The organism is Pseudomonas sp. SJZ103 (assembly GCF_007828335.1).
Taxonomy (GTDB): Bacteria; Pseudomonadota; Gammaproteobacteria; order Pseudomonadales; family Pseudomonadaceae; genus Aquipseudomonas.
In genome coordinates this window covers 1-57671 of the sequence record NZ_VIUN01000023.1, presented here as the reverse complement: position 1 = coordinate 57671, position 57671 = coordinate 1, and the positions used below count along the sequence as shown (strand labels likewise).

Genomic DNA, 57671 nt, shown 5'->3' with positions numbered 1-57671 from the left:
GCACCGGCAAGTGCACATCCGCCAGGGTGTGGCGGCCGAACATCAGGCTCAATGGCGCCATCAACATCAACGAATGAATGCGCGGGTCGGATTGTGGTTGGAGGTCGTCACGGTCCACCACCAGTTCACCTTTGGTGGTGCAGGCATCGCGATCTTCGGGGCGTTCCTGGCAATAGCGGCGCAGGCGATCGAAATCCGGCTTGGCCCCCGCCAGGATCAACGCGGTCTCGCCACCGGCCGAATAGCCGATAACGCCCACCTGATCGACGTTGACGAACGGCGACAGCATCGGGTCGGCCAAGGTCGCGGTGATCGCTTCGGAAATCTGGATCGGCCGGCCGTACAGGTTACTTACCGTGCCCAGGCGGCTGTGGTCCTTGTAGTTATCGCCGGGGTGCAATACCGCGACCACCACAAAGCCTTTACGCGCCAAGGAGGTGGCCAGGTCATGCAGAGCCAACGGCGTACCGGTGTTGCCATGGGACAGCATCAGCATCGGGAAGCGGCCAATGGCGATCTTGGAGTCTTCGGTAGCCGCGACGTGATAGGGACCCAGTTGGGTGCTGTGTTCATCGTCGGTGGACGGGTAGAACGCCACCGCTTTCATCGGTTGCAGATCCAGCGGGTCGAGAAAGGTCATGCGATGGAAGCCCACACTCCAATGGGGGTGCGGCGCAGGCGCGGCGTGCACTGAAATCAGGCCGCCGAGCAGGGAAAGAACCATAACGGCACAAAGACGCATCATGAGGATGTCCACCTTTGCTGCGTGACCACGTTCAACACCCGCGGCATGTCTATTTGAAAAGTCCATGGCTCAAGGTACTCACACTGGGTGATAAACCCATGAGTGCATAACCTGGGCCAAGGTAATGACAGCGGGTAAACGAAAAAACTCCGTACGCCAGTCGCTTCAAGACGACCAGAATACAGAGTTTAGGCGCCCGGCTTCAGATAGAAACCGAGCAGAGGCGAAATTTACACAAGCCTTACGCAGCGGCGAACAATTGTTCGTTGATCAGTACGTTCGCGTCGCTGATGGATTTGCTGCGTACTTCGTCACCATAAGCCAGGCCGTGGGCGCGTACGAATTCGATGTCGGTAATGCCGAGGAAGCCCAGCATCACTTTCAGGTATTCCTCGTGGGCAACACCGGTTGCCTGGCCAACATGCAGGCCGCCGGAGGTGGAAACAATGATGACTTTCTTGTTACCGCACAGGCCTTCAGGGCCGGCTTCGGTGTAACGGAAGGTCTGACCGGCGACGGCGATGCGGTCAATCCAGGCCTTCAATTGGGTTGGAATGGTGAAGTTGTACATCGGCGCAGCCAATACCACGGCATCGGCGGCGAGGAATTCAGCCAGGGTCTTGGCACTGAGGTCGGCCTCGTGCTGTTGTGCGGCGTCACGCAGTTCGGCGGCGGTGCCCAGGGCGTCCAGGGTCGCGCCGGAGAAGTGGTTGATGCCTTCACTGGCGAGGTCGCGGTAGGTCACTTCCACACCCGGCTCGGCCGCTTGCCAGGCCTTGACTACGCCAGCGCTGAGCTGACGGGAAGCCGAGTTGTCGCCGAGGATGCTGGAATCGATGTGCAACAGTTTCATGGTGGATCTCCGAGTGTGGGATCGACAGTGGCGATCAGATGGTGGTGATGCTACGCATGAAACCAATAGTCGATAAGTCGCCTGAATTGCGATAGTTTGTCCCACTGACAGGACAATAGGCTGACCATGCAAGACCTCAACGACCTCTACTATTTCGCCAAAGTCGTCGAAGCCGGCGGCTTCGCGGCGGCCGGGCGGCTTTTGGGCATTCCCAAGTCGCGGCTGTCGCGGCGCATTGCCGAACTGGAAGAGCGCCTCGGCGCGCGCCTGCTGCAACGCACCACGCGGCAACTGACCCTGACCGCCGTTGGCGAGCGCTACCTGCGCCACTGCCAGGCGATGCTGCTGGAGGCGGAAATGGCCGACGAGGCGGTGGCCAGCATGTCCAGCGAACCCCGCGGGCGGCTGCGGGTCACATGCCCGGTGGGGCTGGCGCAGCACTTCCTGCCGGAACTGGTCGCCGGATTTCTCGCCGCCAACCCCCAGGTACAGCTGGAGATGACCCTGGTCAACCGCCGCGTCGACCTGGTCGCCGAAGGCATCGATGTGGCACTGCGAGTGCGCGAGCTTGGTGACGAAGACCCGCTGCTGGTGACCAAGCGCCTGCGCCAGGCCCAGACCGTGCTGGTCGCCAGCCCCGCATTCATGCTCGGTCGCCAGGTAAGCACCCTCGACGATCTCAAGCAACTGCCGATACTCGGTGCGCTGGAGGCGGATCGCCTGGTGCATCAGCGCATCCTTGACCCCCAGGGCAACCCACACGATCTGGCGATGGAAGCCCGCCTGGGCATCGACGACTTCATCGTGCGCAAGGCCAGCGCCGTCATGGGTCTGGGCTTTACCGTGCTGCCGATGATGTACTGCGAAGAGGAACTGGCCAACGGTCGGTTGGTGCAACTGCTGCCGCAATGGTCGTTGCCGGGCGGCTGGCTCCAGGCCGTCTACCCGCATCGCCGTGGCGTGCTGCCGGCGATTCGGGCCTGGATCGATTACCTGGAAGAAGGCTTTAAGAGCTGCGGAGACCGCTTGCTATGAAGATGACCGAAGCACAAGTCGCGAGTTTCTGCCTGAGCCTGCCCGGCGCGCGGGAAGACTACAAATGGGGTGGCGTGCGGGTGTTCTCGATAGCGGGCAACAAGATGTTCGCCCTGCAAAACCTGCGCGGTGATTCGCTGGCGTTCAAGGTCGACAAGGAATTGTTCCTCGGCCATGTGGACCGCCCTGGCATCCACCCGGCGCCGTACCTGGCACGCGCGCAGTGGATCATCATGAACACGCCCTACCCGCTGGGCGCCGAGGAACTGCGCGGCTTGTTGCAGCGCTCCCACCAGTTGGTGGTGAGCAAACTGCCCAAGCGCACGCAGGTCGGCTTGCTGCTAGAGAACTGACAGTAGCGTGCCACCGAGGAACAACTGGTCCAGCCAGAACACCTGGTGCAACAGCACGATCACCCAGAACAGCACCTGGTAAGACACCTTGCGCGTCTTGTGCCGGAACACCTGCTGGGCAATCAATGCCCCCGGCCAACCGCCCGCCAGCTCCACGGCGTGGAGGATGTTCTCCGGGGTGCGCCAGCTGTCGGTGAGGGCCTTGCGCTTGTCGCTCCAATACAGGAAGAACGCCAGCACGCTGACCACGCCATAGGCCGCCAACGGAAGTACCGTTTCACCGCGCAGCCACACCAACACCGAACCCAGCAGCGGCGCCGTGCACAGCAGCACAAAAATCGCCGCTTTCAGGCGTGGGTGTTGAATCATCATGCCTTGGCCGCAGCCCAGTCGATCCAACCGAATTGCCAGGTCGCCAGGATCAGCAGGCCGAACGCAATACGGTACCAGGCAAATGCCGCGTAGCTATGGCTGGCAATGAACTTGAGCAGGCCCTTGACCGCGATCATCGCGAAGATGAACGAGGTGACGAAGCCAATGGCGAACACCGGCAGGTCCGCCGGCTGGAACAGGTCGCGGTATTTGTAGCCCGAGTACACCGCCGCACCGACCATGGTCGGCATGGCCAGGAAGAACGAAAACTCGGTGGCGGTCTTGCGCGACAGGCCGAACAGCAGGCCGCCGATGATGGTCGAGCCGGAGCGCGACGTACCCGGGATCATCGCCAGGCACTGGGCAAAACCGACCTTGAGCGCATCTTTCCAGGTGATGTCATCGACGCTTTCGGCGTGCACTTCATGCTCGCGGCGCTCGGCCCACAGCATGACGACGCCGCCGATCACCAACGCAGTGGCCACGGTGATCGGGTTGAACAGGTAATGGTGGATCAGGTCGGCAAAGATCACCCCCAGCACCACGGCCGGCAGGAACGCGATCAGCAGGTTGACCGTGAAGCGCTGAGCGTTGCGCTGGGTCGGCAAGCCGGTGACCACATCGAGGATCTTGCGCCGGAATTCCCAGACCACCGCGAGGATCGCACCCAGCTGGATGATGATATTGAACGCCATGGCACGTTCGCCGCCGAAGTCGAGCAAATCGGCGACGATAATCTGGTGTCCGGTGCTGGAGATCGGCAGGAACTCGGTAAGCCCCTCCACTACGCCAAGAATCAATGCCTGAATGGCTGTCCAAAAATCCATGCTTCCCCCAAAGGTCATGCCCTGTGGCATGCCTTATCAATCTTTTAATGGTTCACTGACGAGCGCACTGAAGGCCCGGTGTTGACCATGGGTCAATGCCGGTCTGCAAAAATTCTGTGAAAAATCAGGCAGTACTCAGGTTTTGCGATTTCAGGCCGAAAGCCTATCAGACAAGGCGTAAAAGTCGATGCGACGCCCACAATTATAAAAAGCCCGGAGTGACAGGACGATGAACAGTTTGCGTAATATGTCGATCAGCCGACGCCTCTGGTTGATCCTGATCGTCGCCGTGCTGATGCTGATGGCCCTGGGTTTGCTGATGCTCAAGCAGATCCACGACGACCTTTACCAGGCCAAGCGCCAGCAGACCCAGCACGTGGTCCAGACCGCCAGCGGGATCCTGACGTTTTATCACAGCCTCGAAACCACCGGGGTGATGACCCGCGAAGCCGCGCAAAAACAAGCCCTGAGCGCGGTGCGCGGCTTGCGCTATGACCACGACGACTATTTCTGGATCAACGACCTCACCCCCGTGATGATCATGCACCCGGCCAACCCGAAGCTGGACGGCCAGAACCTCTCGGCCATCCGCGATCCCGATGGGTTTGCCGTGTTCAACGAGTTCGTGATCCTCGCCAAGGCCAAGGGCGCCGGCATCATCAACTACCGCTGGCCGAAGCCGGGCGCCGATGCGCCGGTGGCGAAAACCTCGTATATCCAGTTGTTCGAGCCGTGGGGCTGGATCATCGGCTCCGGCGTGTACGTGGACGATGTGCAGGCCGAGTTCAACAGCCAGGTGTGGAAGGCCTCGTTTATCGGTCTGGGCATCGCCGTGGTAATGGCCCTGCTGGTATCGCTGATTGCCCGCAGCATCGTGCGCCCCTTGCAGGACGCAGTGAACGCCATGGGTAATATCGCCAGCGGCGAAAGCGACCTGACCCGCAGCCTCGACACCGACGGCCGCGACGAAGTCACCCAGCTGTCCCAACACTTCAACAGTTTCACTGCCAAGCTGCGCCAGGTCGTCAGCCAGTTGCAGGTGTGCGCCAACGCCCTGGGCCAGTCCTCCACGGAACTGGGCAACAACGCGACCCAGGCCCATGACCGCAGCCAGCAACAGTCCCAGCAGATGGAACTGGTGGCCACCGCCATCAATGAAGTCACCTACGGTGTGCAGGACGTGGCCAAGAACGCCGAACACGCCGCCAGCGAAATGCGCGATGCCCAGGCTCAGGCCCAGCAAGGCCAGGTCAATATCGACAGTAGCCTGCAGCAGATCGACCAGCTTTCCACCACCATCAGCGAGGCCGTGGAAGTGATCCGCACCTTGTCCAGCGAAAGCACGCAGATCGGTGGTGTGTTGGAAGTGATCCGCTCCATCGCTGACCAGACCAACCTGCTGGCGCTCAACGCCGCCATCGAAGCGGCACGCGCCGGGGAACAAGGCCGTGGTTTTGCCGTGGTGGCCGATGAAGTCCGCCTGCTGGCCCAGCGCACGCAAAAATCCACCGCCGAGATCCAGGCGATGATCGAGCGTCTGCAAGGTCACTCGGAAGCAGCGGTCAAGGTGATCAGCGACAGCCACAGCGCCTCGCAACTGACCATCGAACAAGCCGGCCAGGCCGGTGCCAGCCTCACCGCCATCGGCCAGGCCCTGCACAACCTCAACGGCTTGAATGCCTCGATTGCCAGCGCCACCCTGCAACAGGCCCATGTGGTGGAAGACATCAACCAAAACGTCACCCAGGCTGCGAGCTTGTCCCACAGCACCGCGCTGGCGGCGGAACAGTCTAACGTGGCCAGCGTGCACTTGCGCGGGCTGAGCGAGCAGCTCGACGGCCTCTTGCGCCAGTTCAAGGTCTAACACCGCTCCAAATGTGGGAGGGGCTTGCCCTCTCCCACATTTGCCCTACTGTGTTTTGAAGATTGCTGGCCTCTGGTTACAATCCCCGCCCTCTCCCACTCTCCCAAGGAACTGCCATGTCCGGGCTTGAACTGTTCGCCGCCGCCCTGGGGGTGATCGCTGTCTGGCTGACGGTCAAACAGAACCCCTGGTGCTGGCCCATCGGCTTGGTGATGGTGTTGCTGTACACCTGGGTGTTCTATGACGTGAAGCTCTATTCCGACATGCTGCTGCAGGTGGTCTACGCCGCCTTGCAAGTCTATGGCTGGTGGCAGTGGACCCGCGCCGGCGAGGTCAGGCAAGGGCGCCAGGTCACCCGCCTGGGTTGGCCCGCAATCATGACCAGCATGGCCATCGGCGCGGTCGGCAGCCTGCTGCTGGGCGCTGCGATGGCGCACTGGACCGATGCCGCCCAGCCCTGGCTCGACGCCGCCCTCACCGGATTCAGCCTGGTGGCGCAAATGTGGATGGCGCAGAAACGCGTGCAATGCTGGCCGCTGTGGATCGCGGTGGATGTGATTTTCGTCGGGCTGTTCCTCTACAAGGGCTTGTATCTCACCGCTGCGCTCTATGCCCTGTTCACCGTGATCGCCGTGCAAGGCTGGCGTGAATGGCGCGCCGACCCGGCGTTGCAACCATGAAGGTGGTCGTACTGGCCGGCCCCGAATCCAGCGGTAAAAGCTGGCTGGCCGCCGAGCTGCACGCGCATTTTGGCGGTTTGATGGTGCGTGAATACGTGCGCGATTTCATGGACCATCACCAGCGCGACACCACCCTGGCGGATATTCCAGCCATCGCCCACGGCCAACTGGCCTGGGAAGATGCCGCCCGCGCCCGGCAGCCGCACCTGCTGGTTCTCGATACGCACCTGCTGACCAATATACTGTGGAGCCAGACCCTGTTCGGCGACTACCCGGCACGGCTCGACGACGAACTGCTGGCCCGGCAGTACGACCTGCACCTGCTGTTATCGCCGGATGATGTGGAATGGACCGCCGACGGTCAACGCTGCCAACCGGAACTGGCCGACCGCCAGGCGTTTTTCCAGGACAGCATGGCGTGGATGCAGGCGCATCGACAGGCGGTGGTGGTCATCAGGGGGAGTTGGGAGGAGCGCCGCACCGCCGCGTTTGCTGCGGTAGAACAGCTGTTGTAGTGAGCGGGCTTGCCCCGCTCACTACAACACCGGGGCGGTTAGTAGCCCAACGACAGGCCGGTATTGCGACGCGGGTCATTCGCCCCATAGAAGCGGTTGTTACCTACCGGCTTACCCTCCAGGGACGGTGCCCCAACCAGGATCGCCGCCAAGTGGTTGGCATCCTGCGGCCCGGCAAACTTGTGGCCCCAGCTTTCCAGAATCTTCTGGGTGTCCGGGCTGACCGCGAAGGTCTCCAGGTTGGTGGTTTCCGGCATCCATTGCTGGTGGAAACGCGGCGCGTCCACGGCTTCCTGGATATTCATCTTATAGTCGATGACATTCAGGATGGTCAGCAAGGTCGCCGTAATGATGCGGCTGCCGCCCGGTGTACCCACCACCATCACGGCCTTGCCGTCCTTGGTCACGATGGTCGGGCTCATCGAGGAAAGCGGCGCCTTGCCCGGTGCGATGGCGTTGGCTTCCCCCTGGACCAGCCCGTACATGTTCGGCACGCCGACCTTGACGGTGAAGTCATCCATTTCATCGTTGAGGATCACCCCGGTCTTGCTCGCCATCACGCCCGCACCGAACCAGTCGTTGAGGGTGTAGGTCACCGAGACCGCGTTGCCCCACTTGTCGACGATGGAATAGTGGGTGGTGTTGTTGCCTTCATGGGGTGACACGCCCGGCTTGATCGCCTGGGAATCCCCGGCCTTGTGCGGATCGATGGCGTCACGCAGTTTGGCCGCGTAGTTCTTGTCCAGCAGATGCTCGATCGGGTTCTTCACGAAATCCGGATCGCCCAGGTAGCTGTTACGGTCCACATAGGCGTGGCGCATGGCTTCGATCTGGTAGTGCAGGCCCTGGGCCGAGTGATAGCCCAGGTCAGCCATCGGGTAGCCTTCGAGGATGTTCATGATCTGGCAGATCACCACCCCACCCGAGCTTGGCGGCGGTGCCGAGACCACGTGGTAGCCACGGTAGTCGCACTCGATGGGCGCCAGTTCGCGGGTTTTGTACCTGTCGAGGTCGGCCTGGGTGATGATGCCCTTGCCGGCCTGGCTGGAATCCACCAGGGCCTTGGCGACCCAACCCTTATAGAAACCGTCGCTGCCCTTGGCGGAGATTTCCTTGAGGGTCTTGGCCAGGTCTTTCTGCACCAGCTTCTGGCCGACCTGCAGCGGCTGGCCGTTGTGCAGGAAAATCCCGCGCATATCCTTGTCTTTTTCGAACTCGCCGGTGGCGGTGTGCAGCAGGTCGATATCGCCCTGCTCCAGGGCAAAGCCGTTTTCCGCCAGCTTGATCGCCGGGGCAATCACCTGGGCGCGCTTGAGGGTGCCGTACTTGCTCAGGGCCAGCTCCATGCCGGACACGGTGCCGGGCACGCCGACAGCCAGATGCCCCTTGGCACTCAAGCCTTCGACCACATTGCCGGCCTTGTCCAGGTACATATCAGCGGTGGCCGCCAACGGGGCTTTCTCGCGGAAGTCGAGGAAGGTCTTGCGCCCATCCGCCAGTTGCACGGTCATGAAGCCGCCGCCGCCCAGGTTACCCGCCGCCGGGTACACCACCGCCAGCGCGTAGCCGACCGCCACGGCGGCATCCACCGCGTTCCCGCCGGCCTTGAGTACATCCACGCCGACATGCGTGGCCAAATGCTGGGCGGTCACCACCATGCCATTTTCACCGGCCACCGGGGCCTGGGAAGCGGCTTGCACGCCGCTGACCGTCAACACCAAGGCGGTGGCAATTAATGCGCGGTTGAAGGGTTGGTATTTCATCCATGGCTACTCTAGTTATTGAGACGCACCAAAATAGCCCGCCCCGAATTTAATCCCCAGCGCAATGGCGTTTTTATTACAGAACCTGTCGGTCACAGAACGGAGCGGAAAAAGCCCATGCTATATTTCGCGCCCAAACTGTCCTGCAAGGCGCTTTGACATGGCGATCAAGAAGACCGGAATTCGTGCCCAACAGGCGGACCAGACGCGTTCACGCATTCTGCAGGCGGCGGTCAAGGTGTTCACCCGCGACGGCTATTCCGGTGGGCGCGTCGACACCATTTCCAAGGAAGCCGACTCCAACGACCGCATGCTCTATTACTATTTCGGCAGCAAGGAACACCTGTTCGTCTGCGTGCTGGAACACACCTACGAGCAGTTCAACCACGCCGAAAGCACACTCAAGCTGGACCTGGATGCGCCGGTGCAGGCCCTGCGCGAGCTGGTCGCGTTTATCTGGAACTACTACGTCAAGCACCCGGAGTTCGTGGCGATCCTGAGCATCGAGAACCTGCACCAGGGCAAGCACGCCAAGCAGTCCGGCGAATTGCGCAGGCTGTCGGGGGAAGCGGTCGGCGTATTGCGCCCGATCATCGAAGCCGGCCAGGCCCAAGGCGTGTTCCGCAAGGATGTCGACCTCAAGCACGTGTACTTGATGATCGCCTCGCTGTGCTACTTCTATAACTCCAACCGCCACACCCTCAGCTCATTCCTCGGCGAAGACTTGTCGAACAAGGGGCAGCAGCAGGATTGGCTGGGGTTTATCAGTGACCTGGTGGTGCGCGGCGTGACCCCCCTCCCTCCGCTTTAACCCTGTCGTGTCAGTGAGTACCAGGGTTGGCGCGCAGCTGCGCGACCTTCTGTTCCACCCCACTCCACACCGGCGCATTCGGCGCAAACCGCCCGCGCAGGTACGCCACCAGATCCGCCACCTGGCTGTTGGACAAACTGTCCTTGAAACCCGGCATGTAGCCCAGGTCCTTGGTCGCAGGTTTGCTGATGCCTAGCAGGATCACCTTGATCAGATTGTCCGGCTGGTCGCTGTACACATTGGTATTGGTTGCCAGCGACGGGCTCACCCCAAACAATTTCGGCCCCAGCCCGTCGGCGTGGCAGGCCTTGCACGCACCTTCGAACACGCGCCGGCCATTGGGATTTGGCACCGTGGCAGCCACCTGCACCTCAGCAACGGCCTCGCCCTTCAGCGACGCCAGGTACACCGCCATCGCACGGATATCTGCCTTGGGCAGTTTCGACAACTCGCTCACCACAGGCCCCATCGGGCCTGCCGCCACACCATGGGCATCGGAATAACCGGTGCTCAGATAGGTGAATAGCTGGTCCTCGGTCCATGGCGTCGGCGCCTTCGACAACCCGGTCAGTGCCGGCGCCTCCCAGCCATCGACCATGCCGCCCGCCAGGAAGGACTTACCGCCCTTCTCGGCCCCCATGAAATTGCGCGGCGAGTGGCACGCGGCGCAGTGGCCCAAGCCGTTCACCAGATAATTGCCGCGATTCCATTGCTCGCTGCGCTCAGGCTGCAGCGATATTTCACCGCGGCGCAGATTCAACGCATTCCACCCCGCCATCAGCGGCCGGATATTGAACGGAAAAACCATGGCATTCGGCGTCGGCGCCTGGCTGACCGGCGCCTGGGACATCAGGTAGGCGTACAGCGCCTGCATATCCGCATCGTTGATATTGCGAAACGCCGTATAGGGAAACGCCGGGTACAGGTTGCGCCCGTCGCGACCAATGCCATCGCGCATCGCCCGCTCGAACGCAGGATAAGACCAGGCGCCGATGCCGGTCTCTACATCCGGGGTGATATTGCTGCTGTACAGGGTACCGAAGGGGGTTTCCATGGCCAATCCACCGGCATTGACCGCGCCACCGGGCGCCGTATGGCACACCGCGCAATCGCCCACCGCCGCCAGCAAGCGTCCGCGCTCCAACGTGGCCTTTGACCAAGTGCCGGCACTCGGCGCAGCGATGGGTGCGATTTCATTGTGAAACGGCCAGGCCGTAGCCAGCAGCGCGCCTAACGTCGCGAACAGCGCACCAAACCACCACTTGCGGCGTTTTTCCGGCGACCTGGCCGGTTCACCCAACGTGCCGGCATTCAGCGCCGCCAGCACCCGCTCCGGGGTGATCGGCAATTCGCGAAAACGAATCCCGGTGGCGTCGTAGATCGCATTGGCAATCGCCGCCGCGCTGGGCACCGACGCCGATTCACCCGCGCCCATAGGCGGCTGGTCCTGACGCGGCATCATCAGCACGTCGATCTGCGGCACCTCCGGGAACGTCAGGATCGGGTAACCGCCCCACTCCTTGCTCGCCACCGTCGATTCTTCAAAGGTCACACGCTCCTTGAGCACGCGGCTGGTGGACTGGATCACATTGCCGTGGATCTGATGCTGCACGCCAGACGGGTTGATCATCATCCCCGCGTCATGCCCGATCACCACCCGCGTCACCGACACATCGCCGGTGTGCTTGTCGATGGCCACGTCCGCTACCCAGGCGGCCCACGCTGCGCCGAAGCCGGGGAACTTGCTGTGGATGTAGCGCGCGTAGGCAAAGCCGCGACCGCGCAGCAGGTGGTCTTCACTGGCGGTCTGCATCGGCGCGGTGCGCGGTGACCAGTTGGCGCGTTCGGCGGTGGATTTCACCAGGTCGATGGCGCGCTCGTCCTTCAGATAGCGCAGGCGGTATTCCACCGGGTCGACGCCGGCCGCGAAGGCCAGCTCATCGATATAGGACTCGTGGGCAAAGGTGTTGGGCAACGCCGACACGCCGCGCATCCACGACGCGCGCACGATGGGCGCCATGTCGTTGATGGTCACGCGCAGGTTGTCGATGTCGTAGGGCGGAATCGAGGTGCGGTCGCCCATCTCGAACATCGCCGCCAGCGGTTCGACGCGGCCGGTGAGCAAGAGTGCCAGGGTCGGTGCGCCGTTGGAGGGGTAGCTGGTGTCGAAGTCGTAGGCGGCGATGCTGCCATCGGCGTTGAGGCCGCCGTCCACCTCCATCAACTGCGCGGTGCCCTTGGGCTCCCACAGGTGCTCCTGTTCGCGGCTCAATTGCACGCGCACCGGCTTGCCCACCGCTCGGGACAACAGCAAGGCATCGGCGCACACATCGTCGGCACAATTGCGTCCGTAACAGCCGGAAGCTTCCATGCGGATGACCTCGATCAGCGCCTCATCGCATTCCAGCAACCACGCCAGGTCGGCGCGCAGCAGGTGCGGGTTCTGGCTGCCGGACCACACGCGGCTGCCGGCCGGCGAGTAATCGGCCAGCCCGCAGGAGGGACCGATGGAGCCATGCATCTGGTATGGCCACAGGTACGTACGCGGCATGCGTTGGCTGGCGTCGGCCAGGGCTGCGTCGACATTGCCCTGGTCAAGCACGGTGCGGCGCACCCGTGGGTTATCGCGGATGGCCTGTTCCACATCGCCCATGTCCGGCAGCGCGGTATTCCAGGGTTTCCAATGCACCTGCAACGCCTGGGCAGCCTTGATCGCCTGCTCTTCGCGCAGCGCCACTACGCCGACAAAGTCGCGGATCACCACCACCGCGACGATACCGGGGATATGGGCGATGGAGTCTTCATCCACGCGCAGCAGGCTGTTGCCGACAAAGTCACCGCAATCAAGCCCTGCATACGGCGGGCGGATCACCCGGCCGTGGAGCATGTCCGGCACACGCATATCGTGCACATAGGTCAGTTCACCGGTGGCCTTGCCTGGGATGTCTACCCGCGCAGCGCCCTTGCCCACCAGGCGATAGTCCTCGACGGCCTTGAGGGGCGCATCGCCGCTGATGCGCAACTGGTCGTGCTGGCCGCTGACCAGTTCCGCGTAGGTGCTGGTACGCCCGTCGACGCCGTGAATCATGCCGCCTTCCACCCTGAGGCTGGCCGTGCTTACGCCCCAGCGCCCCGCCGCCCGCGCCAGCAAGAAGCGCCGCGCCTCCGCCGCCGCATTACGCAGTGGGATCGCGGAAACCTGCAACGTCGCACTGGCAATGGTCGCGCCCTGGTTCGGCACGCGCTCGGTATCGCCGAGCACCATCTTCACCTGCTTCATGCTCAGGTCGAGTTCCTCGGCGACGATCTGCGCCAGCGCGGTACGTATGCCGGTGCCCAGGTCCACATGGCCGTTGAATGCGTACACCAGGCCGTCATCGTTGACGGCAATAAACAGCCCCAGCTCCTTGGGCTTCACGCTGGGCGTACCCCCCTTGGCCACCGGCCCCGAAGGCGGCAGCACGTCATCGACGATCAACAGAACGCCGGTCTTGGCCAGCCACTGGTCACGGGAAAGCGGGGTGTCGGTCATGGTGATCCATCCACGTTCATCAGGCGCGCGGCTCGCAGCACCGCGCGAAGGATTTCGATATGGGTGCCGCAGCGGCAGAGGTTGCCCGCCAGCTCAAGGCGCACCTGGGCTTCGCTGGGGCTGGGGTTACGGTCGAGCAAGGCCTTGGTGGCCATGATCATGCCGTTGAGGCAGTAGCCGCATTGCGCGGCCTGCTCATCGATAAAGGCCTGCTGCACCGGGTGCGGCGCCTCGCGGGTACCGAGGCCTTCGAGGGTGACGATCTTGCGCCCCACCGCGCCCGACAGCGGAAATACACACGACCGCGCAGCGACGCCATCGATGATCACGGTGCACGCACCGCACTCGCCCAGGCCGCAGCCGTACTTGGGGCCGTTGAGTTGCAGATCATTGCGCAGTACCAGCAACAGCGGTGTATCCGCCATGGCGCTGACTTCGCTGGTTTGCCCATTGACCTCAAGCGCTACCGTGATGTGCTGGCTGATCATTTGCTTCGCCCGAATCATTTGATGAAGTAGGCACTACATTAATAAGCCAAAAAAAAGCGTCGCGAACCTGGGGTCTCACGACACACTTGACTGATGAAGTGCCTGCTACATCAACACAGAGCAAAAACGATGCCAGCCGGCTTTATTCCTGGGGATCGTCGATCATCTTGCGCAACAGAAACAGCACCGCGATCCGTTCGGCAGGGTTGAGGTTGCTCATGGTCAATTCGCTGATCTGTGCGGCGCGGGGCGTGGTTTGCGCGACCAGCTCGGCGCCGGCGGCAGACAGATCGACCACCACCTTGCGCTTGTCCTGCGGGTCGGGCTCAAGGGTGATCAGTTCCTTGGCCTTGAGCCGCTCGACAATCCCGCGAATGGTCGCCTGGTCCACGGCCGTGGCCTTGACCAGTTCAGTGAGGGAACTTGCACCGTGATCGCGCAACGCACACAGGGTGACGAACTGCACGGCGGTAAGCTGGGAATCGCCGACATTCTGCTGAAAAATCGCCAGGTGGCGCTGGTAGGCCTTGCGCAGCAGGTGGCCAACTTGTTCAGAAAAAACGTAGGAATCAGGCACGGCGAGCTCGGTGGGTGGTTGGCGATGGGTGGGCATGATGGCCGCGTTATTGGATGTACTCAAGTTTCCCACTGAAGAAACTCGGTCAAACATGTGGGGGACTTGACCCCCACATTGGATTTTCAGCGTGCCAGGGAAGCTTTTGGGGCAACCACATCCCCGCCAATGACCACCGCCTCATCATCCAGATACACATCGCAGTTACGCAGCGGAATATCCATATGGCAGGGCGTCTTGCGTGTGCCACCCACTTCGGTATTCGGCCCGGTGGAAAACAGGAAATTGCCATAGAACGCCCGCGCATCCATGCACATGCCGTCATTCTTGTCGTGCAGCCCCATGGCCGTCCACTGCGCCCGTGGCTGCAGGCCCCAGCCGATATGGGAGATGCCGTACACCTCGGGATCATTGAAGTACTTCATGTAGTCACGCAGGTACTCGGCCTCGAAACCGCCGTGGATCCCGGTGATAAAGCCCTTCTCGATTTCCAGGGTGATCTGCTCGCGGGTATAGGTCTTGAACGGCAGCAGAATATCGCCGACATCCAGCACCAGCACGCCCTCGGCGGTTTCTTCATTGGGCCAGGAAAACAGGAAACCGCTCGGCCAATGGTCCCAGCGCCCCGGCTCATCGGCAAAACCGTACTCGGTCACCGACGGGTACTGCCCCAATGCGGCGCGGAAATCACTGCCGGCGCGGGACTTCACATGGATCGAACGCGCCTTTTTCAGTAACTGCTCGGCGGCCAGCACACGCACCTTGTCGGCCTCGGTGGGCAGCATGCGCGCCAGCACTTCCGGCGGTTCCACCGCCAACAGGATGCGCGTGCCGGTCTTGAGGATCTGCTCCTGCTCCGGCGAATGCAGCAGCATCATGGTGTCGACGATCAGGTCGGCCGCCTCCAGGGCGCGCTGGGCGGCGAGATTGCCGGTGAGCGCGGTGTCGCCGCAGTAGGCGGTCATGTCATTGCCCATCGCCCGTGGATGGTTGAACGATGGCAGCTCCACCGCATACACCTTGGCCCCCAGGCGCTGCGCCGCATCCATCGCGGCGCGCACGGTGCGCGGATCGGAGTAATGGCTCTTGAGCACGGCAACGCTCTGAGTCGGATCGACCTTCGACAGCTTCAGCACGTGTTCAAACATCTGGGTCAGTTCGCAATCGCTTACCGGCATTTTCCTGTCTCCTGTGGGGCTGCACCACGTTCAGGCATCGCGCTTCACACTGGTGCATTTATATAGCGTACACGCCAATTAATATTGATAAGACCTGAATTGAAGGCGGACTGCAAGCACCGCACAAAAACGTTACTTTTTCACACATACCCAACAGATACAGGGATAAATACAGTACAGATGACGAATACAGCCAAAAAACAATTTCATTAACTTGGGCTTTCAATTTTAAAAAAGTAGCGTATACACTAAAAAACTCGCGGACAGATGCCGCCGACAATCAAAGAGACAGAGGATCACGCCCCATGGGAAGCACACAAAAAATCGCTATCGTCGGTGCCGGCCTGGGCGGTGCAGCTGCAGCCACCCTGTTGCAGCAAGCCGGCTTCGACGTCGACATCTACGAGCAGGCACCCGAGTTCTCCCGGCTGGGCGCGGGGATCCACATGGGCCCCAACATCATGAAAATCTTCCGCCGCATGGGCATCGAAAAGCAGCTGGACCTGATGGGCTCGCACCCCGAGTACTGGTTCAGTCGTTGCGGCGAAAGCGGTGAATACCTCTCGCGTATCCCGCTCACCGGCTATGGCGCGTCCTACATCACCGTGCACCGCGGCGACCTGCACGCCCTGCAGATGTCCACCCTCAAGCCTGGCACCCTGCACTTCAACAAGCGCCTGGAAACCCTCGAAGAAACCGACACCCAGGTGCGCCTGACCTTCGCTGACGGCGAAGTGACCTATGCCGACATCGTGATCGGCGCCGACGGCATCAATTCAAAGATCCGCGAGGAGCTGCTCGGCGCGGAAAAGCCGTTGTACAGCGGCTGGGTCGCGCACCGCGCGCTGATCCGTGGCGACCAATTGGCCAAGTACGACTTGAAGTTCGAGGACTGCATCAAATGGTGGACCGAGGACCGCCACATGATGGTCTACTACACCACCGGTAAGCGCGACGAGTACTACTACGTGACCGGCGTGCCCCATGCCGAATGGGACTTCCAGGGCGCGTTCGTCGACAGCAGCCGCGAAGAGATGTTCGACGCCTTCAAGGGCTACCATCCCACCGTGCAGGCGTTGATCGAGAGCACCGAAAGCGTGACCAAGTGGCCGTTGCGCAACCGCAACCCGTTGCCGCTGTGGAGCCGCGGCCGCCTGGTGCTGCTGGGCGATGCCTGCCACCCGATGAAGCCACACATGGCCCAAGGCGCCGGCATGGCCATCGAAGACGCCGCGATGCTCACCCGCTGCCTGCAGGAAACCGGCATCAGCGACTACCGCACGGCCTTTGGACTCTACGAAGCCAACCGCAAGGAGCGCGCATCCCGCGTGCAGGCCGTATCGAACGCCAACACCTGGTTGCGCACCCAGGAAGACCCGGCCTGGGTCTATGGCTATGACCTCTACGCCCAGCCGCTCAAATCGGGGGTGGCCGCGTGAGTACCTTCCTTTACGGCGGCAACGTCCAGGCCAATGGCATTCGCCAGCATTACCTGCGCTATGGCGGCAAAGGCCCGACTCTGATTCTGATCCCGGGCATCACCAGCCCGGCGATCACCTGGGGCTTCGTGGCCGAGCGCCTGGGCGCGCAGTTCGACACCTACGTGCTGGATGTACGCGGGCGCGGGCTGTCCTCGACGGGTCCGGAGCTGGATTACAGCGCGGATACCTGCGCCGAGGACGTCGGTGCCTTTGCCGATGCGCTGAACCTGGACAGCTACCACCTGATGGGCCACTCCATGGGCGCGCGCTTTGCCGTGCGCAGCGCCGTGCTGCATCCCCAGGGCGTCAACCGCATGGTGTTGATTGACCCACCGGTATCCGGCCCGGGCCGACGCGAGTATCCGAGCAAATTGCCGTGGTACGTCGACTCGATCCGTCAATCCCTGGTCGGCATGGATGCACAGGCGATGCGCGCCTTCTGCGCCACCTGGACCGACGAGCAACTGCACCTGCGCGCCGAATGGCTGCACACCTGCTTTGAGCCCGCCATCGTGCGCGCCTTCAATGACTTCCACACGGTGGACTTCCACCAGGACCTGCCCCACCTCATGGCCCCAGCCCTATTGATGGTGGCCGGACGCGGCGGCGTGATCCTCGACGAGGACATCGCCGAGATCCAGGACCTGCAAGCGCGCATCCAGGTGGTCCGCGTGCCGAATGCCGGACACATGATTCCGTGGGATGACCTTGAAGGTTTCTTCGATGCCCTCGGCGACTTCCTCACACAACAATAAGGACACTTCCATGCAGAAGCCCTACCGCATCGGCCAGATAGTGCCAAGCTCCAACACCACCATGGAGACCGAGATCCCCGCCATGCTCACCGCACGCCAGGCGATCCGCCCCGAGCGCTTTACCTTCCACTCCAGCCGCATGCGCATGAAGCAAGTGCGCAAGGAAGAACTGGCGGCCATGGACGGCGAATCCGACCGCTGCGCCGTCGAACTGTCCGACGCCAAGGTCGACGTGCTGGGGTATGCGTGCCTGGTGGCGATCATGGCCATGGGCTTGGGTTACCACCGCAAATCCGAACAACGCCTGCGCAAGGCCACCGCCGATAACGACGCCAACGCCCCGGTGATCACCAGCGCCGGTGCGCTGATCGAAGGCTTGCAGGTGATGGGCGCCAAGCGCATCGCGATTGTCGCGCCGTACATGAAACCGCTGACCGAGCTGGTGGTGAACTACATCCGCGAAGAAGGCTTCGAGGTGGTGGACTGGCGCGCGCTGGAGATCCCCGACAACCTCGAGGTGGCCCGCCACGACCCGGCCAACCTGCCGGCCATCGTTGCCGGCATGAACCTGGAAGGCGTCGACGTGATCGTGTTGTCGGCTTGCGTGCAGATGCAGTCGCTGCCGGTGGTGGCCAAGGTCGAGGCGCAAACCGGCAAGCCGGTGCTCACCGCCGCCATCGCCACCACCTACGCCATGCTCAAGGCTTTGGACCTGGAACCCATCGTTCCCGGTGCGGGCGCCCTGCTCTCCGGTGCGTACTGAAGTGAGCCCTGTTCGAAAATGAGGGATTGAAAAGATGAGCGAACAATCCGCCAACGCCAACTACCAGGGCGTGTGGGGCAACCGCATCGGCTTCGGCAAGAAAGCCGCGCTGCTGATGATCGACTTCATGCAGGGCTACACCACCGAAGGCGCGCCGTTATATGCACCCGAAGTGGTTGTCGCCGTGGCTGAAAGCATCGAACTGTTGGCTACCGCACGTCAGCACGGGATTGCGGTGGTGCACACCAATATCCGCTACCATCCCGGCCATTTCGCCGATGGCGGTATCTGGGTGAAAAAAGCCCCGGTGATGAAAGACATGGTCGAAGGCAACCCACTGGCGGCGTTCTGCGCCGAGGTACTGCCTCAAGCCGATGAAGTGGTGATCACCAAGCAGTACGCCAGCGCGTTTTTCGGCAGCAGCCTGGCTTCGATGCTGCATGCCCAGGGTATCGACACGGTGGTGCTGGCCGGCTGTTCCACCAGCGGCTGCATTCGGGCGACGGCGGTGGACGCAGTGCAGCATGGGTTTCGCACCATCGTCGTGCGTGAGTGCGTCGGTGATCGACACCCGGCACCCCATGAAGCCAACCTGTTCGACATCGACAGCAAGTACGGCGACGTGGTGAGCAAGCAGGAGGCCATGAGCAAGTTCAGGGAGCAATGAGGCCTTACCCCCAACCGCGCCACAGAGCACGGCACCTGCAGAACATTTCTGACACTGCCTTTGGAAGCCGCTTCGACAGCATTCCGAAGTGCTGAAACAAAAGCGGCTGTATAAAAACCATAAGTCACCGCCAGGAGACACCCGATGCCCATTGCGAATGCAGCGCCCGCGACCACGGTCGCCGATCCGGTCAACACGCTTTACCACAAGATCACCTGGAAGCTGATTCCCTTCCTGTGCTTCTGTTATCTGGCCGCTTACCTCGACCGGATCAACATCGGCTTCGCCAAACTGCAGATGCTCGACCAATTGCAGTTCAGCGAAACCGCGTTCGGCCTCGGCGCCGGGCTGTTCTTTGTCGGCTATATCCTCTTTGAAGTCCCCAGCAACCTGGTACTGGAGCGGGTCGGCGCAAAGATCTGGATCGCGCGCATCATGATCACCTGGGGCCTGTTGTCGGCCTGCACCATGCTGGTCACCTCCACGACCCAGTTCTACATCCTGCGCTTCCTGCTCGGCGCCGCCGAAGCCGGGTTCCTGCCTGGCGTGCTGTACTACCTGACCACCTGGTTTCCCACCCATCGGCGCGGGCGCATCATTGCGCTGTTCATGATCGGCCTGCCGCTGTCCAGCGTGATCGGCGGCCCGTTGTCCGGCTGGATCATGGGCCACTTCGACCACATCGGCGGCCTGCGCGGCTGGCAATGGCTGTTCCTGATCGAGGCGGTACCCAGCGTAGTGCTCGGCGCGCTGACGTTCTGGGCGCTGCCCAACACCTACCAGCAAGCCAAATGGTTGTCGGACGAAGAAAAAGCCTTGCTCGAAACCGAACTGCGCAAGGACGACACCGATGGCGCCGGCAGCAAGCACAGCTTCCGTGACGGATTCTTCAACCTCAAGGTGTGGATGCTCGGCGGCATCGACTTCTCGATCCTGCTCAGCGCCTACGCCATGGGCTTCTGGATGCCGACGTTCATCCGCAACGCCGGGGTCACCGACACCTTCCATATCGGCATCCTCACCGCCCTGCCGAGCGTCGCCGCCCTGCTGGGCATGCTGTTGATCGGCGCCAGCTCCGACAAACACCGCGAACGCCGCTGGCACATCATCGTGCCGTTTTTCATCGGCGCGGCGGCGATGGCCACCAGCACCTTCTTCACCCATAACGTCGCGGCTACCGTGGCGCTGTTCGCGATTGCTTCGGCGGCGATCATCGGCGCAGTGCCGGTGTTCTTCAGCCTGCCGGCGACCTTTCTCAAAGGCACCGCCGCCGCCACCGGTTTTGCCCTGGCGTGCTCGCTGGCGAATATCGCCGGCCTGGTGAGCAACTCGTTGATGGGGGTGGCGATCGACGTCACCGGCAGCAGCGCCGGCGCGCTGTGGTTCTTTGCCGGCTGCCTGATCCTCAGCAGCTTCCTGGTCATCGCGTTGCCGGCGAAACTGGTCAATCGCTGACACCCCTGTACCGCACCCGCCTTGCGCGGGAGCGGTCATCCTCAGCCCGCCAGGGCAAAGCCGCGCTGCAGGTCTTCGCATTAAAGCGGCCACTCGCGCAGGCCTGGGGGTGACGCCGCGCAGCATGGAAATGCTCGGCCCGGATATGCGCGTGCTGGGCGAAACGGATGGGTTGCCGAGGTTGCCGGAGGTCACGTACTACCTGTGGATTCGGCCGAATACGGCAAACCCGATTGCGCGCAAGGCGTATGACTTGATTCGGGGCAACCAGGGCCTGTAAAGACGGGGCTGGCATCTGGATTTTATCCCGTTAGAATCATCGCCATTCCCGTCTGCCCTCCCTGACACGAGCCCCCTCATGAGCGTTGATTTCGACACGATCCACCCCCGCCTCGGCACTGGCAGTACCAAATGGAACCGTTACCCGGCCGATGTGTTGCCGATGTGGATCGCCGACATGGACATCGCCGCGCCGCCCGCCGTTCTCCAGGCCCTGCACGCTCGCGTCGACCAGCAGATTCTCGGCTACAGCGTGGCCGGCCCGGATGTACGCGAGGCCATCGTGGCCGACCTGTGGGCCAAGTACGCCTGGCGCGTACAGCCCGACGACCTGCTGTTCCTGCCCGGCGTTGAGCCTGGCTTCAATATGGCGCTGCACGCCTTTGTACAACCGGGCCAGCCGGTGGTGCTGCAAACCCCCAACTATCGCCCGATTCGCCTGGCGCCCGGCCACTGGAACCTGCCGCGCATCGAAGTACCGTTCCAATTGCGCGGCGCTGAATACATCACGCCAATGCCCGCCCTGCGCGAGGCCCTGACCGGCGCCGGCGCACTGCTGCTGAGCAACCCGCACAACCCCATCGGCAAGGTCTTCCCCCGTGAAGAACTGCTGGCCTTGGCCAATGCCTGCCTGGATAACGGCGCGCTGATCATCAGTGACGAAATCCACGCCGAGCTGTGCTTCGACGGCCGCCGCCACATCCCCACCGCCAGCCTCAGCCCTGAGATTGCCCAGCGCACCATCACGCTGATGTCGGCGAGCAAGGCCTACAACGTAGCCGGCTTGAAGACCTGCTTTGCGGTGATCCAGAACGCCGAGATTCGCGAGCGCTTCAACCAGGCCCGCTGCGGCATGGTCGACAGCGTCAGCCCCCTGGGCCTGGAAGCCACCCGCGCCGCCTACAGCCAGTGTGGTGAATGGCTCGACGCGCTGAAGCAGTACCTGCAAGCCAACCGCGATTACCTGTTCGAGGCCGTGCAAACCCGCTTGCCCGGCGTGGTGATGCATGCGCCGCAAGGCACATTCCTCGCCTGGCTGGACTGCAGCGCCCTGGGCCTGGATGACCCACAGCACTTCTTCCTGGAGCAGGCCAAGGTCGGGCTGAGTGCGGGGATCGAATTCGGTGACGACAGCCAGCAGTTCGTGCGCCTGAACTTCGGCTGCCCACGGGCCTTGCTGGAAGAGGGTCTGCAACGTATGGAGCGTGCGCTGCAGCAGCGCTAAGGCACCGTCGCAGGTTTTATCAATGTGGGAGCAGCGCTCCCACATCAGGTGGGCGTCACAGCTTGGCGATGGACACTTCGGTGGACTTCACAAAGGCAATCACTTCGCTGCCTACCTTCAATTCCAGGTCACGCACCGAGCGGGTGGTGATCACCGAAGTGACGATGCCGGATGCGGTTTGCACGTCAATTTCGGACACCACCTCGCCCAGCAGAATTTCCTTGATCACGCCCTTGAACTGGTTGCGCACGTTGATCGCTTTAATGGTCATGTCGGCTTTCCTTTTGGCTGTTGGGTCAATCCGCACGAATGCGCAGGCCCTCAAAGTGCGTTATCCGAGAGAACATTAAAAGGAATATATAACTATTTATTTATTCCATATAGAAATATACAAGCTGTTGCCCCATCAACAGCCGATCAACAATTTGCTCCCCCCGCGGTAGCAGCTTTCGAGTCTCGGCAAGGCTGCGTCGGCCGCGACTCGATCCTGGGTCGGCAGTGCGCCTGACGCATCCTCGACGGCGAAGTGGTGTTTGTGTTTCGGGAACCACGCCTGATGCCTGGGCTCACGGTGGAGCCGAACATCGGTATCAGCGATGACAACCCCTGAGACCGGGCGCTGGTGATGGACAACCAACCGAGCAGCATTCGCCAGGCACTGGGGGTCGACCTGCCGCACCCGAGAGACCGACGTGATCCGTTGCTGGCCCGGCTCAAGGCGCTGGCCTTGACCGAGTTGCAGCGTGCCCACGTGATCTGAGGACTACTCATAACCTGTGGCGAGCGGGCTTGCCCCGCGTTGGGCTGCGGAGCAGACCCAAAACCAGGCGCTGCGGTTTACCTGACAGAACACAGGGATCCTGATTGGGGCTGCTTCGCACCCCAGCGCGAGGCAAGCCCGCTCACCACAAAAAGCCGGCTTGCCACAAAGCGCATCAAGCCGCCTTGCGCAGGCTCACCCAATAACGGGTTCGAGATTGCACCTCCAACCCCAGGGTCGAGGCCAGCAGGCCGAGGATGCGGTCGGTGTCATCCAGGCGAAAACTGCCGGTCACCCGCAGCGTTTCCAGGCTGGGATCCCAGCGTAATACGCCCGGACGATAGCGTTCCAGCTCGCGCAGAAAATCCCCCAGCAACTGGTTCTGCGCGGTCAACACGCCATCGCGCCAACCCAGCTGCAGCACATCGAACGGCACCCAGGCGCCAAGTCCGCCGGCTTTCAGCGGTGCTTGCTGGCCCCCCTGCAATGTCGCCAGGTTTGCGCTCAAATCACGCACCTGCACCGCGCCCTTGAGCACCGACACCAGGCAACCGGAAGGCAGCTGCCGCACGCACACCTCGGCCTGGCTGACGAGCAATTGGCCGTAGCGGGTTTGCACCGTCATCGCCGCCGCGCCCGGAACGTTCAGCGCCAGCTCACCGTCGACCAGGGTGATGCGCCGTTGTGCCAGGTCCACGTCTACGGCTGTAGCGGTATTCAGTTGCAGGCTGCCACCCTCGGCCAACGGCATGCGTTTGCGTTCGCCGGTGGCGGTGTGCACGTCGGCACGCCAGGCTTCGAGAGGCAACTGGCGGCTGATCAACCATGCCGTCGGCAGCAGCGCCGCCACGCCCAAGGCACGCTTGAGCACGGCACGTCGCCCCGGTTGCGGGCGGTCGAGGCTGGCCATCGCGAGCGCCTGGGGCAAGTCGCTGAAACGCTGGCGCAAGGTCTGGGCTCTTTGCCAGGTCTGTTCATGCTGGGGATGGCTGTCGCGCCAATGCTGCAACGCAGCGTGATCGCGCTCGGTGGCCGCGCCGGATTCGACCAGCGCCAGCCACTGGGCGGCGGCGCGCGCGACGTCGCGGCTCACAGCTCCACCAGCAGGCAATGCTCATAGGCCTGGGCCATGTAGCGCTTCACCGTACGTTCGGACACGTCAAGACGCTCGGCAATCTCGCGGTAACCCAGGCCCTCCAGCTGGCTCCATAGAAACGCACGGCGCACCAGTACGGGCAAGCCGTCGAGCAATTCATCCAGGGCTTGCAGGGTTTCCAGCACCAGCCAGCGCTGTTCGGGCGACGGCACACAGGTGTCGGGCAAGGTGGCCAGGGCATTGAGATACGCCTGTTCGAGGCTGCGGCGCTGATGAAAATTCACCAGCAGGCGCTTGCCCACCGTCACCAGGTACGCCCGGGGTTCCTGCATCTGCGCAATCGGCTGCGCACTGGCAAGCACCCGCAGGAACGTGTCCTGGCTCAGGTCGGCCGCATCCCAGGCATTGCCCAGTCGCCGCCGCAGCCAGCTTTCCAGCCAACTGCGATGGTCACGGTACAAGCTTGATAGCGTCAGTTCGGGGGCGTGCGTGGGGACAACAGCATCATTCATGGCAACAACCTGCACGGCGCGATTGAGTCTCAAATGAGATTCATTCTATTTAATATCGTGCCGGGACACCATGATCTTTTCAAACTCGCGTTTACAGCATCGCCGCCTTCTGCCGCAGCAGGTCAATAAACAAGCCCAATTCGCGGCTCACCCCCTCGCCCTTGCGCAACAAGATGCCAAACGGCGCCAGCCGCACGTCCAGGGCCACCGGCAGCGCGACCACCAGGCCCATTTTCAGATAATCACGCAAGGCACTTTCCGACAGCACCATCACCGCGTCGGTCAGTTGGATCAACTGCTGCATGGAGTACACCGAGCTGCATTCGATGATGTCCGCCGGGCTTGGCAGCGCCAGGTCTTGCAGGGCTTGGTCGAAACCGATACGCGCCGGGCTGGTTTGCGGTTGCAGGATCCACGGCCAGTCGCGCACCAGCTCCGCCAGGGATAGCTGGCGGCGTCGGACCAATGGGTGGCCGGCGTGCACCACCACCAACAGACGCTCGTTGCCCAGGGGTTCGAAGCTGTAGTGCTCGCTGTCGGTGGCAGCGTTGCGCCGGGAGATGGCCAGGTCGATGCGCCCCCGCTCCAGCAGTTGGATCACCTGGTCGCTGGTGTCGCCCATGATGCGGATACGCAGTTGCGGGTTGAGCGCCTTGATCTGCGCAATGCAGTCCATCACCAGGTCCGGCGCGGCGCCCATGATGGTGCCGATAGACAAGTAGCCATACCCGCCCTGCTGGCGCGCCATCAGGTCTTCGGCGCAACGGTCGAGACCGCTCAGTGCCGATTCGGCAAAATTGATCAGTTGCTGGCCGAGTGCCGTAGGACGCATCCCCCGTGGCAGGCGCTCGAACAGGTCACAGCCGAACATGTCCTCGATCTCGCGCAGCATGCGCGTGGCTGCCGGTTGCGACATGCTCAGGGCCTGGGAGGCGCGGTGCAGGTTCTGGCTGGAACTCAGCGCCACCAGCATATGCAAGTGCTTGTAGCGCAGACGGTTGAACAGGCTGGGAGAGATCGTGGGACTACGCATTTTTTTCCTTATTATCGATACCCTGAGGTTATCGGTTGTAAGCGAGATTCGATTTGTAGCGCATTGCTCGGCCGCCGTACAGTCCGGTCCATAAGAACAAAACAACGGACCTCCTCATGAAAACCCTGCCCGCACACCTGCTCGCCAAGATTTCCTGGCGGCTGCTGCCCTTCCTGCTGTTGATGTACATCATGGCGTTTCTCGACCGCGCCAACGTCGGGTTCGCCAAGCAAGCCTTCCAGGCCGACACCGGTTTGAGCGATGCCGCCTTTGCCTTTGGCGCTGGTGTGTTCTTCGTCGGCTACGCGCTGCTGGAAGTGCCGAGCAACCTGATCCTGCACCGTGTCGGCGCCCGCCTGTGGATGTGCCGGATCATGGTCAGTTGGGGCCTGATTTCGGCGGCGATGGTGTTCGCCCATGACGAAACCAGCTTCTACGTACTGCGCTTCCTGCTGGGCGTGGCCGAAGCCGGGTTCTTCCCCGGCGTGATCCTCTACCTCACCTACTGGTTCCCCCAGGCCGTGCGCGGCAAGGCCATGGGCTTCTTTTACTTTGGCGCGCCCCTGGCCTTTATCTTCGGCAGCCCATTGTCCGGTTTGCTCTTGGAGATGGATGGCTTCGGTGGGATTCACGGCTGGCAGTGGCTGTTCGCCGTGGAAGGCTTGATGGCCAGCGCGGTAGGCATCTGGGCCTACTGGTACCTGGACAATCGCCCCGCCGACGCCAAGTGGCTGAGCGTGGACGAGCGCCAGCAAATCCAGAGCCTGCTCGACCTGGAAGACCAACACAAAACCTCCCATGGCCGCAGCCTGCTGACCGTGTTGTGCCAACCCTCGGTGCTGTACCTGTGCCTGGTGTACCTGCTGATCCAGGCCAGTGTGTATGGCGTGGTGTTTTACCTGCCCACCCAGGTGGGCGGCCTGCTCGGCACCAAGGTCGGCTTGATGGTCGGGCTGGTTTCGGCGATTCCCTGGGTCTGCGCGCTGTTCGCTGCCTGGTGGATCCCCGGTTATTCCGACCGCACCGGCGAACGCCGCCGCACCGCCTGCCTGACGTTATTGATGGCGGCCGCCGGCATCGCCTGCTCGGTGACCTTCGCCAACCCACTGCTGGGCATGCTCGCGCTGTGCTTTGCCGCCTCGGGTTTTATCGCGGTGCAGCCGGTGTTCTGGACCTTCCCCTCCAGCTACCTGGCCGGCAGCGCCGCCGCAGCCGGCATTGCGTTGATCAATTCCTTCGGTGCCCTCGGCGGCTTTATCGCCCCAGTGATCAAGCACTGGGCCGAAGGCGCCTTCGATTCCCCGGCGGCCGGTTTGTACCTGCTGTCCGCCACCACGGTGCTCGCTGCATTGCTGGTACTGGGCATCCATTCACCCGGCCGCACCGCGTCGAACACGCCGGCCACTGTTTAATTCCAGGAGTCATACCATGGGTCATCTCACCATCAAACACGTGCGCGCCTTTGTCCTGCGAGGCGGCGGCGCCGATTACCACGACCAGGGCGACGGCCATTGGATTGACGACCATATCTGCACGCCCATGAGCAAATACCCGGAGTATCGCCAGAGCCGCCGCAGCTTCGGCATCAACGTGCTCGGCACCCTGGTGGTGGAAATCGAAGCCAGCGACGGCACCGTCGGTTTCGCGGTGACCACCGGCGGCGAACCGGCGGCGTATATCGTCGAAAAACACCTGGCACGCTTTATCGAAGGCGCACGTGTCACGGACCTCGAGAAGATCTGGGACCAGATGTACCAGTCAACCCTCTACTACGGTCGCAAGGGTTTGGTGATCAACACCATTTCCGGGGTGGACCTCGCGCTGTGGGACCTGCTCGGCAAGATCCGCCAGGAGCCGGTGCACCAGTTGCTCGGCGGCGCGGTGCGTGACGAGTTGCAGTTCTACGCCACCGGCGCGCGCCCGGACCTGGCGCAGAAGATGGGTTTTATCGGCGGCAAGATGCCCCTGCACCACGGGCCCAGCGAAGGCGGAGAAGGCCTGCGCAAAAACCTCGAAGCCCTGGCGACCATGCGCGAACGGGTCGGCCCGGAGTTCTGGTTGATGCTCGATTGCTGGATGAGCCTGGATGTGAACTACGCCACCAAACTGGCGATAGGCGCCCATGAACACGGGCTCAAGTGGATCGAGGAAGCGCTGTCTCCCGACGACTACTGGGGCTACGCCGCCCTGCGCAACAACGTGCCAAAAGGCATGTTGGTGACCACCGGCGAACATGAAGCCACGCGCTGGGGCTTCCGCATGCTCCTGGAGATGGGCTGCTGCGACATTATCCAGCCGGATGTCGGTTGGTGCGGCGGCCTCACCGAGCTGGTGAAAATCTCCGCCCTGGCCGATGCCCACAACGCAATGGTCGTGCCCCACGGCTCGTCGGTGTACAGCTACCACTTTGTTGCCACCCGCCATAACAGCCCGTTCGCCGAATTTCTGATGATGGCGCCCAAGGCCGATGAAGTGGTGCCGATGTTCCACCCGCAACTGCTCGGCGAGCCGGTCCCGGTGAATGGCCGCATGCGCTTGTCGGTGCTCGACAAGCCCGGTTTCGGCGTAGACCTGAACCCGGATTGCCAGTTGCACCGTCCGTACAATCGCTGAGGAAAACGCCATGAATATGCCCCGTAATGGTTTCAAGGCCGCCCTGGCCAAGGACGCCACCCAATATGGCATCTGGGCCGGTTTTGCCACCGGCTACGCCGCCGAGATCGTCGCCGGCCTCGGCTACGACTGGATGCTGATCGACGGCGAACACGCGCCCAATACCGTGCCCAGCGTGCTCAACCAATTGCAGACCGTGGCCCCGTACGCCACCGCACCGGTGGTGCGTGCGGTCAACAGTGACGCCAGCCTGATCAAGCAACTGCTCGACGTCGGCGCCCAGACCCTGATGATCCCCATGGTGGAAACCGCCGAACAGGCCCAGGCCCTGGTGCGTGCCATGCGCTATCCGCCCCATGGCATTCGCGGCGTCGGTGGCGGCCTGACCCGCGCCACCCGTTGGGATGGCGTGGCCGACTACCTCAATACCGCCCATGAAGAGCTGTGCCTGATCGTGCAAGTGGAGTCGCGCCTGGGCGTGGAAAACGTCGCGGCGATTGCTGCCGTGGAAGGCGTGGATGCAGTGTTTATCGGCCCCGCCGACCTGTCCATCGGCCTCGGCCACGCCGGCAACCCCGGCCACCCTGAAGTGCAGGAGCGCATCAAGCACGCGGTGGAGGCCACCCTCGCCGCCGGCAAGGCCAGCGGCATCCTGGCGCCCAACGAAGACGACGCACGCCGCTACCAGGCCTGGGGTTGCCGCTTTATCGCGGTAGCCATCGACATCAGCCTGCTGCGCCAGAGCGCCCTGGCCACCCTTGCCCGCTACCGCCCTGCCGCTGAAACGAACGCGCCATCGCGCACTTACTGAGGAGCTGCCCATGCCATCCGTTCCCGTGTACCAGAACTTTATCAACGGCCGCTTTACCCCAAGCCAGGCGCACATCGATGTGTTCAACCCGGCGACCGGGGTCTTGTTGTCCAAGGTCCCGGCGTCCACCGCCGACGACGTCGACCAGGCCCTCGCCGCGGCCCGCAGTGCGCAAAAAGACTGGGCGCGCAAACCCGCGATCGAACGCGCCGGGCATCTGCGCCGCATCGCCGCCAAGCTGCGGGAAAACGTCGCCCACCTGGCCCGCACCATTACCCTGGAGCAAGGCAAGGTCAGCGGCCTGGCCGAGGTCGAAGTGAACTTCACCGCCGACTACCTCGACTACATGGCCGAATGGGCGCGCCGCATCGAAGGCGAGATCATCACCAGCGACCGCCCCAACGAAAACATCTTCCTGTTCCGCAAACCGTTGGGCGTGGTGGCCGGGATCCTGCCGTGGAACTTCCCGTTCTTCCTGATCGCCCGCAAGCTGGCCCCGGCGCTGCTCACCGGCAACACCATCGTGATCAAGCCCAGCGAAGAAACCCCGAACAACTGCTTTGAATTCGCCAAACTGGTGGCCCAGACCGACTTGCCCGCCGGCGTGTTCAATGTGGTGTGCGGCGATGGTCAGGTCGGCGCTGCACTGACTGCCCACAAGGGCGTGGACATGATCAGCTTCACCGGCAGCGTCGCCACCGGTTCACGCATCATGGCCGCCGCCGCGCCGAACATCACCAAGCTCAACCTGGAGCTGGGCGGCAAGGCGCCGGCCATCGTGCTGGCAGATGCCGACCTGGACCTGGCGGTCAAAGCCATCCGCGATTCGCGCATCATCAACACCGGCCAGGTGTGCAACTGTGCCGAGCGCGTGTACGTGGAGCGCAAGGTTGCCGAGCCATTCATCGAGCGTATCAGCGCGGCCATGTCCGCGACCCGCTACGGCGATCCGCTGGCCATGGCCGATGCGGAAATGGGTCCGTTGATCAATCGCCAGGGCCTGGACAGCGTCAACCGCAAAGTGCGCACCGCCCTGAGCCAGGGCGCCACGTTGGTCAGTGGCGGGCAGATCGCCGACCTGGGTGCCGGCTTTCACTTCCAGCCGACGGTATTGGCCGGGTGCCGGGCCGATATGGAGATCATGCGCGAAGAGATCTTCGGCCCGGTGCTGCCGATCCAGATTGTCGACGACCTCGACGAAGCCATCGCCCTGGCCAATGACTGCGACTACGGCCTGACCTCGTCGATCTACACCCGCGACCTCGGCAAGGCCATGCACGCGGTGCGCGAGATCGACTTCGGCGAAACCTACGTCAACCGCGAAAACTTCGAAGCCATGCAAGGCTTCCATGCCGGCGTGCGCAAATCCGGGATCGGCGGCGCCGACGGCAAGCACGGCCTCTACGAGTACACCCATACCCATGTGGTGTACCTGCAGAGCTGAGGTGGTGAAACGGGTCGGTGCGCGTTAGCGTGCGGGCCTTTCCTGACAAAATCCCACAAGGATTGCGCGATGCCCCTGACGCCTTATAGCGGCCCCATCATCGACAGCCACCTGCACCTGTTCGACCCACGTCGCCCCCAGGGCATCCCGTGGCCCGAGCCGGGCAATCGGCTGTACACCGCCCATTTACCTGCCGACTACTGGGCCCTGGCCGGCCCACACAATGTGATCGGCGCAATTGCCGTGGAAGCCAGCCCATGGCGCGACGACAACCGCTGGCTGCTGCACACCCTGCGCCGCGAGCCGCGCATGCTCGGTTTTGTCGGCAACCTGGACCCGCTGCACGCCGACTTCGCCACCGACCTCGAGGCCCTGGCGGATGAGCCGCTGTTCCTCGGCCTGCGCTACGGCAACCTGTGGGACCGCGACCTGCTGCACGACCAGACCCGCCCGGGGTTTATCGACGGCCTGCGCCAACTCGCCGCCACCGGCCGCAGCCTGGACAGCGCCAACCCGAACCCGCGCTTGCTCAAAGGCCTGCTGCAGCTGAGCGACGCATTGCCACAGCTGCGCATCATCGTCGACCACCTGCCCAACGCCCAGGTACTCCTGGGTGAGGAGGCGGCGTACCACGCCGACCTGCTGCGCCTGGCCGAGCGCCCGAATGTGTTCGCCAAGCTGGCGGAAATTCCCCAGCTTGGGGCGCAGGGCTTGATCACCGACACTGCGTTTTACCACGACCGCCTGGCCGTGCTGTGGGAGGCCTTTGGCGAAGAGCGCTGCTTCTTCGGCAGCGACTGGCCCAACAGCGATCACCTGGCGGATTTCGCCACCACCCTGGGGCTCGTCAAACACTGCATGGCCGACAAACCTGAAACCGTGCAGGCCAAGTTTTTCCTGCATAACGCCGTGCGTATCTACACGCCCACGCCACCCCATGGAGCGCTGTAATGCAGACCCGCGCTTTTCGCATGCACCTCAATCCGGGCCAGGCTGATGAATATCGCCGGCGTCACGACGAGATCTGGCCGGAACTGGCCCAGGCCCTGCTCGACGCGGGCGTGGTGGATTACCGGATTTTCCTCGATGAGGCGACCAATGCGCTGTTCGCCGTGCTCACCCACGAAGACACCCACGGCCTGGATGAACTGCCCCGCACCGCACTGATGCAACGCTGGTGGCGCCATATGCAGGACATCATGCCCAGCCATGGAGACGGCTCGCCGGTCAGTGTCGACCTGCTGCCGATGTTCCAGCTGAGCCGCCCTTGAATTAACCGACCCACAACAACAATAAAAAGGATTCGACCACGTGGAAATCATTCTCCTCGGTGTGATTCTGCACTTTATCGGCGGCTTCGCTTCCGGCAGTTTCTACATCCCCTACAAGAAGGTGCGCGGCTGGGCCTGGGAAAGCTACTGGATCACCGGCGGCCTGGTGTCCTGGCTGATCGTGCCGCTGATCGCCGCCCAACTGACGGTGCCAGGCTGGGTGGAAATCCTGCGCAATGCCGACACCGGCACCCTGCTCTGGACCTACCTGTTCGGTGTGCTGTGGGGCATCGGCGGCCTGACCTTCGGCCTGACCATGCGTTACCTGGGCCTGTCCTTAGGCATGTCGCTGATCATGGGCCTCACCTCGGCCCTCGGCGCCTTGATGCCGGCGCTGTACCGCGACCTGTTCACCCAGGACACCGAAGGTACCCTGACCTCGATGCTGGCCTCACAAGGCGGGCATTGGGTGCTCTGGGGCGTGGCGGTATCGCTGATCGGCATCGCAGTGTGCGGCAAGGCCGGGCTGATCAAGGAACGGGAAGTGTCCGCAGCGGTGAAGTTCGCCAGCGTCAGCGAATTCGCCCTGGGCAAGGGCATGCTGGTGGCGGTGATTTCCGGCGTGCTGAGTGCCTGTTTCAGCTACGGCATTTCCGCCGGTCGCCCACTGGCGGCGGCGGCGGTGGAACATGGCGCCAACAGCCTGTTCCAGAACAACGTGACCTTCATGGTGATCATGTGGGGCGGCCTGACCACCAACGGCATCTGGTGCCTGTGGCTGAACTGGCGCAACCGCACCTTCCATAACTACACCGACCGCAGCACCCCGCTGCTGGGCAACTACCTGTTGGTGGCCATTGCCGGCACGCTGTGGTTCCTGCAGTTCTTTTTCTACGGCATGGGCGAAAGCCGCCTGCAGAACGACGCCAGTTCCTGGGTGCTGCACATGTCATTCATCATCATCGTGTCCAACTGCTGGGGCCTGTATTTCCGCGAATGGCACGGCACCAGCGCGGCCAACAAGGGCGTGCTGGTGGCGGGCATCGCGGTGATCCTCGGCGCTATCGCCATGGTCGGCTACGGCAATTACCTCGGCTGACGCCGCTTGATTTTCTAGGAGTATTTTTATGTTGCTTGCAGACAAAACCGTGATCATCACCGGCGCCTCCCGTGGCATCGGACGCGCCGCAGCCCGTGAGTGTGCCCGCCAGGGTGCCCGCGTGGTGATCGGCCACAACGGCAGCGGCCAAGGCACCGAGGCTGCGCATTCATTGATCGAAGAGATCAAGGCCTTTGGCGGCCAAGCCATCGAAGTGGGCGGCGATGCGGCCGACCCGGACACCGGCGACACGCTGGTGGCCGGCGCAGTACAGGCCTTCGGCAGCGTCGACGTGTTCGTCAACAATGCCGGCATCTGCCCGTTCCACTCGTTCCTCGACATGCCCCGCGAGGTCTACCTGAAAACCGTCAACACCAACCTCAACGGCGCCTACTTCGCCGTGCAGGCGGCGGCCAACCAGATGAAAAACCAGGGCCGTGGCGGCGCGATCATCGCCGTCAGTTCCATCAGTGCGCTGGTGGGCGGCGGCATGCAAACCCACTACACGCCGACCAAGGCCGGCCTGCATTCGTTGATGCAATCCTGCGCGATTGCCTTGGGCCCGTATGGGATCCGCTGCAACTCGGTGCTGCCGGGCACCATCGCCACCGACATCAACAAGGACGACCTGGCCGACGAAGAAAAACTTGCTTACATGACCTCGCGCACGCCCCTGGGCCGCCTGGGCGAGCCGGACGATGTGGCCGGGCCGATCGTGTTCCTCGCCTCGGACATGGCGCGCTATGTGACCGGTGCGTCGTTGCTCGTCGATGGCGGCCTCTACGTAAACCTGCAGTAACCCCGCGCCCTAACAAACACCACACTTCCACTGTGGGAGGGGGCTTACCCCGATAGCGGAGTGTCAGTCGGTGCATTAGTGACTGATACACCGCCATCGGGGGCAAGCCCTCTCCCACAAGGGATCTCTGTGTGCCTGAAGTTTGTGTTGTACCTAATAAAAACAACAATTCCAGGAGTACTTCCATGCGCACCACCCTCCCCCTGGCCCTGCTCTGCAGCGCCATGTCCACCTGTGCCTTCAGTGCGGGCCTGCTCGACCCCAACTCCCCGGCCATGCTCGGCGATTGGAACGGCCTGCGCCCCCAACTGGCCGAACAAGGCTACGACTTCACCCTCAAGTATGTCGGCGAAGTCGGTGCCAACCTCGGCGGCGGCTACAACTCGCACACCACCGCGCGCTGGAGCGACCAGTTGATCCTGGGCGTCAACATGGACCTGCAAAAACTCCTCGGTTGGCAGGATGCGACCTTTCGCATCGGCATCGGTGAGCGCCATGGCAAGGACATCACCAACGACCGCGTGCACCAGCCCAACGCCACCGGCCTGACCTCCACCATGGAAGTCTTCGGCGGCGGTAATGCCTGGCGGCTCTCGCAGTTCTGGTACGAGCAGAAGTTCTTCGAGCGCAAGTTCGCCCTGAAACTGGGGCGCTTCGGCCATGGCGAAGACTTCGACCAGTTCCCCTGCGAGTTCCAGAACGTCACCCTGTGCGGTTCCCAGGAGGGCAACTGGAACGGCGTGTGGAACAGCTTTCCGATCAGCCAGTGGGCGGTGCGGGCCAAGTACCAGTTCACCGATGAGTTCGCCATGCAGGTCGGCGCCTACGACAAGAACCCCGGCAACGCCGAAGCCAGCAATGGTTTCAAGCCGTTTATCAGCGGTTCCCAGGGCACCAGCTTCCCCATCGAGGCCATCTGGAAAGGCCAGCTCGCCGGGCTGAATTCCGAGTACCACGCCGGTTACTACTACGCCAACGCCGACACCAAGGACATGCTCAAGGACGCCGACGGCAACTACGCCGCCAGCTCACGAAAGCCCTACCGGATGTATTCCAGCAACAGCGGCTGGTGGCTGTCGGGCCAGCAGCAATTAACCACGGTCGACGGCAACGCCAGGCGCGGGCTCAACGTGTTCGCGAACCTGACGGTGAATGACCCGGACAAAAGCGTGATCAAGCACCTGATCCAGGTCGGCCTGATCTACCGTGGCCCCTTCGATTCACGCCCGGACGACACCTTCGGCCTCGGCGCATCGAAGTTGCAGGTCAGCGACCGCTATACCCGCAATACGCAGATGCTCAACGGCGCCAATGGCGTGACCGACATCGATGACCCGCTGTACGTGCCCGAGCAGCGCCGCGAGTACAGCTACGAGATCAACTATGGCGTGCAGGCGACGAAATGGCTGATGGTGCGGCCTAACCTGCAATACGTGAAATACCCCGGCGGGCTTACGCAAACCACGGGCGCAGTGGTCGGCGGCGTGCAATTTATCGCCGACTTCTAGCCGTTCTCTGCATCAAACACCTGTCCGCGTCCCACGACGCTGGCAGGTACCAGAACCGCCCCCGGCGCCAATACCGCATTGGCGCCAACCCGGCATTGATCCCCCAGCAACGCGCCAAACTTGTCGCAGCCGGTGCGCTGCAATACCCCGTCAACCCGCACCAGCACGTCCTTGTCGTCCCGCTCGTTGCGGTAGTTGGCGACGATACTCCCCGCCTCAAGGTTGACCCCATGGCCCAGCACTGAATCACCGACAAAGTTGAAGTGGGCCAGCTTGCTGCCGCTGAACATGAAGGTGGTTTTCAGTTCGGCGCCGGGGCCGATGATGCAGTGCTCATCTACCCAGCACCCACCGCGCAGCAGTGAGCCGCTGGCGATAAAGCAATGGGCGCCGATGATCAGGGGCGGCTTGAGCAAGGCACCGGGTTCGACGATAGCGGTACGGTGGATGGCGACTTCGTCGTTCACGCTGTAGTCGTCGGCCGGCAGGTCGGCGAGCATCTGGCGAACAACGGCCGGCGCCTGGGCGACCAGGGCCCAGGGCGCCAAGCCGGCCCACGGGGCAAGAGGGGATTGAGCAAGGTTGGCGATGTAGTCGGTGAGTCGAATCAAGGTCGAGCCCTCACGTGGTCAGAGACAGTCAAGAAAACCCGCATTGGCGATCATTCGACATCGAGTACAGCACTTTCAGGCCCTTCCCTCTCACAGGCCGCGCTTGCGCAGCCACTGCAAAAAGCCCTTCTTCACCGGCACCACCGGCGCCTCCTGGGTCAGGACCTGGGCGGCATGCAGGCGGAATTCCAACAGTGCCTTCATCGCCTCGCTAATGTCGTGGCGCGCATCCAGGCACGGTTTCAGGTATTCGTTCTCGATGCGGTACAACGTGCAGAAGGTCTTGGCGGAAAAGTCCGCCAGCACGGCCTGATCGGACAAGATCCCGGCCTCGCCAATCACTTCTCCCGGCCCCATGCGCCCGGCTTCGAATACATGGTCGCCCTTGGTCAACATCACCGAGACCACGCCGGACTCGACGATAAACAAATGATCGCTGACCTCCCCCGCCGGCAGGATCATCTCGCCGGCGCGGTAGGTGTGCAGGGTCATGTTCTGGCTGAAGGTGTCTTTCTCTTCCTGGCGCAAGGTGGAGAAAATCGACGAACGCTCCAGCAACGCCCGCGCGGCAGACATGGCCGGTGGCGCGCTGCTTTCGGTGGCGGACAGCACGCCCACGCCCGCTGCTTGCAGGTGCCGGAACGCCAGGTCATAGAGCTGGTTGCGCACCTCGCGCTTGAGGGCCATAGCCGGCACGAACCCGCTGATTTCATACTCCACGCCGCCACTGGCGGAAGTCTTGAATGCCACGCTCGGCGCGGGTTTGGCCAACAGTGGCCGGCAGCCCTGCATCGCACGTTCCAGTGCTTCGATTACGGTCTGCGGACGCGCATGGGGGCTGACTTGCAGGCTGACCGTCAGGCCGAACATGTCCGCCGGGCGCGAAAAGTTGATGATCTTGGCCTTGGCCGCGAGGGAGTTGGGGATCACCGCCAGGCTGCCCTGGGAGGTTTGCAGGCGTGTGGCACGCCAGTCGATGTCGGTGACCCGCCCTTCGGTGCCGTCGATGGAGATCCAGTCGTCGATCTGATAAGGCTTGGTGGTGTTGAGCACGATCCCGGAAAACACATCGCTCAGGGTACTTTGCAACGCCAGGCCAACGATGATCGCCACCGCGCCGGAGGTGGCCAGCACGCCCTTGACCGGCAGGTCGAGCACATAGGCCATGGCGGCGATGATCGCGATGAGGAAAATCACCGCGCCCATCAGGTCCTGCAACAACCGCCCGGTGTGACCCACCCGCTGCATCATCACCGTGCCCAGCAACACCGTCAGCGTGCGCGCCGCAAACAGCCACCAGCCGATCTGCAGGGCCGTGGCGGCCAGGTGCAAGGCGGTGTTGTCGGTATAGGGCGCAAGTTGCATGGGGTTCATGCCGTCGTTGAACAGCACGGCACTGAACACGGCAAAAATCGCCAACCGCGCAGCCAGCTTCCAATTGGCCAGGTTGGCAGAGATCAGGCGCCACACGGCGATGTCGATAAAGATCAGCGCTACGGCGCACAGCATCGGGTGATCAGCGATAAATGAGGGCATCCAGGCGACTCCAGGGCGAATGACGGGAAGATCGCATGAAATAGAGATTGCGCAAACAAAATGTCTTGCTGCGCAATGGTGGTGAACGGGCTTGTTGTGGCGAGCGGGCTTGCCCCGCGTTGGGGCGCGAAGCGGCCCTGAAACCATCCGCTTCGGAATGTCTGGAAAACCGCGTCGCGTTTATTGGGGCTGCTGCGCAGCCCAACGCGGGGCAAGCCCGCTCGCCACAACAAGCCCGTTCGTCACATAAAATCCGCCCCCACAGGTTTTTAGGGTGAACCGTCAGGCGTCCATCCGCCCAAACTTACCCGATTGGAAATCCACAAACGCCTGATGAATTTCCTGCTCGGTATTCATCACAAACGGTCCATGCCCGACGATAGGCTCGTCAATCGGTTCGCCGCTGAGCAGCAGGACCTTGGCATCGTCGTTGGCCTCCAGGCTGAGTTGGCGGCCGTCGCGCTCGAATAACGCCAGTTGGCCTTGGCGTGCGACTTCTTCGCCGTTGACCAGCACCGTGCCGCGCAGGATCACCAGGGCGGTGTTGCGCCCGACGTGCAGGTCCAGGGTGACGGGCTTGCCGGCGTTGAGGCGCAGGTCCCACACGTCGATCGGCGTGAAGGTGCGCGCCGGTCCTTGGGTGCCGGCGAATTCACCGGCGATCAGGCGCAGGTGGCCGGCGTCATTGGCCAAGGGCAGCACGGGAATATCGCCGTCGACGATGGTCTGGTAACCCGCGTCGGCCATTTTGTCCTTGGCGGGCAGGTTGACCCACAGTTGCACCATCTCCATCACGCCGCCGCTGCGGGCGAAGGCTGCGGAGTGGAACTCCTCGTGGAGGATGCCCTTGGCGGCAGTCATCCATTGCACGTCACCCGGGCCGATGGTTCCGCCAGCGCCGGTGGAATCGCGGTGTTCGACTTCGCCGTCGTAGACGATGGTCACGGTTTCAAAGCCGCGATGGGGGTGCTGGCCTACCCCGCGACGCTGGTCTGTCGGGGTGAAATCGGCCGGGCCGGCGTGGTCCAGGAGCAGGAATGGGCTGATGTGCTTGCCCATCGAGTCGTAGGAAAACAGCGTACGCACGGGGAAGCCGTCGCCGACCCAGTGGGCGCGTGGGCTGGTGTAGATGCCGATGAGTTTTTTCATGGTGGTCCTCCAAAGTGCATACACCTTAAAACTCGCAGCAATTCGGCGCTAGACGGTAAAAACAACCTTAATCGTCCTACTGGCAGAACGATTTAAGGCAGCATCCTCACAAAACAGCGTTAATGATAATGACTCGTAGTAATATCCGCCCTCTCCCGCTCAACCCTCGAGGGCTGCAATGCCGTTTGCCCCTGCGCCTGCCGCACCGCGCGTACTGGTGGTGGATGACCACCGCAAGATTCGTGAACCCCTGGCCACGTACCTGCGACGTCACACCTTTGAGGTGCGCACCGCTGAAGACGCGGCCGGCATGTGGCAATTGCTCAAGACCCAGGCGTTCGATGTGGTGGTGCTCGACGTGCTGCTGCCCGATGGCGATGGCTTTGAGTTGTGCAACCAGTTGCATCGGCGCAGCAACACCCCGGTGATCCTGCTGACCGCCCGCGACACTGCCGCCGACCGCATACGCGGCCTGGACCTGGGCGCCGACGATTACGTCACCAAGCCCTTCGAACCCCGGGAGCTGGTGGCGCGTATCAACAGCGTGCTCCGCCGTCAGGGCCGCGCCACCGGCCCCACCGCGCCCAGCACTGGCGCACGGGCCTATCAGTTCTCCGGTTGGCACTTCAGCGTGACCAGCGCCACCTTACGCCGCGATGCCCACCCCGACATCCAACTCAGCACCGCTGAAAGCCGGTTGCTGCAGGTGTTCCTCGCCCATCCCAATACCCTACTGCCCCGCGAACGCCTGATCGACCTCACCGCCGCCGCCGACAGCGATGTCAGCGACCGCGCCATCGACCGGCAAGTCAGCCGCCTGCGCCGCAAGCTGGCCCAGGGCGATGCCACCCCGGAACTGTTGCGCACCATCTGGGGCGGCGGCTATCTATTGGCGGCCGAGGTCAGCGAATGCACACCTTGAGCCGGCTGTGGCCGCACAGCCTGGCACGTCAGTTGAGCCTGTTGTTGTTGCTGGCATTGCTGGCGTCGAACGCAATAGCGATGTTGTTTCTGCAACGCACCGGCAGCCTGATCCACCCGCTGTCGCGCAGTTTCAGCCTGGAACGCCTGGGGATTGCACATCACACGGCAATCGACCTGAGCCCGAATGAAACCGAGCACCTGCTGGCCGGCATGAGCACCGACGACACACGCTTCTGGATCGCCCCCACGCCGGAGGTGGCGCCGTTTGCACACCGCCCGGAAGAACAGCGCCTGGCCAACGAGCTGCGCCGCCAATTACAGCTGGATAACGCCGCCGCCATCGGTATGCAGTTGGAACGCATCAGCGGCGCCGACGCCCGCACCCATGTGTTCAGCCCCGCCGGCTGGGCGCCGTTGCGCCTGCGCAGCAGCGTGCCGCTGCCCAACGGTACCTACCTGAATGCCGTGCAATACCCCGCCGGCGCCTATGAATGGGGCCGCGTCCTGGCCTACAGCCTGCCGGTGACGACCCTGCCGGTGCTGCTGATCGTGATGTTTTTCATTGCTCGCGTGGTGCGCCCGATCAAGACCCTGGCCCAGGCCACCGAGCGCGTCAGCCGCGGTGAATGGATCGCGCCGCTGCCGGAAACCGGCCCACAGGAAGCCCGCGACCTCACTGCCGCCTTCAACACCATGCAGGTCAACCTCGCCCGGCATGTCGAAGGCCGCACGCGGATGCTCGCAGCGGTCAGCCATGACTTGAATACGCCGATCACCGAACTGCGCCTGCAAGTGGAGTTGCTGGAGCCTGGCGCAGCCCGCGATGACATGCTCGAAAGCCTCGGGGAATTGAGTGCGATGGTACGAGAAACCCTGAATTTCGTGCGCGACGACGCGGTGCAGGAAGCGACTGCCACGCTTTCGTCGAGCGACCTGCTGGATGACCTGGCCAAGCGTTACCAACGCCTGCGACAGCCCGTCACCTGGGCCGGCGCACCACCGTTACTGCTGACCTGCCGCCCGCTGGCGCTCAAGCGCGCACTGACCAACCTGATCGACAACGCCCTGCGCCACGCCGGCGATGCCGACCTGAGCCTGGTTCGCGAGGACAACGGCTGGCTGCGCATCGAGATTCTCGACCACGGCCAAGGTCTACCCGAAGCTTGGTTGAGCAAAGTCTTCGAGCCCTTCGTACAACGGGGTGTCAGTGACGGCGGCGTGGGGCTGGGCCTGGCGATCGCACGGTCGTGCATCCAGGCCCATGGCGGTGAACTGGTCTTGGAAAATCGCCCACCGGCCGGCCTGTGCGCGGTGGTGCGATTGCCCACCGCGCTCTAGAAGTTGAGCGTGGCGCCCATCCACAGGGTGCGGCCGTAGTTCACCGTGCCGTAGGTTTCATCGTCCAGGCGCTTGTCGGTGAGGTTGTTGAGGGAGGCGTTGAGGGTCAACGAATCGCTCACGTCATAGGAGCCGCCCAGGTCGGCGGTGGTGTAGCCCGGCGCCGGTTCGTCGGTGGTAAGGGTGTTGCCGGTTTCCTCGCCGTAGTAGCTCAGCGAGGCCCAGGCCTGGGTGCGATCGTTGATGGTCCATTCGGTGCGCACATTGGCTTTTTGCTCAGGTGTGAGGGCCAGGGGCGCGCCTTTGTTGGCGCCGCTTTTCTGTTCGGAGTCGGTGTAGGTGTAGTTGGCCTTGAGCAGCACGATGGGGTTGATGTCCCATTGGCCATTGAGCTCAACGCCCTGGATGATCGCCTTGTCGACGTTGACCCGGTCCATGATGGTGTAGCCGTTCCAGCGCCGGTCGGTGGTGACGGTGGAGAGCTTGTCCTGGAAGTCGTTGTAGAACAGCGTCACGCCGCCGGACAGGTTGTCGCGGTTGCTCCACAGCGCCGAGACTTCATAGTTGGTGCTGGTCTCGGGCTTGAGGTCCGGGTTGCCGAACATCACGAAGCGGTTGCGGCGCAGGTAAGCATAGTCCTCAACCACGGCACGCAGCTCCGGCGCCTTGAAACCTCGGGCGATACCGCCCTTGAGCGTCCACTGCTCGGTGGCGCGCCACACGCCGTAGACCCGCGGGCTGAGGTGGGCGCCGTACTCTTCGTGCTCATCCAGGCGCAGGCCGGTGGTCAGCGCGAAGCTGTCGGTCATCGACCACTCGTTTTCCGCGAACAGGGCTTTTTGCACCACCGAGAATTTATAGTCGACGCGGTCACCGAGGCCCTGGTTCCAGTCGGTCAGTTCGCTTTTATTCCATTGCACGCCCACGGTGCTGACGTTATGGGCGGTGGGCACCACCAGCTTGGCGTCGAACACGGTGTTCTTGATCTCGGGTTTGCGCCCGTAGATGTCAGTCTGCGCTGGTGTCGCCTTGCCTTCGCGGCTGGAGGTTTCCTGGGACAGCGCGATGTCCGAGGTGGCCCAGCCCCAGCGGCCCTGGTGCGACAGCGACCAGTGATCGCGGTTGTTTTCCTGCTCGCGGGTGGCCCAGTTGGCGCTCATGCCGTCGCCATTCTTCAAGCGCGTGGCGCCGGCTTCCAACAGGATGTCGTGGTCGAGGGTCGGGGTGAAGGCCAGGCGTGCGGTGAGGTCGCGGTGGTCGGCTTTGCTGAAGCCATTGGTCTGCTCGATGTCGTCGTCGGCCTGCCGATCCAGGTACCGGCCCCACACCTGCAAACCGAGGAAATCTTCCTTGAGGGGGCCGCTGAGGTAGAACTGGGTCTGGCGTGCATTGCCCTGGTCGCTGTGCTGGCGCGCCGAGTAGTCATACCCGATGGAGCCGCCCCAGGTCGGAGAGACCTTGCGCGTGATCACGTTGATCACCCCGCCGATGGCATCCGAGCCGTACAGCGAGGACATCGGCCCGCGCACCACTTCGATACGCTCGATGGCCGCAGCGGGTGGTACAAAGCTCTGTTCGTAGCCACTGTTGCCATTGACCCGCGATTCCCGCGCACTCTGGCGCTTGCCGTCGACCATGATCAGGGTGTAGTCGGCCGGCATGCCACGGATGGAGATGTCGGTTTCATTCGCACCGCCGTTGACCGTCACACCTTCTACGTCCCGTACTGCGTCGCCGAGGTCGCGGTAGGACTTGCGGCGCAGTTCCTCGCCATCGATCACGGTGACCGAGGCCGGCGCGTCTTCCGCGCTTTGCGCAAAACCGGATGCAGTCACCACGACATCATTGAGTTCCAGTGCAACAGGCTCATCCGCGTGGGCATGAAGACTGGCGGCAACCAGCAGGGCCAGGGGCGAGAAACGAAAAGCAGGCAGCATGGGCGAAGACCTTCGGATTAGACTCAAAAGAGAATCGTAATCATCCAGCCCCGAAAAACTTGGACAAAGTGTGACAACTCAGGCGGCCGCGACCTCTGCGCTACGGCGCTCACGTAACAAATGGAAGGCCACCAAAGCCGTCACGGCAAAACACGCCTGGATCACGATCATCGGCGTGGCACTGCCGTCGCGCAGATGGCTCAGCAACAGGCCACTGCAGGTCGCGCCGAACATCTGCGCAAAACCCATCAAGCCCGCCGCCAAACCGGCGCGGTGAGCGTTGGGCATGACCCCGCCGGTCACAGACCCGGGCAATACCAGGCCGCCGCCGAGGGTCGCCAGCGCAATGGGAATATCCAGGCCCAGCACCGACAGGCCAAACAGCGCATAAATCACCAGCGCGGCAATCCCGCCCATGGCCACCAGCGTCACGCCCATCGCCACAATCCGTTGCGGCCCCAGGCGCTGGATGTTGCGCCGGGTGTAGGTGGAACCGATGATCAGCATCGACACGATCACGCCGAAATTGATGCCGTACTCCAGGCTGCTCAAGCCCAGCAGATTGATATACACCGCCGAGGAACCGGCGATCACTGCGAACATGGCGCCATAGGTGCACGCCAGCGCCACGGCGAACGCGCGGTACTGGCGGCCCTTGAGCAGATCCAGGTATTGCCCGCCGAGGGTGCGCCAGTGTCCGGCCTTGGGGTCGAGAAAGTGATTGCTCTCGCGGAAGAACAGCAGCGCCAGCAGCAACACCACACTGCCAATCGCCAAGGCCAGCAGGATCGGCGCCCGCCAGCCCAGCAGCTTGATCAGCAGACCGCCGACCATCGGTGCGACGACGATGGCGTAAAGCATGCCGATCATGGTCAGCGCCAGCGCCGGCCCCGCGTCGGCCTTCCACACGTCACGCACCACGGTGCGCGCCAGTACCAACGCAGCGCAGGCGCCGAGGCCTTGCACGACGCGAGCGGCAATAAATTGCTGGATGTCATTGACCAGCAGCATCGACAAGGTCGCCAGCACATACAGCAACAGCCCGCCGATCAGCACCGGGCGGCGGCCGATACGGTCCGACAGCGGCCCGAACAGCAGTTGCCCCAGGCCAAAGGCGGCGACAAACGCCGACAGTGCCATCAGCGCCGACCCCGACGGCGCCAGCAGTGCCTGCTCGATCACACCCAAGCCTGGGATGATCAATTGGGTCGAGACTTCACCCAGTGCCGTCAGGGCCACCAGTAAAAACAATAAGCTTCGCGATGGGGCCGGGGCGTTCGACATGGGGATTATCCGGGGCTGGATTTATTTATATTTCGACCATAATATGCGTAAAAAATTATGTCCATAATTTTTTGCCCACTGGTAATCCCCGGAGCCCGACATGATCCCTCTCCCCTCGCGTCTTCTCACGCCCCTGGCCCTGTTGATCCTCCTCAGTGGCTGCAACAGCCAGGCCGACACCGCCGCTGAAGTGCCGCAACCACGTCCGGTACTCGCCGCCAAGGTCGAAGCCGCCGGCACTCAGCAAAGCGCCTACACCGGCGTGGTGGCGGCGCGTACGGAAAGCGACCTGGGCTTCCGGGTCAGCGGCAAGGTCATCGAACGCAAGGTCGACCCCGGCCAGCACGTCTCCCGTGGCGACACCCTGCTGGTGCTGGACATCGGCGACTTCGAGCTGGCCCTGCGCTCGGCGAAAAACCGCGTCAACGCCGCCCAGGCGCAACTGCGCCAACGCCGCGACGATGAAAACCGCTACCAGCGCCTGGCCAGTACCGGCGCGGTGTCGCGGCAGATCTTCGACCAGTCGGCGACTAACCTGCGCGTCGCCGAGGCCGAGCTGGCTGCGGCGCAATCCGATGCCAGCCAGATCGAGAACCGCCGCACTTACTCGGTACTCAAGGCCGACGGCGACGGCACCATCACCGACGTGCGGGTGGACCGCGGCCAAGTGGTCGCCGAAGGGCAAATCGTCGCGCGCCTGGCCCATGACGGCGCCCGCGAAGCCATCGTTAACCTGCCGGAAAATCAGCGTGACCAGGCCGCGCAAAAAGCCCTGGCCTTCCCCTTCGGCGCCCCGGGCCAGGCGGTAACGGCCACCTTGCGCGAACTGTCGGCCAGCGCCGACCCGGTCACCCGCACCTACCGCGCCCGTTATGTGCTGCACGGTAACGTCGAGCGCTTCGCCCTCGGTTCGACCATCACTGTGCGCCTGCAAGGCAACGGCCAGGCGCAACAAACTCGCGTGCCCATCGGTGCGTTGCACGATGCCGGGCAAGGCATCGGTGTGTGGTTGATCGGCGCGGATAACAAGGTCAGCTTCGCCGCCGTCAAGGTCGCCAGCCTCGGCCAGGAAGACGCCCTGCTCGACAGCGGCGTGAACCCCGGCCAGGTCGTCGTCGCCCTCGGCGCGCACCTGTTGCACAACGGCGATGCGGTGCGCCTGTTGCCCGCCCAGGTGCTGGCCCTCAACCGCAAACAGGACCAATGAGCATGCGCGGCATCAACCTCTCGGAACTGGCGGTCAAGCACCGCGCAGTCACACTGTTTTTGATCATTGCGATCCTCGCCGCCGGGATCTTCTCGTTCGGCAAACTGGGACGCGCCGAAGACCCGTCGTTTACCGTCAAGGTCATGACCATTACCGCTGCCTGGCCCGGCGCTACTGCCCAGGAGATGCAGGAGCAGGTTGCCGACCGCCTGGAGAAGCGCCTGCAGGAACTGGACTACTACGACCGCGTCGAGACCATCGCCCAGCCGGGTTTTGTGTCGATGCGCATGACCTACAAGGAGTCCACGCGCCCCGGCGAAATCCAGGAGCTGTTCTACCAGACGCGCAAAAAACTCAGCGATGAAGCCGCGAGGCTGCCCAACGGTGTGATCGGGCCGTTCTTCAACGATGAATATTCCGATGTGTACTTCGCCCTGTACGCCCTGGAGGCCGAGCACTTGCCCCATCGGCAACAGGTGCAGATGGCCGAAGAGTTGCGCCAGGGCCTGCTCAACCTGCCGGGGGTGAAGAAGGTCAATATCCTCGGCGAGCAGGCGCAGCGAATCTTCGTCGAGTTCTCCTATGAGCGCCTGGCGACCCTGGGCATCAAGCCGGACCAGATCTTCAGCGCCCTCGCCGCACAAAACGCCGTGGCGCCGTCTGGCTTCGTGGAAACCGCCGGGGCCCGCGCCTATATCCGTATCGACGGTGCCTTCGACAGTCTGGCGTTGATCGAAAACGTGCCCCTGGAAGTCAACGGTCGCGTGCTGCGCATTGCCGATGTCGCCAGCGTCAGCCGCGGGTATGAAGACCCGCCCAGCTACCGCATCCGCCACCAGGGCGACCCGGCGCTGATGCTCGGCGTGATCATGGAAAAGCACTGGAACGGTCTGGAGCTGGACAAAAGCCTCAAGGCTCAGGAAGCCCGGATCCAGGCGGACCTGCCGTTGGGCGTGAACTTCGCCAAAGTCTCCGACCAGGCGAAAAACATCAGCCTGGCGGTGAATGAATTCATGCTCAAATTCTTCGTCGCCCTCGCGGTGGTGATGCTCATCAGCCTGCTGGCCCTGGGCTTTCGCGTCGGCCTGGTGGTGGCGGCTGCGGTGCCGCTGACCTTGTCGGTGGTGTTCGTGATCATGTTGCTCACCGGGCGTGAGTTCGACCGTATTACCCTGGGCGCACTGATTATTTCCCTGGGTTTGCTGGTGGATGACGCAATCATCGCCATTGAAATGATGGTGGTGAAACTGGAGGAAGGTTTTGACCGGATTCATGCGGCCACCTTCGCCTGGAGTTCCACGGCGGCACCGATGCTCACCGGTACGCTGGTGACGATCATCGGCTTTCTGCCGGTGGGGTTTGCACGTTCAGGTGCGGGGGAATACGCCGGTAATATCTTCTGGATCGTCGGCTTTGCACTGATCTCGTCCTGGCTGGTGGCGGTGGTGTTCACGCCGTACCTGGGCGTGAAGTTGCTGCCGCAGATCAAGCCGGTGCCCGGTGGCCACGACGCGATTTATGCCGGGCGCTATTACCAGAAGCTGCGTGATTTAGTCGAAGCCTGCGTACGCAGGCGTTGGCTCGTGACCGGGTTGGTCATCGGCGCCTTTGTACTGTGCGTGCTGGGCATGGCCGTGGTGAAGAAACAGTTCTTCCCCAACTCCGACCGTTCCGAGCTGATTCTTGAGGTGTATATGCCGCCCGGCAGTGCCTTCAAGAGCACCGAGGCGGTGGCGGCGCAACTGGAAAAAGCGCTGCTGCAAGAGCCGCAGACCAGCATGGTCGACACCTATGTGGGCGGTGGCGCGCCACGCTTCTTCCTGTCGCTGAACCCCGAAATGCCGGACCCGGCGTTTGCCAAGCTGATCGTGCAGACGCCGGACTCTCACGCCCGCGACGCCTTGAAGCTGCGCATGCGTGAGCGAATTGCGGCCGGTGAGTTTCCAGCGGCGCGGGTGCGGGTGACACAACTGCTGTTCGGCCCACCGGTGCCCTTCCCGGTGGTGTTCCGCGTATCCGGCCCGAATGTGGATGTGCTGCGCGGCGTGTCCGAGGACGTGCGCAAGGTCGTCGCCGCCAACACGCTGACCAAGGACGCCTTTCTCGATTGGGGCGAACGCACCAGCGGTTATCGCCTGGTGCTGGATCAAGACCGCCTGCGCCTGCTGGGTTTTACCCCCAACGAGGTCAAATCCCAGCTCAACGCCTTGCTCAGCGGCAACCCCATCACCGAAGTGCGCGAGGGCAACCGCACCGTGTCCGTGGTCGCCCGCGCCCAAGGCAACCAGCGCGAGAACCTCGGCAACCTCAACAATATGACCCTGACCAACAGCGCCGGCACGTCGGTGCCCCTGGCCCAGGTCGGGCAGTTCCAGGCGGTGATGGAAGAACCGATCCTCAAACGCCGCAACCGCGCGAGCACCATGGAAGTGCGCGCCGACATCATCGACGGCGTGCAACCGCCCGATGTGGAAATGGCCGTGTACAAAGACCTGCAACCGCTGATCGCCAGACTACCGGCCGGTTACCGGATCGACATCGGCGGCCCGGTGGAAGAAAGCGCCAAGGCCAACGTGGCGCTGGCGGCGCTGTTCCCGATCATGATCCTGCTGACCCTCACGGTGATCATGTTCCAGGTGCGTTCCTTCGGCGTGATGTTCATGGTCTTCGCCACCGCGCCGCTGGGCTTGATTGGCGCGGTGCCGACCTTGCTGCTGTTCAACCAGCCGTTCGGGTTCAACGCGATCCTGGGCTTGATCGGGATCGGCGGGATCCTGATGCGCAACACGTTGATCTTTACCGACCAGATTCGCCAGAACCAGGAACACGGCATGGCAATTCGCGAGGCCATCGTCGAGGCCACCGTGCGGCGGGCCAGGCCGGTAATACTGACCGCGCTGGCGGCGGCGCTGGCGTTTATTCCGCTGACGCTGTCGGTGTTCTGGTCGTCCCTGGCGTTCGTGCTGATTGGCGGAGTGCTGGTGGGCACGGTGTTGACGCTGTTGTTCTTGCCGGCGCTTTGCAGCCTGGTGCTGGGGCGGGAGAAGACAAAAGTTGTCGAAACGCCCCACGTAAGCGCCGGATAAGCGCTACTCCCCTGCCCTGAAAACCGCTGCAAAGTCCCTCGCCTGAATACACAGTGCGAGGGATTGCAGATGGTTGTTTTCGTTAAAGCCCCGGTTGAAGGGGCTGTTTCATGATCGAGGTGACCCGCCAAGCCATTGGCTACCTGGTGCTGGCCGCCATGGATTCAAAGACGCGAGACGTCGAATCCGTTCTCAGCGACTTCGGGCGCTGCCTCAATACCTACGAGAACTGGGCGGAAAGCTTCTTTAGCTTTTCGGCCCTGGATGTCGAACAGGTCTTCAAAGTCGGGGATGACGTGGCGCTTGTCGCGCCGATCAACCGCGCCATCATTCCCAGCAGCACCACAGCAACGTGCCAGGCAAACGGCACGTTGACCCTGGTGCATATGTTCCAGAGCGCTCGGTTCGTGCCCATTGGCAATACGCCCGTGATGGTGCAACGCGTCGATCCAGAGGGCGGGCCCCTGGGCGAGCCGATCCACAAGACCATCGGCCCCAGCGGCATTCTTGAAATCAAGGAATGTGATCGCAACCAGCAGTACCGGGTCAGCTTCTACCCCAACGTCTCCAAAGATCATTTCAAGGCGCTGTATGCCTCTTATCAGTCGGTGATTGCCGCACTGGACGGTTGGTTGCGCAGTGAATGGGAGACCACCTTCGAGCCGTTATGGAAGGGTTACTCCGAAGCCAGCTTCCCCAAGCGCTATCTCTCCCTGCATCAAGCCTACGCGCGCGGCTTCGGCGAAGCGCTCTACTCGCTCTGGGACACTGTCAAGCAGCTGTTTCAGTGGCTTGGCGACCCGTTGGCTTATGCCGAACAACTACTGCATTACCTGTCCCCGGACGAACTTGAAAAGCTGCTGAGCCTCGGCACCGACACCCTCGCGAAAGGCTTGTTGGTGCTCAGCGACGAGCCGCTGCTGTTCATCCATCTCTCGGCAGCGGTCAGCTGGATGCGCCTGTTGCCGCCGCCCTATATGAACGAGTTGCTCGGGGAAATCAGCGCCGAAGTATTGATCAATTTGCTGCTGTGTCTCGCCACTGCCGGGATGGGGATGGCGGTCCGAATAAGTACCAAGGTGCTGGGCGGCATCAAGTCTCAAAGTGCGCGCCGATGGTTGGAGCGCATGGCGGGGCAGTTCGGGAAATCTCCCATGGATGAGCATGCCGAGGCGGTGAAGCCTTTGCTGCTCGGTGGCCCGGCGACAGCGATCAAGACTGTACCGGTTGCGCCATTGAAGGCTGGGGATCAGTTGGTTTCCAACCCGGTACCGGCGGTTCGCAGGAAGACTCAGCAGACGGTGTTGGTCAGGCAGGAGCCTGTCGATGATGTGCCTGTTGTATCGACGAATCCGAAGGGCGATGCGGCGGCTCCTTCGGATAAGACCGTCACCAACGGCTGCCCCGTGTCGATGGTTACCGGGGAGGAACTGCTGACCCTGACCGATGGCACGTTGGACGGGATTTTGCCGTTTGAGTGGACACGGTTGTATCGCACCAGTGCGGTGGAAGTGGATTGCGGGTTGGGGTTTGGCTGGAGTCATTCGCTGGCGCATCGGCTTGTGGTCGACGGCGATTCAGTGGTGTGGACGGATCATGAAAACCGCTCGACCACCCTACCCTTGCCCACAGTTGCGCGACCTGCGATCACCAATAGCCTGGCCGAAGCGGCGATCTATTTGGGCGCTTCGCCGGATGAGTTGGTGTTGTCCCAGGCGTCGCGGTTTTATCACTTTCGCGACGGTGTGTTGGTCTCCGTCAGCGATGCGTACGACAACCGGCTGCGGATTTCACGGGATGTTTTGGGGCGTATTGAGCGGTTGGATAACGGTGCGGGGCGTGCGCTGTTCCTGCGCTATGCGTTCGGCCACATCGTGGCGGTGGACTATCAGGTTCAGCGCGCCAAGGGGTATGAACCCTTCGAGTGGGTGACCGAGCAGAACGTTGTTTCCTACGCATACGACGACGCTGGCCGGTTGGTTTCGGCGACCAATGCGGTAGGCGAAAGCGAGGTTTATCGCTACGACGATCAGCACGTGATTCTTGAACGTGGACTGGCCGGTGGGGCGAGTTTCTTCTGGGAATGGGAACGGGCTGGCAAGGCTGCGCGCTGTGTCCGGCATTGGGCCAGTTTTTCCCAGATGGATACGCGGTATGCCTGGGGGGATGACGGCCGTGTCACGGTGCATAACGCCGATGGCAGCCAGGAAGTGTACGTCCATGACGACCGAGCGCGGCTGGTGCAGCGGATTGATCCGGACGGTGCTTCGCATTTCAAATCCTACGATGACAAGGGTCGCCTGACGGTTGAGCAGGATCCGCTGGGGGCGGTGACGGCGTATCAGTACGACGATGCCGGACGCTTGGTGGCGTTGTTTCCTGGGGATGATGAGCCGACAACCTACGAGCATGACAATGGCTTCGTACGGGTTGTAAGGCGGGGTCTGGCGGTCTGGAAGTACGAGCGTAACGACCAGGGCGATGTCATTCGTAAGATCGATCCCGATGGTCATGTTACGGATTACAGCTACGACAAATATGGGCAACTGGTTGGGGTTTGGTACCCGGATCACAGCTGCCATCGGCTGGTGTGGAATGAACGGGGGCAACTGGTTGAGGAGCAGCTACCCAATGGCGGGATCAAGCGTTATCGCTATGACGATCTTGGCCGGCAGGTTGCCCGCGAGGATGAGCATGGCGCGCTGACGCAGTATCAGTGGGACGGCATCGGTCGGTTAATTCGTGTCGTTTTACCAGGCGGTGCGTGCAGGGAATACAGCTACAACCCCTACGGAAAAATCACCGCCGAACGCGACGAACTGGGCCACGTCACCCGCTACGAATACGCCGACGGCCTGCACCTGATCAGCCGCCGCCTCAACGCCGATGGCACTCAGGTCAACTACCGCTACGACAACGCGCGGTTACTGCTGACCGAGATCGAAAACGAGGTCGGCGAGTCCTACCGACTTGCCTACCACCCCAATGGCCTGATCCAGCAGGAAATAGGTTTTGACGGACAGCGTACGGCTTATGCCTACGACCTCAACGGCAACCTGCTGGAAAAGACCGAACACGGTGACGACGGCAGTCAGCTCGTTACTCGCTACGAACGCGATCACGCCGGCCGCCTCGTACGAAAAACCCTGCCCGACGGCAACAAGGTCGATTACGCCTACGACCGCCAAGGCAACCTCCTCAGCGTCGACGACGGCCATTGGGCGCTGGCCTACGAATACGATAGCCAAAACCGCCTCACCGCCGAACACCAGGGCTGGGGCACCTTGCGCTATGGCTACGACACCTGCGGCCAGCTTCAACACCTGCGCCTGCCCGATAACAACCGGCTGGTCTTTAATCATGCGAAAGGCGGCCACCTCGCCACCGTCGAATTAAATGGTGCGCTGCTGACCTCTCACCTGTTCAAGGCGGGTCAGGAACACCAACGCCAACAAGGCCAACTCCTCAGCCACTACCACTACGACGACCAACACCGCCTGCACGCCCACGCAATCACCCAGCAACAAGACCACCTCTACCAACGCCAATACGACTATGACAAAACCGGCAACCTCACCCGCCTGCTCGACACCCGCAAAGGCGAACACCACTACCATTACGACCCACTAGGCCGCCTCACCCGCGCCGACCACTCCCAAGACCTGCAGGAACGTTTCGGTCACACCCCGGCCGGCAACCTGCTCATGCAAGACCGCCCCGGCCCCGACATCGTCGCCGGCAACCGCCTGATGATCCAGGGCGACCGCCACTACGACTATGACGCCTTCGGCAACCTGATCCGTGAACGACGGGGCAAAGGCCATCAACTCGTCACCGAGTACCGCTACGACTGCCAGCACCGGCTGATTGGAATCACCCAACCCAATGGCCAAACCGCGAGCTATCGCTACGATCCCTTTGGGCGGCGCATCAGCAAAACCGTGGACGGCATAACCACGGAGTTTTTCTGGCAAGGCGACAAGCTGATTGCCGAACACCATGCGGACCGCCATCGCAGCTATCTCTACGAACCGAACAGTTTCAGGCCGCTGGTCCTGTTGGAAGGCTTCGGCCCAAAAGACACCAAGCCCTACCACTACCAACTCGACCACCTCGGCACGCCGCAGGAACTGACCGACCCCGACGGCGAAATCGTCTGGTCCGTGCACTACCGCGCCTACGGCCAGATCAGCCGACTCGACAAAGGCAAAATCGACAACCCGCTGCGTTTTCAGGGGCAGTACTTTGATCAGGAAAGCGGACTGCACTACAACCGTCATCGCTACTACAATCCGGATGTCGGTCGCTACCTGACGCCTGATCCGGTGAAGTTGGCGGGTGGGATCAATGCGTACCAGTACGTGCCCAATCCGACGGGGTGGGTGGATCCGTTAGGGTTAAGCTGTAAGATTGGAAATTGCCCGGATTCAAAAAACGATTTAACAAAAAAAGCACCTCCTGGAGTATTAACTACTCACGAGAAGGCTGGAGGACACCTGATTGAAAAACATGTCGGTCGAACAGACGAACAGTTAGCGGCAAGATTTGAATCTGAACCGCACATCCCAGCCTCATCCACCTTCAAAACTCTAGAAGAGGCTGAGGCTATAGTGTCCAAAAGCTTGACTGCACACCAGCAAGAAATAACTACATTTTTAAGTGGAAACAAGGAAAAACTCCTAATTAAAGGCAGCTCAAGTCAACCCGTAGGGGTAAGCATTCTAAATGGAGCAACAAAATCCGTACCTGTTTATAAGTTCCTATTAGTCATAAAACGAGATCCTAAAATGCCAGATGGCTATCTATTGCTAACAGGATACCCAGAAAAATGAATGAACCATTAACAGAGCTACAACAATTTTTTGGTGCTTACTTTAATCAGGATTGGGCGGAAGATCACTCATCGGCCGATGATGTCATCGATACATTTCTACTAGACTCGCCTAGAGAAATAATCATGACAGTAAAACAGGAAATTTTAGAGCTGATAAGTTCGTATACCAACGAGCCAGACCTTCAAGAAAATTTACTGCATATACAGCATTGCTATTACTACTATCCATACCAATGGGCCTCAGGCCCGTTATGGCTAAATCACATAGTTCGAAAGTTTGATGAACACCTACAAAAAAACCAATATTCAACTTAAAAATCAGCCGTATAACGATCTTTGCTATTAATATTTTGGCCTGCTGCGCAGTCCACGCAGGGCAAGCCTGCTCACCACAAGGAATGAAGGCTCAGCCAAGTTGAATGGGTGAGCCTCCCAGGCTGATCAGCGTTTACTCAGCTCCATAATCATCCGACTCAGCAAGTAGATCCGTGGCGCCACGCTCTCCACCTCCGCATACTCCTGCGGCGTATGAATATTCCCCCCTACAATCCCAAACCCATCCAACGTCGGCGTGCCCACCCCGGCTGACAAACTGGCATCCGCCGCGCCGCCGCTGCCTTCAATGGTTAACTTTTTACCCAGCTCCCCATAAATGCCCTGGGCAATCGCCACCAGCTTGTCCGACTCCGGCGTCTGCGGCATGGGCGGCAGGCCGCGTTTGAGGGTGGTGGTCACTTCGGTTTCCGGGATCAATTTGTTGGCGGAGACCCGCACCAAGTCCTTCTCGATCCGATCGAACTCTTCCGGCAACGCTGCACGCACGTCGGCTTTGGCGGTGGCTTGGTCGGGGATGACGTTGGTGCGGTCGCCCGCGTTGATCACGGTGAAGTTAATCGTGGTTTTCTTTTCTTCATCGCCGAGTTTGCCCAGTTGCAGAATCTGGTGCGCGGCTTCCATGGCGGCGTTGCGCCCCAGTTCCGGGGCGACGCCGGCGTGGGCGGCTTTGCCTTTGACTTCGACCACGGCGGTGGCACTGCCTTTGCGCCACACCACCAGGCCGTCGGCGGGGCGGCCGGGTTCGAGGTTCAGGGTGACGTCGTGGGCCTTGGCGGTGTTGCGGATCAAGTCAGAGGCGATGTCCGTGCCGGTTTCTTCGCTGGCATCGAGCAGGAAGGTAATCTGTGCGTAATCCTTGAACCCTTGGTTCTTCAGGACTTTGAGCGCGTAGATCCCGGCGACGATGCCACCTTTGTCATCCATCACGCCGGGGCCATAGGCGCGGCCATCCTTGATGTGAAACGGACGTTCGGCAGCCGAGCCTTCCTTGAAGACCGTGTCCATGTGGGCCATCAGCAATATCTTGGCCTTGCCGTTGCCCTTGAGGGTGGCGATCACATGGCTGCTGTTGGCGGCGGCATCCGGCACCCGTTCAATCGTGAAGCCCAACTGTTTGAGTTCATCGACGGCGATGTCACTCACCTGGGTCAGGCCTGGCCCATAGCCCGAACCCGAGTCGATATTCACCAGGCGCTCCAGCAGTTGCAGGGCCGGGGCCTTGTACTGCTCGGCGTCCGCCTGGATCTGTTTGTGGGGTTCGGCGCTGTAGGCCGGAAGTGCGAAGGACAAGGCCAGCGTGGCGGCCAGGAGGGAACGCGGGAACGTGAAGAGCATGAACCGATCCTTGTTGTTTGTTGGGGTGCGGCCTCACCCTACCCCACTGAACCGATCGCAACCAAGTGCCTTGCACCGAACTGACCCGGTTGGGCCCGCTGCTCTTGGCTTCATACAGCGCCAGGTCTGCATCGTTGAGCCAACGGGTGGAATCGGCGTGTCCCGGTTGATACGGCGCCAAGCCGATGCTCAAGCTGGAAAGCCCCGGGCCAGCATCCACGCCACCCCCAGCAACAGCACCGCCATGACCCGCTGCAACAACACGCGGCGCCTGGGGTTTTCCAGCACTTGCTTGATGCGCTGGCCGAAGTAGCAATACAGGCAACCGCTGGCAAATTGCAGCACCAGGAAGGTCGCCCCGAGGATGGTGATATCCGCCGCCGAACTGTGCTCCCCTGCCCCGGTGAACTGTGGGAAAACGGCGCTGAACATGATGAGGGTCTTGGGATTGGAAAACCCGGTGAGCAGCCCTTTGCCGAACAGGCTCCGTGTGCCCTCCACGGCAGCCGCCTTGCCGATCGACGCGCCGCTGCTGGTCCACTGCTTGTAGGCCAGGTAAAGGATGTAGGCCACGCCGACACACTGAATGGCCTGGGTAATGGCGAGATTGCCCTTGATCAGTTCCGAAAAACCCACGGCAAAGATCAGGATCGAAATCAGGTACGACACACTGGCACCGAGTTGCGCCGGAATCGAACTGCGCAAGCCGCTCTTCAAGCCCAGGCTCAACAACAGAAGGGTCATGGGGCCAGGGCTGAAGGTCATGGTGGCGCAAAACAGCAGGAAGTAGAGAAACGAAGAGTGCGTCAATGCGCTGGTCATGGCCTTGGACCCGGAGTGAGAAGGCCTGCAGTGTAGGCATGCGACGTTGCACAAGGCAGGTAAAGTAATGCCTAATCCGGCCGAACTTCACCGGTAAAATCACCGGCAAACACAAGGAAGGTTCATGCTTGTATCCGCCATCGCCTTTGTAGACGGCACGCCCAAGGTGCAGCAGATCGTCGAGGCGTTCAGCCAGTTCATCGAGAGCGGCGAATGGGCACCCGGCAGCAAGTTGCCGTCGGTGCGGGAGTTGACCCAGACCCTGGGCGTCAGCAAGTTCACCCTCAACGAAGCCCTCGACCGCCTGCGCGGGCGCAACCTGCTCACCTCCAGCCAGGGGCGTGGCTACTTCGTGGCGATGGACAGCGCGCGCCCGGCCTCGGTGGCGTGGGTCGACCTGCTGCCCCAGGACCTGCTCAGCGTCTTGCGTCGCCCGCTGGTCACCGCCGGCGGCGAGCTGCGCCCCGGCGGCGGCCACCTGCCGGAAGCATGGCTGAGCACCGAGGCCATCCGCCAAGCCATGCGCAGCGTGGTGCGCGCGCCGTCGTTACGCATCGCCGGGCTCGGCACGCCAGCTGGCTTATTGCCGCTGCGCCAGGCCTTGCAACAAAAGCTGCACGGCGAAGGCCTGTCGGTGCCGGTGGAACAGATCATCACCACGCCCAACACCGTGCAAGGCCTGGACATGCTGATGCGCCTGCTCGCACGCCCCGGCAACACCGTGCTGCTCGACGCACCGTGCTATTTCAACTTCCACGCCAACCTGGCGCTGCACGGCGTCAAGGTGGTGACCATCCAACGCCGCCCCGACGGTTTCGATTTCGCCGCCCTCGAACAGCTGCTGGCCGAACACCGTCCGAGCCTGTACCTGACCACCAGCGTGCTGCATAACCCCACCGGCCATTCCTTCAGCCCCAGCCAAGCGTTTCGCCTGTTGCAACTGACCCAGCAGTACCACTGCCATATCGTCGAGGACGATCTTTACGGCGACCTGCACCCCAACCCGCCGCCGCGCCTGGCCGCTGTCGCCGGCCTGGACCAGGTTACCTACCTGTCGGGCTTCTCGAAGATCCTCAGCGCCAACACCCGAGTCAGCTTCGTGGTGGCCGCGCCGCAACTGGCCGCCAACCTGACCAATATGAAGTTGATGAGCGGTGGCGTGACCTCGGAGCTGTTCGAGCAGATCGTCTATCGCATGCTCAGCGAAGGCAGCTATACCAAGCACCGCAAGCGCATGGTCCAACGCCTGATGGAGGCCGGCGGGCGCGTGGAGCAATGGCTCCGACGCTGCGGGTGCGATTTGACGATGGCCTACGAAGGCGGGATGTTCATCTGGGCACGCCTGCCACCGGGTGTGAACGGCGAGTGGTTGGCCCAGGAAGCGTTGAAACACAGCATGGTATTGGCGCCGGGCACGCTCTTCGGCTACGACCCAGCCCATCGCGATTCGATGCGTTTCAACGTGGCCCACAGTGATGAGCCACGGGTGCAGCAGGTGTTTGAAGCGCTGTTACTGAAGGCCGTGCGCGGGTCCTGAACGGCAGCGGCGGTTCTGCCGCCCCTGCGACGTTCGATCCATTCTTGTTCGTTGACCCGTTCGGTTACACACCATATAGTGTGCCCACAAACAGAACAGACCACTACATAGTGTGCAGTATCGGTATTGACCGACCACACTCTGCGCAGTATTTCAATGCCTGGCAGCCTGCAAATCAGATTTTTTTGGACGGGTTCACACGCCGTCAGAACAGAACAGAAGGGAGTATTTCAATGCTGAGTTGGGATGAAGTCGACAACGAGGACACCGGTGCAGCTGTAATCAAGGGCGCCAACGCCGGCCACGCCAGCGAAGCCAACATGGACCGTCTCGACGGTGCCGGCGCCGCCGCCGCCCTGGAAGCACGCAACGTGACCGCCAACGACTCCGCCGCGATCATCCGTGCCAAGGCAGCCCTGGACAAACTCGACGTCGCCGAAGGCCTCGCCGAACTCGAAGGCGCCTCCGCCCGCGTCGCTGTTGACGAAAAGCGCATGATCAACTGCCGCGCCGACCTCAACCAACTCGTGCCCTTCAAGTACGACTGGGCCTGGCAGAAGTACCTCGACGGCTG

At 62.2% G+C, this 57671-nt stretch carries 48 protein-coding genes and 5 pseudogenes (1 of these 53 running past the window's edge); 32 read left to right on the top strand and 21 right to left on the bottom strand.

Translation table 11 applies throughout. The features are described from left to right. Both FBY10_RS30230 and FBY10_RS30225 read right to left on the bottom strand, forming a co-directional pair. Positions 1 to 745, bottom strand: the 5' portion of a protein-coding gene (locus FBY10_RS30230) for a dienelactone hydrolase (RefSeq protein WP_145338830.1). 293 nt of this gene lie to the left of the window's left edge; the window shows 745 of its 1038 coding nt (coding positions 1-745); it begins with the start codon at positions 743 to 745; its stop codon lies off the left edge, out of view. Between the two features lie 241 nt (positions 746 to 986). Then, positions 987 to 1598, bottom strand: a complete 612-nt coding sequence (locus FBY10_RS30225) for an FMN-dependent NADH-azoreductase (protein WP_145338829.1) — start codon at positions 1596 to 1598, stop codon at positions 987 to 989. 126 nt (positions 1599 to 1724) lie between these two features. Between FBY10_RS30225 and FBY10_RS30220 the strand changes: the two genes are divergently transcribed. Next, entirely contained in the window at positions 1725 to 2633 is a 909-nt protein-coding gene (locus tag FBY10_RS30220; protein ID WP_131696490.1) for a LysR substrate-binding domain-containing protein, read from the top strand. Continuing rightward, the gene (locus tag FBY10_RS30215; protein WP_145338828.1) at positions 2630 to 2986 is read left to right on the top strand and encodes an MmcQ/YjbR family DNA-binding protein; all 357 of its coding nucleotides are present in this window, start codon (positions 2630 to 2632) and stop codon (positions 2984 to 2986) included. Before FBY10_RS30220 ends, FBY10_RS30215 begins: the two co-directional genes overlap by 4 nt. Here FBY10_RS30215 and FBY10_RS30210 read toward each other — a convergent pair. After that, complete coding sequence (locus tag FBY10_RS30210; protein ID WP_131696492.1) at positions 2975 to 3358, bottom strand: DUF1294 domain-containing protein; 384 nt, start codon at positions 3356 to 3358, stop codon at positions 2975 to 2977. The genes FBY10_RS30215 and FBY10_RS30210 overlap by 12 nt on opposite strands. Then, on the bottom strand, positions 3355 to 4185 hold the full coding sequence (locus FBY10_RS30205; RefSeq protein WP_145338827.1) for an undecaprenyl-diphosphate phosphatase: 831 nt from the start codon (positions 4183 to 4185) through the stop codon (positions 3355 to 3357). Before FBY10_RS30205 ends, FBY10_RS30210 begins: the two co-directional genes overlap by 4 nt. Positions 4186 to 4414: 229 nt before the next feature. Here FBY10_RS30205 and FBY10_RS32395 point away from each other — a divergent pair. The 4 genes and pseudogenes from FBY10_RS32395 to FBY10_RS30190 form a co-directional block, all read left to right on the top strand. After that, positions 4415 to 5194 (top strand): annotated as a pseudogene (locus FBY10_RS32395) (cache domain-containing protein); the annotation flags it as partial. A gap of 120 nt (positions 5195 to 5314) precedes the next feature. Continuing rightward, positions 5315 to 6049, top strand: a complete 735-nt coding sequence (locus tag FBY10_RS32390; protein WP_371921008.1) for a methyl-accepting chemotaxis protein — start codon at positions 5315 to 5317, stop codon at positions 6047 to 6049. A gap of 116 nt (positions 6050 to 6165) precedes the next feature. Continuing rightward, the gene (gene pnuC / locus FBY10_RS30195) at positions 6166 to 6729 is read left to right on the top strand and encodes a nicotinamide riboside transporter PnuC (protein ID WP_131696494.1); all 564 of its coding nucleotides are present in this window, start codon (positions 6166 to 6168) and stop codon (positions 6727 to 6729) included. After that, positions 6726 to 7244, top strand: coding sequence for an AAA family ATPase (locus FBY10_RS30190; RefSeq protein ID WP_145338825.1), 519 nt, complete (start codon positions 6726 to 6728; stop codon positions 7242 to 7244). The genes pnuC and FBY10_RS30190 overlap by 4 nt, the downstream gene beginning before the upstream one ends. 38 nt (positions 7245 to 7282) lie before the next feature. Here the strand turns inward: FBY10_RS30190 and ggt are convergent, their stop codons facing one another. Further along, positions 7283 to 9007 (bottom strand): gamma-glutamyltransferase, encoded by a 1725-nt coding sequence (ggt, locus tag FBY10_RS30185; protein ID WP_131696496.1) that lies wholly within the window; start codon positions 9005 to 9007, stop codon positions 7283 to 7285. 160 nt (positions 9008 to 9167) lie between these two features. On the opposite strand from ggt, the gene FBY10_RS30180 reads away from it, so the two are divergent. Continuing rightward, positions 9168 to 9818: a TetR family transcriptional regulator gene (locus tag FBY10_RS30180; protein ID WP_145338824.1), complete on the top strand. Its 651-nt coding sequence runs from the start codon at positions 9168 to 9170 to the stop codon at positions 9816 to 9818. 10 nt (positions 9819 to 9828) lie between these two features. Here FBY10_RS30180 and FBY10_RS30175 read toward each other — a convergent pair whose 3' ends face one another. The 4 genes from FBY10_RS30175 to FBY10_RS30160 all read right to left on the bottom strand — a co-directional run bounded on the left by FBY10_RS30175 (position 9829) and on the right by FBY10_RS30160 (position 15590). Further along, positions 9829 to 13350, bottom strand: a complete 3522-nt coding sequence (locus tag FBY10_RS30175) for a molybdopterin cofactor-binding domain-containing protein (RefSeq protein ID WP_145338823.1) — start codon at positions 13348 to 13350, stop codon at positions 9829 to 9831. After that, positions 13347 to 13838 carry a (2Fe-2S)-binding protein gene (locus FBY10_RS30170; RefSeq protein ID WP_131696499.1) on the bottom strand — a complete coding sequence of 164 codons (492 nt, stop codon included), beginning with the start codon at positions 13836 to 13838 and terminating at the stop codon, positions 13347 to 13349. The genes FBY10_RS30175 and FBY10_RS30170 overlap by 4 nt, the downstream gene beginning before the upstream one ends. A gap of 142 nt (positions 13839 to 13980) precedes the next feature. Next, positions 13981 to 14415 (bottom strand): MarR family winged helix-turn-helix transcriptional regulator, encoded by a 435-nt coding sequence (locus FBY10_RS30165; RefSeq protein WP_131696656.1) that lies wholly within the window; start codon positions 14413 to 14415, stop codon positions 13981 to 13983. 122 nt (positions 14416 to 14537) lie between these two features. Further along, positions 14538 to 15590: a 2,5-dihydroxypyridine 5,6-dioxygenase gene (locus FBY10_RS30160; protein WP_131696500.1), complete on the bottom strand. Its 1053-nt coding sequence runs from the start codon at positions 15588 to 15590 to the stop codon at positions 14538 to 14540. A 305-nt stretch (positions 15591 to 15895) separates the two neighbouring features. On the opposite strand from FBY10_RS30160, the gene FBY10_RS30155 reads away from it, so the two are divergent. The 7 genes and pseudogenes from FBY10_RS30155 (at position 15896) to FBY10_RS30125 (ending at position 22215) form a co-directional block, all read left to right on the top strand. Continuing rightward, on the top strand, positions 15896 to 17029 hold the full coding sequence (locus tag FBY10_RS30155; RefSeq protein WP_145338822.1) for an FAD-dependent monooxygenase: 1134 nt from the start codon (positions 15896 to 15898) through the stop codon (positions 17027 to 17029). Next, on the top strand, positions 17026 to 17826 hold the full coding sequence (locus tag FBY10_RS30150; protein ID WP_145338821.1) for an alpha/beta fold hydrolase: 801 nt from the start codon (positions 17026 to 17028) through the stop codon (positions 17824 to 17826). The genes FBY10_RS30155 and FBY10_RS30150 overlap by 4 nt, the downstream gene beginning before the upstream one ends. Positions 17827 to 17836: 10 nt before the next feature. Further along, the gene (locus FBY10_RS30145) at positions 17837 to 18589 is read left to right on the top strand and encodes an Asp/Glu racemase (RefSeq protein WP_131696503.1); all 753 of its coding nucleotides are present in this window, start codon (positions 17837 to 17839) and stop codon (positions 18587 to 18589) included. A 34-nt stretch (positions 18590 to 18623) separates the two neighbouring features. After that, complete coding sequence (locus FBY10_RS30140) at positions 18624 to 19256, top strand: N-carbamoylsarcosine amidohydrolase (RefSeq protein WP_131696504.1); 633 nt, start codon at positions 18624 to 18626, stop codon at positions 19254 to 19256. Positions 19257 to 19400: 144 nt separating this feature from the next. Continuing rightward, positions 19401 to 20711, top strand: a complete 1311-nt coding sequence (locus tag FBY10_RS30135) for an MFS transporter (protein ID WP_131696505.1) — start codon at positions 19401 to 19403, stop codon at positions 20709 to 20711. A gap of 79 nt (positions 20712 to 20790) precedes the next feature. After that, positions 20791 to 20991, top strand: a pseudogene (locus tag FBY10_RS30130) (LysR family transcriptional regulator); the annotation flags it as partial. 78 nt (positions 20992 to 21069) lie between these two features. Then, positions 21070 to 22215 (top strand): MalY/PatB family protein, encoded by a 1146-nt coding sequence (locus FBY10_RS30125; RefSeq protein WP_131696506.1) that lies wholly within the window; start codon positions 21070 to 21072, stop codon positions 22213 to 22215. Positions 22216 to 22270: 55 nt separating this feature from the next. Here FBY10_RS30125 and FBY10_RS30120 read toward each other — a convergent pair whose 3' ends face one another. Then, positions 22271 to 22486, bottom strand: a complete 216-nt coding sequence (locus tag FBY10_RS30120) for a molybdopterin-binding protein (RefSeq protein ID WP_003173733.1) — start codon at positions 22484 to 22486, stop codon at positions 22271 to 22273. Positions 22487 to 22825: 339 nt separating this feature from the next. On the opposite strand from FBY10_RS30120, the pseudogene FBY10_RS32385 reads away from it, so the two are divergent. Further along, a pseudogene (locus FBY10_RS32385) lies at positions 22826 to 22975 on the top strand (ABC transporter ATP-binding protein); the annotation flags it as partial. Between the two features lie 175 nt (positions 22976 to 23150). Here FBY10_RS32385 and FBY10_RS30110 read toward each other — a convergent pair. From FBY10_RS30110 to FBY10_RS30100, 3 genes are all read right to left on the bottom strand, one after another. Further along, positions 23151 to 24068 (bottom strand): FecR domain-containing protein, encoded by a 918-nt coding sequence (locus FBY10_RS30110; protein WP_131696508.1) that lies wholly within the window; start codon positions 24066 to 24068, stop codon positions 23151 to 23153. Further along, the gene (locus FBY10_RS30105; protein ID WP_027607930.1) at positions 24065 to 24583 is read right to left on the bottom strand and encodes a sigma-70 family RNA polymerase sigma factor; all 519 of its coding nucleotides are present in this window, start codon (positions 24581 to 24583) and stop codon (positions 24065 to 24067) included. The genes FBY10_RS30110 and FBY10_RS30105 overlap by 4 nt, the downstream gene beginning before the upstream one ends. A gap of 91 nt (positions 24584 to 24674) precedes the next feature. Then, positions 24675 to 25616, bottom strand: coding sequence for a LysR family transcriptional regulator (locus FBY10_RS30100; protein ID WP_145338820.1), 942 nt, complete (start codon positions 25614 to 25616; stop codon positions 24675 to 24677). Between the two features lie 116 nt (positions 25617 to 25732). Here FBY10_RS30100 and FBY10_RS30095 point away from each other — a divergent pair, with 116 nt between their 5' ends. From FBY10_RS30095 to FBY10_RS30055, 9 genes are all read left to right on the top strand, one after another. Beyond that, positions 25733 to 27028, top strand: coding sequence for an MFS transporter (locus FBY10_RS30095; RefSeq protein WP_131696510.1), 1296 nt, complete (start codon positions 25733 to 25735; stop codon positions 27026 to 27028). Positions 27029 to 27044: 16 nt separating this feature from the next. Then, a complete protein-coding gene (gene rhmD / locus FBY10_RS30090; RefSeq protein WP_145338819.1) occupies positions 27045 to 28229 on the top strand; it encodes an L-rhamnonate dehydratase in 1185 nt (394 codons plus the stop codon). A gap of 10 nt (positions 28230 to 28239) precedes the next feature. After that, positions 28240 to 29040: an aldolase/citrate lyase family protein gene (locus FBY10_RS30085; RefSeq protein WP_131696512.1), complete on the top strand. Its 801-nt coding sequence runs from the start codon at positions 28240 to 28242 to the stop codon at positions 29038 to 29040. A gap of 10 nt (positions 29041 to 29050) precedes the next feature. Then, positions 29051 to 30484, top strand: a complete 1434-nt coding sequence (aldA, locus tag FBY10_RS30080) for an aldehyde dehydrogenase (RefSeq protein WP_145338818.1) — start codon at positions 29051 to 29053, stop codon at positions 30482 to 30484. Positions 30485 to 30553: 69 nt separating this feature from the next. After that, the gene (locus tag FBY10_RS30075) at positions 30554 to 31435 is read left to right on the top strand and encodes an amidohydrolase (RefSeq protein WP_145338817.1); all 882 of its coding nucleotides are present in this window, start codon (positions 30554 to 30556) and stop codon (positions 31433 to 31435) included. Further along, positions 31435 to 31755 carry an L-rhamnose mutarotase gene (gene rhaM, locus FBY10_RS30070; protein WP_178116817.1) on the top strand — a complete coding sequence of 107 codons (321 nt, stop codon included), beginning with the start codon at positions 31435 to 31437 and terminating at the stop codon, positions 31753 to 31755. The genes FBY10_RS30075 and rhaM overlap by 1 nt, the downstream gene beginning before the upstream one ends. A gap of 40 nt (positions 31756 to 31795) precedes the next feature. Then, on the top strand, positions 31796 to 32854 hold the full coding sequence (gene rhaT, locus FBY10_RS30065) for an L-rhamnose/proton symporter RhaT (RefSeq protein WP_090404933.1): 1059 nt from the start codon (positions 31796 to 31798) through the stop codon (positions 32852 to 32854). A 28-nt stretch (positions 32855 to 32882) separates the two neighbouring features. Then, positions 32883 to 33653, top strand: coding sequence for an SDR family NAD(P)-dependent oxidoreductase (locus FBY10_RS30060; RefSeq protein ID WP_145338816.1), 771 nt, complete (start codon positions 32883 to 32885; stop codon positions 33651 to 33653). Positions 33654 to 33838: 185 nt separating this feature from the next. Beyond that, entirely contained in the window at positions 33839 to 35161 is a 1323-nt protein-coding gene (locus FBY10_RS30055; protein WP_092489224.1) for a carbohydrate porin, read from the top strand. On the opposite strand, the gene FBY10_RS30050 is transcribed toward FBY10_RS30055, so the two are convergent. The 3 genes from FBY10_RS30050 to FBY10_RS30035 all read right to left on the bottom strand — a co-directional run bounded on the left by FBY10_RS30050 (position 35158) and on the right by FBY10_RS30035 (position 38457). Beyond that, a complete protein-coding gene (locus FBY10_RS30050; RefSeq protein WP_145338815.1) occupies positions 35158 to 35772 on the bottom strand; it encodes an LpxA family transferase in 615 nt (204 codons plus the stop codon). The genes FBY10_RS30055 and FBY10_RS30050 overlap by 4 nt on opposite strands. Positions 35773 to 35862: 90 nt before the next feature. Continuing rightward, on the bottom strand, positions 35863 to 37308 hold the full coding sequence (locus FBY10_RS30045; RefSeq protein ID WP_145338814.1) for a mechanosensitive ion channel domain-containing protein: 1446 nt from the start codon (positions 37306 to 37308) through the stop codon (positions 35863 to 35865). A gap of 282 nt (positions 37309 to 37590) precedes the next feature. Further along, positions 37591 to 38457, bottom strand: a complete 867-nt coding sequence (locus tag FBY10_RS30035) for a pirin family protein (RefSeq protein ID WP_145338813.1) — start codon at positions 38455 to 38457, stop codon at positions 37591 to 37593. A 178-nt stretch (positions 38458 to 38635) separates the two neighbouring features. Between FBY10_RS30035 and FBY10_RS30030 the strand changes: the two genes are divergently transcribed. Both FBY10_RS30030 and FBY10_RS30025 read left to right on the top strand, forming a co-directional pair. After that, positions 38636 to 39379, top strand: coding sequence for a response regulator (locus FBY10_RS30030; protein ID WP_131696520.1), 744 nt, complete (start codon positions 38636 to 38638; stop codon positions 39377 to 39379). A gap of 20 nt (positions 39380 to 39399) precedes the next feature. Next, positions 39400 to 40719, top strand: a complete 1320-nt coding sequence (locus FBY10_RS30025; protein ID WP_167655384.1) for an ATP-binding protein — start codon at positions 39400 to 39402, stop codon at positions 40717 to 40719. On the opposite strand, the gene FBY10_RS30020 is transcribed toward FBY10_RS30025, so the two are convergent. Continuing rightward, positions 40716 to 42656 carry a TonB-dependent receptor domain-containing protein gene (locus FBY10_RS30020; protein ID WP_145338812.1) on the bottom strand — a complete coding sequence of 647 codons (1941 nt, stop codon included), beginning with the start codon at positions 42654 to 42656 and terminating at the stop codon, positions 40716 to 40718. The genes FBY10_RS30025 and FBY10_RS30020 overlap by 4 nt on opposite strands. Before the next feature lie 78 nt (positions 42657 to 42734). Then, the gene (locus FBY10_RS30015; RefSeq protein ID WP_145338811.1) at positions 42735 to 43940 is read right to left on the bottom strand and encodes a multidrug effflux MFS transporter; all 1206 of its coding nucleotides are present in this window, start codon (positions 43938 to 43940) and stop codon (positions 42735 to 42737) included. 100 nt (positions 43941 to 44040) lie between these two features. Between FBY10_RS30015 and FBY10_RS30010 the strand changes: the two genes are divergently transcribed. The 4 genes from FBY10_RS30010 (at position 44041) to FBY10_RS29995 (ending at position 53382) form a co-directional block, all read left to right on the top strand. Further along, positions 44041 to 45147, top strand: coding sequence for an efflux RND transporter periplasmic adaptor subunit (locus FBY10_RS30010; protein WP_145338810.1), 1107 nt, complete (start codon positions 44041 to 44043; stop codon positions 45145 to 45147). A 2-nt stretch (positions 45148 to 45149) separates the two neighbouring features. Next, entirely contained in the window at positions 45150 to 48233 is a 3084-nt protein-coding gene (locus FBY10_RS30005) for an efflux RND transporter permease subunit (RefSeq protein ID WP_145338809.1), read from the top strand. Between the two features lie 110 nt (positions 48234 to 48343). Beyond that, positions 48344 to 53065: an RHS repeat-associated core domain-containing protein gene (locus tag FBY10_RS30000; protein ID WP_145622944.1), complete on the top strand. Its 4722-nt coding sequence runs from the start codon at positions 48344 to 48346 to the stop codon at positions 53063 to 53065. Beyond that, positions 53062 to 53382 (top strand): contact-dependent growth inhibition system immunity protein, encoded by a 321-nt coding sequence (locus tag FBY10_RS29995; protein ID WP_131696527.1) that lies wholly within the window; start codon positions 53062 to 53064, stop codon positions 53380 to 53382. Before FBY10_RS30000 ends, FBY10_RS29995 begins: the two co-directional genes overlap by 4 nt. 126 nt (positions 53383 to 53508) lie before the next feature. Here the strand turns inward: FBY10_RS29995 and FBY10_RS29990 are convergent, their stop codons facing one another. From FBY10_RS29990 to FBY10_RS29980, 3 genes and pseudogenes are all read right to left on the bottom strand, one after another. Further along, positions 53509 to 54738 carry a M20/M25/M40 family metallo-hydrolase gene (locus FBY10_RS29990; protein ID WP_131696528.1) on the bottom strand — a complete coding sequence of 410 codons (1230 nt, stop codon included), beginning with the start codon at positions 54736 to 54738 and terminating at the stop codon, positions 53509 to 53511. A 49-nt stretch (positions 54739 to 54787) separates the two neighbouring features. Then, positions 54788 to 54937: pseudogene (locus tag FBY10_RS31965) on the bottom strand (diguanylate cyclase AdrA); the annotation flags it as partial. Further along, on the bottom strand, positions 54928 to 55560 hold the full coding sequence (locus FBY10_RS29980; protein ID WP_145338889.1) for a LysE family translocator: 633 nt from the start codon (positions 55558 to 55560) through the stop codon (positions 54928 to 54930). The pseudogene FBY10_RS31965 and the gene FBY10_RS29980, both read right to left, overlap by 10 nt. Before the next feature lie 124 nt (positions 55561 to 55684). Between FBY10_RS29980 and FBY10_RS29975 the strand changes: the two genes are divergently transcribed. Both FBY10_RS29975 and FBY10_RS29970 read left to right on the top strand, forming a co-directional pair. Continuing rightward, the gene (locus FBY10_RS29975) at positions 55685 to 57097 is read left to right on the top strand and encodes a PLP-dependent aminotransferase family protein (RefSeq protein ID WP_145338890.1); all 1413 of its coding nucleotides are present in this window, start codon (positions 55685 to 55687) and stop codon (positions 57095 to 57097) included. A gap of 233 nt (positions 57098 to 57330) precedes the next feature. Then, positions 57331 to 57671: pseudogene (locus FBY10_RS29970) on the top strand (ribonucleotide-diphosphate reductase subunit beta); the annotation flags it as partial.

Excerpts from the sequence above, each read along its gene's own strand:
- FBY10_RS30125 (WP_131696506.1), top strand. The coding sequence starts at position 21,070 with ATGAGCGTTGATTTCGACACGATCCACCCCCGCCTCGGCACTGGCAGT.
- FBY10_RS30180 (WP_145338824.1), top strand. The coding sequence starts at position 9,168 with ATGGCGATCAAGAAGACCGGAATTCGTGCCCAACAGGCGGACCAGACG.
- FBY10_RS29990 (WP_131696528.1), bottom strand. The coding sequence starts at position 54,738 with ATGCTCTTCACGTTCCCGCGTTCCCTCCTGGCCGCCACGCTGGCCTTG.
- pnuC (WP_131696494.1), top strand. The coding sequence starts at position 6,166 with ATGTCCGGGCTTGAACTGTTCGCCGCCGCCCTGGGGGTGATCGCTGTC.
- FBY10_RS30100 (WP_145338820.1), bottom strand. The coding sequence starts at position 25,616 with ATGCGTAGTCCCACGATCTCTCCCAGCCTGTTCAACCGTCTGCGCTAC.
- FBY10_RS30020 (WP_145338812.1), bottom strand. The coding sequence starts at position 42,656 with ATGCTGCCTGCTTTTCGTTTCTCGCCCCTGGCCCTGCTGGTTGCCGCC.
- FBY10_RS30160 (WP_131696500.1), bottom strand. The coding sequence starts at position 15,590 with ATGCCGGTAAGCGATTGCGAACTGACCCAGATGTTTGAACACGTGCTG.
- FBY10_RS30145 (WP_131696503.1), top strand. The coding sequence starts at position 17,837 with ATGCAGAAGCCCTACCGCATCGGCCAGATAGTGCCAAGCTCCAACACC.
- FBY10_RS30045 (WP_145338814.1), bottom strand. The coding sequence starts at position 37,308 with ATGCCCTCATTTATCGCTGATCACCCGATGCTGTGCGCCGTAGCGCTG.
- FBY10_RS30005 (WP_145338809.1), top strand. The coding sequence starts at position 45,150 with ATGCGCGGCATCAACCTCTCGGAACTGGCGGTCAAGCACCGCGCAGTC.
- FBY10_RS30140 (WP_131696504.1), top strand. The coding sequence starts at position 18,624 with ATGAGCGAACAATCCGCCAACGCCAACTACCAGGGCGTGTGGGGCAAC.
- FBY10_RS30075 (WP_145338817.1), top strand. The coding sequence starts at position 30,554 with ATGCCCCTGACGCCTTATAGCGGCCCCATCATCGACAGCCACCTGCAC.
- FBY10_RS30010 (WP_145338810.1), top strand. The coding sequence starts at position 44,041 with ATGATCCCTCTCCCCTCGCGTCTTCTCACGCCCCTGGCCCTGTTGATC.
- FBY10_RS30190 (WP_145338825.1), top strand. The coding sequence starts at position 6,726 with ATGAAGGTGGTCGTACTGGCCGGCCCCGAATCCAGCGGTAAAAGCTGG.
- FBY10_RS29975 (WP_145338890.1), top strand. The coding sequence starts at position 55,685 with ATGCTTGTATCCGCCATCGCCTTTGTAGACGGCACGCCCAAGGTGCAG.
- FBY10_RS30120 (WP_003173733.1), bottom strand. The coding sequence starts at position 22,486 with ATGACCATTAAAGCGATCAACGTGCGCAACCAGTTCAAGGGCGTGATC.
- FBY10_RS32390 (WP_371921008.1), top strand. The coding sequence starts at position 5,315 with ATGGAACTGGTGGCCACCGCCATCAATGAAGTCACCTACGGTGTGCAG.
- FBY10_RS30035 (WP_145338813.1), bottom strand. The coding sequence starts at position 38,457 with ATGAAAAAACTCATCGGCATCTACACCAGCCCACGCGCCCACTGGGTC.
- FBY10_RS30095 (WP_131696510.1), top strand. The coding sequence starts at position 25,733 with ATGAAAACCCTGCCCGCACACCTGCTCGCCAAGATTTCCTGGCGGCTG.
- ggt (WP_131696496.1), bottom strand. The coding sequence starts at position 9,007 with ATGAAATACCAACCCTTCAACCGCGCATTAATTGCCACCGCCTTGGTG.
- FBY10_RS30155 (WP_145338822.1), top strand. The coding sequence starts at position 15,896 with ATGGGAAGCACACAAAAAATCGCTATCGTCGGTGCCGGCCTGGGCGGT.
- FBY10_RS30175 (WP_145338823.1), bottom strand. The coding sequence starts at position 13,350 with ATGACCGACACCCCGCTTTCCCGTGACCAGTGGCTGGCCAAGACCGGC.
- FBY10_RS30030 (WP_131696520.1), top strand. The coding sequence starts at position 38,636 with ATGCCGTTTGCCCCTGCGCCTGCCGCACCGCGCGTACTGGTGGTGGAT.
- FBY10_RS29995 (WP_131696527.1), top strand. The coding sequence starts at position 53,062 with ATGAATGAACCATTAACAGAGCTACAACAATTTTTTGGTGCTTACTTT.
- FBY10_RS30060 (WP_145338816.1), top strand. The coding sequence starts at position 32,883 with ATGTTGCTTGCAGACAAAACCGTGATCATCACCGGCGCCTCCCGTGGC.
- aldA (WP_145338818.1), top strand. The coding sequence starts at position 29,051 with ATGCCATCCGTTCCCGTGTACCAGAACTTTATCAACGGCCGCTTTACC.
- FBY10_RS30015 (WP_145338811.1), bottom strand. The coding sequence starts at position 43,940 with ATGTCGAACGCCCCGGCCCCATCGCGAAGCTTATTGTTTTTACTGGTG.
- FBY10_RS30210 (WP_131696492.1), bottom strand. The coding sequence starts at position 3,358 with ATGATGATTCAACACCCACGCCTGAAAGCGGCGATTTTTGTGCTGCTG.
- rhaM (WP_178116817.1), top strand. The coding sequence starts at position 31,435 with ATGCAGACCCGCGCTTTTCGCATGCACCTCAATCCGGGCCAGGCTGAT.
- FBY10_RS30205 (WP_145338827.1), bottom strand. The coding sequence starts at position 4,185 with ATGGATTTTTGGACAGCCATTCAGGCATTGATTCTTGGCGTAGTGGAG.
- rhmD (WP_145338819.1), top strand. The coding sequence starts at position 27,045 with ATGGGTCATCTCACCATCAAACACGTGCGCGCCTTTGTCCTGCGAGGC.
- FBY10_RS30215 (WP_145338828.1), top strand. The coding sequence starts at position 2,630 with ATGAAGATGACCGAAGCACAAGTCGCGAGTTTCTGCCTGAGCCTGCCC.
- FBY10_RS30225 (WP_145338829.1), bottom strand. The coding sequence starts at position 1,598 with ATGAAACTGTTGCACATCGATTCCAGCATCCTCGGCGACAACTCGGCT.
- FBY10_RS30170 (WP_131696499.1), bottom strand. The coding sequence starts at position 13,838 with ATGATCAGCCAGCACATCACGGTAGCGCTTGAGGTCAATGGGCAAACC.
- FBY10_RS30085 (WP_131696512.1), top strand. The coding sequence starts at position 28,240 with ATGAATATGCCCCGTAATGGTTTCAAGGCCGCCCTGGCCAAGGACGCC.
- FBY10_RS30135 (WP_131696505.1), top strand. The coding sequence starts at position 19,401 with ATGCCCATTGCGAATGCAGCGCCCGCGACCACGGTCGCCGATCCGGTC.
- FBY10_RS30105 (WP_027607930.1), bottom strand. The coding sequence starts at position 24,583 with ATGAATGATGCTGTTGTCCCCACGCACGCCCCCGAACTGACGCTATCA.
- FBY10_RS29980 (WP_145338889.1), bottom strand. The coding sequence starts at position 55,560 with ATGACCAGCGCATTGACGCACTCTTCGTTTCTCTACTTCCTGCTGTTT.
- FBY10_RS30055 (WP_092489224.1), top strand. The coding sequence starts at position 33,839 with ATGCGCACCACCCTCCCCCTGGCCCTGCTCTGCAGCGCCATGTCCACC.
- FBY10_RS30220 (WP_131696490.1), top strand. The coding sequence starts at position 1,725 with ATGCAAGACCTCAACGACCTCTACTATTTCGCCAAAGTCGTCGAAGCC.
- FBY10_RS30000 (WP_145622944.1), top strand. The coding sequence starts at position 48,344 with ATGATCGAGGTGACCCGCCAAGCCATTGGCTACCTGGTGCTGGCCGCC.